Origin of the sequence: Cellvibrio zantedeschiae, from assembly GCF_014652535.1 — a bacterium.
GTDB lineage: Bacteria > Pseudomonadota > Gammaproteobacteria > Pseudomonadales > Cellvibrionaceae > Cellvibrio > Cellvibrio zantedeschiae.
The window spans coordinates 57,672-115,342 of sequence record NZ_BMYZ01000005.1; the positions used below are offsets into that span (position 1 = coordinate 57,672).

56 protein-coding genes (2 of these 56 cut by a window edge) are annotated in these 57,671 nt (G+C 46.9%); 30 read left to right on the forward strand and 26 right to left on the reverse strand.

Going from position 1 to position 57,671, the window contains the following annotated elements:
• The 8 genes from phoR to IE104_RS18495 form a co-directional block, all read left to right on the forward strand.
• Window positions 1-347: the end of a phosphate regulon sensor histidine kinase PhoR gene (gene phoR / locus IE104_RS18460; RefSeq protein WP_229838162.1), read on the forward strand. It extends 958 nt beyond the left edge of the window; only the last 347 of its 1,305 coding nucleotides appear in the window; the start codon falls outside the window, past its left edge; it ends in the stop codon at window positions 345-347.
• Window positions 348-512: 165 nt separating this feature from the next.
• The gene (locus IE104_RS18465; protein WP_189421299.1) at window positions 513-1,553 is read left to right on the forward strand and encodes a glycosyl hydrolase family 18 protein; all 1,041 of its coding nucleotides are present in this window, start codon (window positions 513-515) and stop codon (window positions 1,551-1,553) included.
• A gap of 33 nt (window positions 1,554-1,586) precedes the next feature.
• Window positions 1,587-2,003, forward strand: coding sequence for a group II truncated hemoglobin (locus IE104_RS18470; protein ID WP_189421301.1), 417 nt, complete (start codon window positions 1,587-1,589; stop codon window positions 2,001-2,003).
• 136 nt (window positions 2,004-2,139) lie between these two features.
• Entirely contained in the window at window positions 2,140-3,321 is a 1,182-nt protein-coding gene (locus IE104_RS18475; protein WP_189421303.1) for a Bcr/CflA family efflux MFS transporter, read from the forward strand.
• Window positions 3,322-3,419: 98 nt separating this feature from the next.
• Window positions 3,420-3,971 (forward strand): hypothetical protein, encoded by a 552-nt coding sequence (locus IE104_RS18480; protein ID WP_229838163.1) that lies wholly within the window; start codon window positions 3,420-3,422, stop codon window positions 3,969-3,971.
• 11 nt (window positions 3,972-3,982) lie between these two features.
• The gene (locus tag IE104_RS18485; protein ID WP_189421304.1) at window positions 3,983-4,195 is read left to right on the forward strand and encodes a VF530 family protein; all 213 of its coding nucleotides are present in this window, start codon (window positions 3,983-3,985) and stop codon (window positions 4,193-4,195) included.
• A gap of 90 nt (window positions 4,196-4,285) precedes the next feature.
• Window positions 4,286-5,299, forward strand: a complete 1,014-nt coding sequence (locus IE104_RS18490; RefSeq protein ID WP_229838164.1) for a threonine dehydratase — start codon at window positions 4,286-4,288, stop codon at window positions 5,297-5,299.
• A gap of 37 nt (window positions 5,300-5,336) precedes the next feature.
• A complete protein-coding gene (locus IE104_RS18495; RefSeq protein WP_189421306.1) occupies window positions 5,337-5,756 on the forward strand; it encodes a DUF4124 domain-containing protein in 420 nt (139 codons plus the stop codon).
• Between the two features lie 56 nt (window positions 5,757-5,812).
• On the opposite strand, the gene IE104_RS18500 is transcribed toward IE104_RS18495, so the two are convergent.
• The 5 genes from IE104_RS18500 to IE104_RS18520 form a co-directional block, all read right to left on the reverse strand.
• Window positions 5,813-6,262, reverse strand: a complete 450-nt coding sequence (locus IE104_RS18500; protein WP_189421308.1) for a chemotaxis protein CheX — start codon at window positions 6,260-6,262, stop codon at window positions 5,813-5,815.
• Window positions 6,263-6,625 (reverse strand): response regulator, encoded by a 363-nt coding sequence (locus tag IE104_RS18505; protein ID WP_189421310.1) that lies wholly within the window; start codon window positions 6,623-6,625, stop codon window positions 6,263-6,265. It abuts the gene before it with no gap.
• A 24-nt stretch (window positions 6,626-6,649) separates the two neighbouring features.
• On the reverse strand, window positions 6,650-8,809 hold the full coding sequence (locus IE104_RS18510) for an ATP-binding protein (protein WP_189421312.1): 2,160 nt from the start codon (window positions 8,807-8,809) through the stop codon (window positions 6,650-6,652).
• 258 nt (window positions 8,810-9,067) lie between these two features.
• Window positions 9,068-10,867 (reverse strand): ABCB family ABC transporter ATP-binding protein/permease, encoded by a 1,800-nt coding sequence (locus tag IE104_RS18515; RefSeq protein ID WP_189421314.1) that lies wholly within the window; start codon window positions 10,865-10,867, stop codon window positions 9,068-9,070.
• A gap of 507 nt (window positions 10,868-11,374) precedes the next feature.
• Window positions 11,375-11,521, reverse strand: coding sequence for a hypothetical protein (locus tag IE104_RS18520; RefSeq protein ID WP_189421316.1), 147 nt, complete (start codon window positions 11,519-11,521; stop codon window positions 11,375-11,377).
• Window positions 11,522-11,738: 217 nt separating this feature from the next.
• Between IE104_RS18520 and glyQ the strand changes: the two genes are divergently transcribed.
• The 5 genes from glyQ to IE104_RS18545 all read left to right on the forward strand — a co-directional run bounded on the left by glyQ (window position 11,739) and on the right by IE104_RS18545 (window position 16,758).
• On the forward strand, window positions 11,739-12,689 hold the full coding sequence (glyQ, locus tag IE104_RS18525; RefSeq protein ID WP_189421318.1) for a glycine--tRNA ligase subunit alpha: 951 nt from the start codon (window positions 11,739-11,741) through the stop codon (window positions 12,687-12,689).
• Window positions 12,689-14,767: a glycine--tRNA ligase subunit beta gene (glyS, locus tag IE104_RS18530; protein WP_189421320.1), complete on the forward strand. Its 2,079-nt coding sequence runs from the start codon at window positions 12,689-12,691 to the stop codon at window positions 14,765-14,767. Before glyQ ends, glyS begins: the two co-directional genes overlap by 1 nt.
• A gap of 203 nt (window positions 14,768-14,970) precedes the next feature.
• Entirely contained in the window at window positions 14,971-15,552 is a 582-nt protein-coding gene (gmhB, locus tag IE104_RS18535) for a D-glycero-beta-D-manno-heptose 1,7-bisphosphate 7-phosphatase (protein ID WP_189421322.1), read from the forward strand.
• The gene (locus IE104_RS18540; RefSeq protein ID WP_229838165.1) at window positions 15,497-16,315 is read left to right on the forward strand and encodes a lysophospholipid acyltransferase family protein; all 819 of its coding nucleotides are present in this window, start codon (window positions 15,497-15,499) and stop codon (window positions 16,313-16,315) included. The genes gmhB and IE104_RS18540 overlap by 56 nt, the downstream gene beginning before the upstream one ends.
• Window positions 16,316-16,368: 53 nt before the next feature.
• Complete coding sequence (locus IE104_RS18545) at window positions 16,369-16,758, forward strand: hypothetical protein (RefSeq protein ID WP_189421324.1); 390 nt, start codon at window positions 16,369-16,371, stop codon at window positions 16,756-16,758.
• A gap of 11 nt (window positions 16,759-16,769) precedes the next feature.
• Here the strand turns inward: IE104_RS18545 and IE104_RS18550 are convergent, their stop codons facing one another.
• Window positions 16,770-17,681 (reverse strand): LysR family transcriptional regulator, encoded by a 912-nt coding sequence (locus tag IE104_RS18550; protein WP_189421326.1) that lies wholly within the window; start codon window positions 17,679-17,681, stop codon window positions 16,770-16,772.
• 147 nt (window positions 17,682-17,828) lie between these two features.
• On the opposite strand from IE104_RS18550, the gene IE104_RS18555 reads away from it, so the two are divergent.
• Window positions 17,829-18,578: an SDR family oxidoreductase gene (locus IE104_RS18555; RefSeq protein WP_189421328.1), complete on the forward strand. Its 750-nt coding sequence runs from the start codon at window positions 17,829-17,831 to the stop codon at window positions 18,576-18,578.
• Window positions 18,579-18,668: 90 nt separating this feature from the next.
• On the opposite strand, the gene IE104_RS18560 is transcribed toward IE104_RS18555, so the two are convergent.
• Both IE104_RS18560 and IE104_RS18565 read right to left on the reverse strand, forming a co-directional pair.
• Window positions 18,669-23,708, reverse strand: a complete 5,040-nt coding sequence (locus IE104_RS18560; protein WP_189421330.1) for a pectinesterase family protein — start codon at window positions 23,706-23,708, stop codon at window positions 18,669-18,671.
• Between the two features lie 13 nt (window positions 23,709-23,721).
• Window positions 23,722-24,255 carry a PEP-CTERM sorting domain-containing protein gene (locus IE104_RS18565; RefSeq protein ID WP_189421331.1) on the reverse strand — a complete coding sequence of 178 codons (534 nt, stop codon included), beginning with the start codon at window positions 24,253-24,255 and terminating at the stop codon, window positions 23,722-23,724.
• Window positions 24,256-24,957: 702 nt separating this feature from the next.
• On the opposite strand from IE104_RS18565, the gene IE104_RS18570 reads away from it, so the two are divergent.
• The 6 genes from IE104_RS18570 to IE104_RS18595 all read left to right on the forward strand — a co-directional run bounded on the left by IE104_RS18570 (window position 24,958) and on the right by IE104_RS18595 (window position 31,054).
• A complete protein-coding gene (locus IE104_RS18570; RefSeq protein ID WP_189421333.1) occupies window positions 24,958-25,326 on the forward strand; it encodes a DUF1304 domain-containing protein in 369 nt (122 codons plus the stop codon).
• Between the two features lie 117 nt (window positions 25,327-25,443).
• A complete protein-coding gene (gene gpmI, locus IE104_RS18575; protein WP_189421335.1) occupies window positions 25,444-26,994 on the forward strand; it encodes a 2,3-bisphosphoglycerate-independent phosphoglycerate mutase in 1,551 nt (516 codons plus the stop codon).
• 150 nt (window positions 26,995-27,144) lie between these two features.
• Window positions 27,145-28,299 carry a murein hydrolase activator EnvC family protein gene (locus tag IE104_RS18580; protein ID WP_189421336.1) on the forward strand — a complete coding sequence of 385 codons (1,155 nt, stop codon included), beginning with the start codon at window positions 27,145-27,147 and terminating at the stop codon, window positions 28,297-28,299.
• Between the two features lie 70 nt (window positions 28,300-28,369).
• Window positions 28,370-29,788: a S41 family peptidase gene (locus IE104_RS18585; protein WP_189421338.1), complete on the forward strand. Its 1,419-nt coding sequence runs from the start codon at window positions 28,370-28,372 to the stop codon at window positions 29,786-29,788.
• A complete protein-coding gene (locus tag IE104_RS18590; protein WP_189421340.1) occupies window positions 29,788-30,681 on the forward strand; it encodes a divergent polysaccharide deacetylase family protein in 894 nt (297 codons plus the stop codon). Before IE104_RS18585 ends, IE104_RS18590 begins: the two co-directional genes overlap by 1 nt.
• 148 nt (window positions 30,682-30,829) lie before the next feature.
• Window positions 30,830-31,054, forward strand: coding sequence for a DUF6316 family protein (locus IE104_RS18595; protein ID WP_189421341.1), 225 nt, complete (start codon window positions 30,830-30,832; stop codon window positions 31,052-31,054).
• 80 nt (window positions 31,055-31,134) lie between these two features.
• Here the strand turns inward: IE104_RS18595 and hisF are convergent, their stop codons facing one another.
• The 4 genes from hisF to hisB form a co-directional block, all read right to left on the reverse strand.
• Window positions 31,135-31,908: an imidazole glycerol phosphate synthase subunit HisF gene (gene hisF, locus IE104_RS18600; RefSeq protein ID WP_189421343.1), complete on the reverse strand. Its 774-nt coding sequence runs from the start codon at window positions 31,906-31,908 to the stop codon at window positions 31,135-31,137.
• Window positions 31,909-31,920: 12 nt separating this feature from the next.
• On the reverse strand, window positions 31,921-32,652 hold the full coding sequence (hisA, locus tag IE104_RS18605; protein WP_189421345.1) for a 1-(5-phosphoribosyl)-5-[(5-phosphoribosylamino)methylideneamino]imidazole-4-carboxamide isomerase: 732 nt from the start codon (window positions 32,650-32,652) through the stop codon (window positions 31,921-31,923).
• 391 nt (window positions 32,653-33,043) lie between these two features.
• Window positions 33,044-33,694: an imidazole glycerol phosphate synthase subunit HisH gene (gene hisH, locus IE104_RS18610; protein WP_189421347.1), complete on the reverse strand. Its 651-nt coding sequence runs from the start codon at window positions 33,692-33,694 to the stop codon at window positions 33,044-33,046.
• 3 nt (window positions 33,695-33,697) lie between these two features.
• Window positions 33,698-34,291, reverse strand: coding sequence for an imidazoleglycerol-phosphate dehydratase HisB (gene hisB, locus IE104_RS18615; RefSeq protein WP_189421349.1), 594 nt, complete (start codon window positions 34,289-34,291; stop codon window positions 33,698-33,700).
• Window positions 34,292-34,669: 378 nt separating this feature from the next.
• Between hisB and IE104_RS18620 the strand changes: the two genes are divergently transcribed.
• The gene (locus tag IE104_RS18620; protein WP_189421351.1) at window positions 34,670-35,341 is read left to right on the forward strand and encodes a hypothetical protein; all 672 of its coding nucleotides are present in this window, start codon (window positions 34,670-34,672) and stop codon (window positions 35,339-35,341) included.
• A 123-nt stretch (window positions 35,342-35,464) separates the two neighbouring features.
• Here the strand turns inward: IE104_RS18620 and IE104_RS18625 are convergent, their stop codons facing one another.
• A complete protein-coding gene (locus tag IE104_RS18625) occupies window positions 35,465-35,710 on the reverse strand; it encodes a YheV family putative zinc ribbon protein (RefSeq protein ID WP_189421352.1) in 246 nt (81 codons plus the stop codon).
• Complete coding sequence (prlC, locus tag IE104_RS18630; protein ID WP_189421442.1) at window positions 35,710-37,800, reverse strand: oligopeptidase A; 2,091 nt, start codon at window positions 37,798-37,800, stop codon at window positions 35,710-35,712. The genes IE104_RS18625 and prlC overlap by 1 nt, the downstream gene beginning before the upstream one ends.
• A gap of 87 nt (window positions 37,801-37,887) precedes the next feature.
• Between prlC and IE104_RS18635 the strand changes: the two genes are divergently transcribed.
• Window positions 37,888-38,457, forward strand: coding sequence for a gamma carbonic anhydrase family protein (locus IE104_RS18635; protein WP_189421354.1), 570 nt, complete (start codon window positions 37,888-37,890; stop codon window positions 38,455-38,457).
• Window positions 38,458-38,542: 85 nt separating this feature from the next.
• On the opposite strand, the gene IE104_RS18640 is transcribed toward IE104_RS18635, so the two are convergent.
• The 4 genes from IE104_RS18640 to IE104_RS18655 all read right to left on the reverse strand — a co-directional run bounded on the left by IE104_RS18640 (window position 38,543) and on the right by IE104_RS18655 (window position 42,104).
• Entirely contained in the window at window positions 38,543-39,115 is a 573-nt protein-coding gene (locus IE104_RS18640; RefSeq protein WP_189421356.1) for a hypothetical protein, read from the reverse strand.
• Window positions 39,116-39,199: 84 nt separating this feature from the next.
• A complete protein-coding gene (locus tag IE104_RS18645; protein WP_189421357.1) occupies window positions 39,200-39,523 on the reverse strand; it encodes a hypothetical protein in 324 nt (107 codons plus the stop codon).
• Between the two features lie 56 nt (window positions 39,524-39,579).
• On the reverse strand, window positions 39,580-41,088 hold the full coding sequence (locus IE104_RS18650; RefSeq protein ID WP_189421358.1) for a tryptophan halogenase family protein: 1,509 nt from the start codon (window positions 41,086-41,088) through the stop codon (window positions 39,580-39,582).
• Between the two features lie 80 nt (window positions 41,089-41,168).
• A complete protein-coding gene (locus IE104_RS18655) occupies window positions 41,169-42,104 on the reverse strand; it encodes a hydrogen peroxide-inducible genes activator (RefSeq protein ID WP_189421359.1) in 936 nt (311 codons plus the stop codon).
• A gap of 268 nt (window positions 42,105-42,372) precedes the next feature.
• Here IE104_RS18655 and IE104_RS18660 point away from each other — a divergent pair, with 268 nt between their 5' ends.
• A complete protein-coding gene (locus tag IE104_RS18660; protein WP_189421360.1) occupies window positions 42,373-43,653 on the forward strand; it encodes a cation:proton antiporter in 1,281 nt (426 codons plus the stop codon).
• Between the two features lie 274 nt (window positions 43,654-43,927).
• Entirely contained in the window at window positions 43,928-44,755 is an 828-nt protein-coding gene (gene xdp1, locus IE104_RS18665; RefSeq protein WP_189421361.1) for an exosortase-dependent surface protein XDP1, read from the forward strand.
• A 55-nt stretch (window positions 44,756-44,810) separates the two neighbouring features.
• Here the strand turns inward: xdp1 and aroE are convergent, their stop codons facing one another.
• The 3 genes from aroE to tsaC form a co-directional block, all read right to left on the reverse strand.
• The gene (aroE, locus tag IE104_RS18670; RefSeq protein ID WP_189421362.1) at window positions 44,811-45,641 is read right to left on the reverse strand and encodes a shikimate dehydrogenase; all 831 of its coding nucleotides are present in this window, start codon (window positions 45,639-45,641) and stop codon (window positions 44,811-44,813) included.
• 90 nt (window positions 45,642-45,731) lie between these two features.
• Window positions 45,732-46,646, reverse strand: a complete 915-nt coding sequence (hemF, locus tag IE104_RS18675) for an oxygen-dependent coproporphyrinogen oxidase (protein ID WP_189421363.1) — start codon at window positions 46,644-46,646, stop codon at window positions 45,732-45,734.
• Between the two features lie 99 nt (window positions 46,647-46,745).
• Window positions 46,746-47,315, reverse strand: coding sequence for an L-threonylcarbamoyladenylate synthase type 1 TsaC (gene tsaC, locus IE104_RS18680; RefSeq protein WP_189421369.1), 570 nt, complete (start codon window positions 47,313-47,315; stop codon window positions 46,746-46,748).
• A gap of 235 nt (window positions 47,316-47,550) precedes the next feature.
• Here tsaC and IE104_RS18685 point away from each other — a divergent pair, with 235 nt between their 5' ends.
• Entirely contained in the window at window positions 47,551-47,958 is a 408-nt protein-coding gene (locus IE104_RS18685; RefSeq protein WP_189421370.1) for a Dabb family protein, read from the forward strand.
• A gap of 97 nt (window positions 47,959-48,055) precedes the next feature.
• On the opposite strand, the gene dprA is transcribed toward IE104_RS18685, so the two are convergent.
• A complete protein-coding gene (gene dprA, locus IE104_RS18690) occupies window positions 48,056-49,204 on the reverse strand; it encodes a DNA-processing protein DprA (protein ID WP_189421379.1) in 1,149 nt (382 codons plus the stop codon).
• 51 nt (window positions 49,205-49,255) lie between these two features.
• Window positions 49,256-50,314, reverse strand: a complete 1,059-nt coding sequence (locus IE104_RS18695) for a LysM peptidoglycan-binding domain-containing protein (RefSeq protein WP_189421381.1) — start codon at window positions 50,312-50,314, stop codon at window positions 49,256-49,258.
• Window positions 50,315-50,468: 154 nt separating this feature from the next.
• Here IE104_RS18695 and def point away from each other — a divergent pair, with 154 nt between their 5' ends.
• The 4 genes from def (at window position 50,469) to IE104_RS18715 (ending at window position 53,936) form a co-directional block, all read left to right on the forward strand.
• Window positions 50,469-50,978: a peptide deformylase gene (def, locus tag IE104_RS18700; RefSeq protein ID WP_189421383.1), complete on the forward strand. Its 510-nt coding sequence runs from the start codon at window positions 50,469-50,471 to the stop codon at window positions 50,976-50,978.
• Window positions 50,979-51,193: 215 nt separating this feature from the next.
• Window positions 51,194-52,165 (forward strand): methionyl-tRNA formyltransferase, encoded by a 972-nt coding sequence (fmt, locus tag IE104_RS18705; protein WP_189421385.1) that lies wholly within the window; start codon window positions 51,194-51,196, stop codon window positions 52,163-52,165.
• Complete coding sequence (gene rsmB, locus IE104_RS18710; RefSeq protein ID WP_229838166.1) at window positions 52,162-53,454, forward strand: 16S rRNA (cytosine(967)-C(5))-methyltransferase RsmB; 1,293 nt, start codon at window positions 52,162-52,164, stop codon at window positions 53,452-53,454. The genes fmt and rsmB overlap by 4 nt, the downstream gene beginning before the upstream one ends.
• 68 nt (window positions 53,455-53,522) lie before the next feature.
• Window positions 53,523-53,936, forward strand: a complete 414-nt coding sequence (locus tag IE104_RS18715; RefSeq protein WP_189421387.1) for a GFA family protein — start codon at window positions 53,523-53,525, stop codon at window positions 53,934-53,936.
• Here the strand turns inward: IE104_RS18715 and IE104_RS18720 are convergent.
• The gene (locus tag IE104_RS18720; RefSeq protein ID WP_189421389.1) at window positions 53,926-54,474 is read right to left on the reverse strand and encodes a TetR/AcrR family transcriptional regulator; all 549 of its coding nucleotides are present in this window, start codon (window positions 54,472-54,474) and stop codon (window positions 53,926-53,928) included. The genes IE104_RS18715 and IE104_RS18720 overlap by 11 nt on opposite strands.
• A 133-nt stretch (window positions 54,475-54,607) precedes the next feature.
• On the opposite strand from IE104_RS18720, the gene lpdA reads away from it, so the two are divergent.
• Window positions 54,608-56,017 (forward strand): dihydrolipoyl dehydrogenase, encoded by a 1,410-nt coding sequence (lpdA, locus tag IE104_RS18725; protein WP_189421391.1) that lies wholly within the window; start codon window positions 54,608-54,610, stop codon window positions 56,015-56,017.
• Between the two features lie 88 nt (window positions 56,018-56,105).
• Here the strand turns inward: lpdA and IE104_RS18730 are convergent, their stop codons facing one another.
• Complete coding sequence (locus tag IE104_RS18730; RefSeq protein ID WP_189421393.1) at window positions 56,106-56,627, reverse strand: PEP-CTERM sorting domain-containing protein; 522 nt, start codon at window positions 56,625-56,627, stop codon at window positions 56,106-56,108.
• Window positions 56,628-56,770: 143 nt separating this feature from the next.
• Window positions 56,771-57,671: the 3' end of an alpha/beta hydrolase family protein gene (locus IE104_RS18735; RefSeq protein WP_189421395.1), read on the reverse strand. It continues 1,097 nt past the right edge of the window; only the last 901 of its 1,998 coding nucleotides appear in the window; its start codon lies off the right edge, out of view — the gene reads right to left on this strand; the stop codon is at window positions 56,771-56,773.

A 57,671-nucleotide genomic window follows, 5' to 3' on the forward strand; every position in this document is an offset into this window, starting at 1 on the left:
ACGCCAACGAAAAAGAAATTCACAGCGCCTTCTCTAACCTTGCGATCAATGCCGTGAAATACACACCAGAAAATGGTGTGATTGATTTGCGTGCATGGAAAGACAATTTACATATCTATTTTTCGGTTACCGATAATGGCCCCGGCATCGATAGTAAACATTTACCACGTTTAACCGAACGCTTTTACCGCGTAGACGCCAGTCGTAACAGTGCCACCGGCGGCACAGGCTTGGGCTTGGCCATTGTTAAACACGTCCTCCTGCGTCATGACGGCGAATTAAAAATCACCAGCGAACTGGGCAAAGGCAGTACTTTTACCTGCGTGTTGCCTTTGCATCACCATTAACACAGACTAGACTCCTTAAAATCCCGGCAGTCAAACATTTTCGTTAGCGCGCATAGTGCAACCTAAATTGCATTTAAAACGTCTAACGAAAATCTATTTGATGACTAGCGATATTTTCTAGCCAATATCCAACTGGGAATACAACGAACACAAGGAGTTTTGATTGTGAAATTTATTCTATTAATCCTTACCCTAAGCGCAGGTCTGCTACTTACCGCCTGCACCGACGCCAAACAAACCCGTTGCATGCCTGTAGTGGTTGCCTATCCAACCTGGTCAGCCAATCAATTGCCACTTGAATCAATTCCCTGGCATAAATTTACCCACATCACATTGACCTTTGCACTACCCAATGCATATGGCAGTTTGCAAACAACTGATGTGGATAAAATTATTGGTCCGATTGTTAAAGCAGCACATGAAAAAAACAAAAAAGTATTTATATCCATTGGCGGAGCGGTTGGATATGGCGATGCATTCCAAAAAATTGCTGCCGATAAAGAGCGCCTAAAATTATTTACACAAAATGTAAAAGCTTATGTAGCTGCAAATCACATCGACGGTGTTGATATAGATTGGGAATATTGGACAAAACAAGCCGCGCACAAACAAGGTGGCAATGATCCAGTTGAAAGCCGTTTGCTCGTAGAATTACTTGCAGCCTTACGCGCAGAGCTTCCCAAAGATATCACACTGACGACAGATATTTTTGCGGGCTATTGGTATGGCGAACAATACTTACCCGAAATTCAAGAGCATGTCGATTATCTTGCATTAATGGCTTACGATTTTACCGGCGCATGGGAATCATCACCCGTAAAACACCACGCCGATTATTCCACGTTTAAAAATAGTATTGATTTTTTTGTAGACAGAGGATTTAAAAAAGAAAAGTTGCTCGTCGGTTTCCCGGCCTACGGTATTGAGTTTATCGGCGGAAAAAATACGCAGATTAATAAAGACTATGCGCACAAACAAATAGTCGAAAAAATCAAACAACAGCAGGGCAATATTAATTCTGGAAAAATTGGCAATCTATATTTCGAAACGCCGGAACTTGTTAAGAAAAAAGCCCAATATATCCTCAACCAACAGCTGGCGGGAACATTCCTGTTTGAATTAACGCAAGATACGCTGGATAATGACACCAGCTTGCTCAGCGCCAGTAATCAAGTAATCTCACCCAATTTTTGCGCAACGCAATAGCTTTGGCAAACTCAGTAATTTCGGTACCTTTTCATGACCAGTACACCGCTCTACGGATTTTCTGACAACTCCTTTAAAGCCGCCGGTGAGGAAGCGGGAATCCGTAAATTGGTAGATGATTTTTATCACTTTATGGATGAGTTACCAGAAGCAGCCGTGATTCGTGCCATGCATAAACAAGACCTCACTGAATCGCGCGATAAGCTCACTTTATTTTTATGCGGTTGGATGGGTGGCCCCAAGCTTTATCACGACAAATACGGCGGCATCAATATTCCGCGTGATCATTCACACCTTGTTGTCACCGAGGCCGAGCGCGATGCCTGGCTGTTATGCATGCAACGCGCAATTGGACAGCAAAACTACACACCGGAATTTGGTGACTATTTATTGACACAATTGCGCATTCCCGCCGAGCGCATCTTTAGTGTCGCCAAAAAACCGCAATAAAAATTTTCCAGCCAGCGCATATCTATTAATTCGTGCAAAACAAACTAGTTTTTTGCACATTGCGACAACTCATTACAGGTTAAAATAAAGCCTTACTGAGCTTTTCTACATATCTTCATGAGTCCATCTCCTATTTATGAATAAATCTCCCTGGCTCATGATTTTGCTGGCAGCTACGGTTGCTATCACGCCTCTTGCAGTGGATATGTATTTACCTGCCATGCCAGTTATTGCGCAGGATTTACAAACTCATATTGGTACTGTGCAGCAATCGCTCAGTATTTTTTTAGCCGCTTACGGCGGTGGAATGCTGTTGTTTGGCCCCTTGGCCGACAAATGGGGGCGCAGGCCTTTAGCTCTTTTCGGTATAGGCGGCTTTGCGCTTGCCAGTCTTTTTTTAACCTTTGCTAATAGTATTGAAAGTTTTTTAATCGGTCGTGCGCTGCAAGCATTTTGCGGTGCGGCAGCAACGGTCATTGTGCCGGGAATTATTCGTCATCTTTATCAAGAGCATACCGCCAAAGGTATGTCCTACATGTCATTGATTATGATGCTCGCGCCTTTGTTGGCACCGAGTATTGGCAGTGGGATTTTATTTTTCAGTAAATGGCATGTGATTTTTCTGGTGATCTTTGCTTACGCAGCCATCCTGCTATTTTTTATTTGGAAATTTTTACCGGAACCACCGCGCTCGAGCACAGCGAATACGATTAGCTTTTTCTCAGGCTATAAAACGGTTTTTTCACGACGGGAAGTTCGCCCGTTAATTACCACTATCGTTTTTTCTTCTTTCAGTTTTTTTTGTTACCTCACGGCAATTCCGTTTGTATATATAAAATATTTTGGCGCTAGCGAACAACTTTTCGGTTTGCTATTTGCGGTGAATATTATTTTGTTGATGACATCCAACTTTATTAATAGCCGCTATGTCACTCGCTATGGATCACCGCATATGGTGCGCATGGCGCTGCGAGCCGCTATAGTTTTTTCATTACTGCTATGCACAGTAAACGTCTTGCAACTTGGCTTGGTATTTACAGTGATAACACTGGCACCCTTAATGGGTTGCCTGACCATGATTAGCACCAATACCGATGCCATGATCTTGCTTAAATTCCCTGATCATTCCGGCACCGCCAGTGCCGTTACCGGTACATTGCGCTACGGTTGCGGTGCCTTGGCCGGCCCTATGCTCGCACTTACCTTTACGGGCACCCCCATTCCGTTTACGTTACTAATGTTCTGCGGAGTTATTGGAATTGGCGCTTGCCAATATTGGATACTTAAATCGCAACGCAACCAAATGCTGGAAAAATGAGGCAGGGTGCTTAAGCCTGAATAAAACCCGTGGATTCTTTTTGAGTAAGTGGCATTATGTCTAACACAGATATACACCGCTGAATCAAAAGGACTCCCATGATAAAAACATCCGGCACATACCATCTTTTAATTCTGGCGTTAGTAGTAAGCGTCAGCGCCTGCAGCACACAAGACAAAAAATCAAAAAAGGATTCGCCTGATGTGCCACAACAAATTGGTGCCGCTGTAACAGCACCTTTAAATGATTTGAACCTGATTCAAACAGCTATTCCCGAAGTATTGCGCAGTGCGCAGAAAAATCCCTACGCAGTACCCTCTAATAACAGTTGCGATAGTATCGGCAAAGAAATCAGTGCACTGAATGAAGTACTGGGTGCCGATTTGGATACACCTGTCATCAAAAAAAGTGAAGGCTTATTAGAGCGCAACCTGGTTTCCGAATCCGTTTCCAGCATTCGCAGAACCACCGAGTCAGTTGTGCCTTTCCGTAATTGGGTGCGCAAATTATCTGGCGCAGAACGTAAATCCAACGCGGTAAAATCAGCGATCACCGCTGGCAGTATTCGCCGCGCATATTTAAAAGGTTATGGGCAAGCGAATAAATGCCCGGCGCCCGCAGCGCCCCAAGTGATTGCAGTACAACATTAATAAGAGCCACCATGAACGAACAGAACAAAGATCCATTACACGGGCTTACACTGGAAAAAATTGTCACTCAGTTGGCTGAGCACTACGGCTGGGAGGAATTGGGAAACCGGATTAATATCCGCTGCTTCAAGTCTGACCCCAGCGTTAAATCCAGTTTGAAATTTTTGCGCAAAACACCTTGGGCAAGAACTAAGGTAGAACAACTTTATCTCAATACTTTTTAACATTTAAATGGCCACATTCTTTTAACCCTCATTGCGGTGATAGTGAAAGCGCCCAAATATATACTGACGAATTGTGGTCATTGTGCTGAAATGAAAAAGCACAGCGTTGTTAACATTACTAAGGACATGGTTTATATAAAAATGCTTCCGACTTTAAACGAAATTGAACAAGCCGCTGAAATTGTTTACTCGGCAATGCCACCCACACCGCAATATTGCTGGCCATTGCTGAGCGAAAAACTTGGCGCAGAGGTTTGGGTAAAACACGAAAACCATACGCCTACTGGTGCATTTAAAATTCGCGGCGGCTTGGTGTATTTTGCTGCCTTAAGCGCAGAGCAAAAAAATATAACCGGTGTTATTTCCGCCACACGTGGCAATCATGGTCAATCTGTTGGCCTTGCTGCAAAGCGCTATGGCATTCCGGCCACAATTGTTGTTCCCCACGGCAACAGCAAAGAAAAAAATGCTGCCATGCGGGCGCTCGGCGTCAATCTTATTGAATTCGGTAACGACTTTCAGGAATCAAAAGAATATGCCGAAAAACTGGCGCAAGAAAATTCCTTGCATATGGTGCAGTCCTTTCATCGTCTTTTAGTGGCGGGGGTTGCGACTTATTGTTTGGAGTTATTCCGCGCCGTTGCAAATATTGATATTGTTTATGTTCCTATCGGCCTTGGATCAGGCGTTGCTGCTATGCTGGCAGCTCGCAATGCGCTCGGGTTAAAAACAGAAGTTGTAGGTGTAGTTTCCGCACATGCACGCGCCTACGCTGAATCTTTTATCCAAAAGCAATTTGTAGAATCACCTGTAACTACGCGCATTGCCGATGGTATGGCCTGTCGCACACCCAACCCGGACGCGCTGGATATTATTTGCAATCAAGTTGACCGCATTGTCGAAGTGACCGATGCTGAAATTGCTACAGCCATCCAAACCATTTTCGAATGCACACACAATATTAGCGAAGGTGCGGGCGCCGCAGCTATGGCAGCTGCATTACAGGAAAAGCAGCGCAATCTTGGCCGTAAGATTGCTGTGGTGCTTACCGGTGGAAATATTGATCGCGACCTTTTTATAGATGCACTTAACAATAAAACCTAAAGTTTAACTCGCAACAACAAAAAAAGAGGGGGAAACGATGAAAGACCTGACATCAAAAATAATTGCACTTTTACTATCTATCGCGTTTAGCTTCGCTCATGCCGAAGTTTACTCCTGGGTAGATAAAGAGGGTAAAAAACATTTCGGACAGGAGGTCCCTAAAGAATACGCCAACCAAAGCAAAGTGCTTGACGTGAAAGAAGTAAACAGTATGGATGCGACTAAGGTCACTCCCGCCGCCCCACAAAGAAAAACTTATACACAGCAACCCGCAAACCCATTACCCACGCAACAAGATGATTACACCCCAAACTTGACTAAGTGCGAACAGCAAAAACTGGCGTATGAAAACAGCGTGAAATGTTATGCACGTTGTAGAAATTCAGATGCCCGCGCAGCCGGTGTCAATAATGTTGCAGCCTGCAATTGTGTAGATGCAAAAAAGCCCAACTGTTAGTTGGGCTAAAACTGCAAGACAATTTAAGCGAATAAAACTAATTTCAGCGCGAAAAACTATTCCTCCAAGCAGATAACAACGGCCGCATGATAAGCCTTCCAATACACGGGTATCACGTAAGAGCGTAAATTTTTGGGTAAATGGATTTGATCTGGCGCGCCTTCAATCATGGCGGGTACTGAAATCATAAATTCGTGACCAAAAGTGCTGCGTGCATTTCCTGAAATCGTATTAGCAACTTCTCCCACTAAATCAAATAGGTATTCGTTAGTCGTTTCGGTTTCGCCAATACTGAGTAGTAAATGTTTCAACAAAATACGTGGCGCAGTGAAATAAACACAGCCGCGATAGGGACCGGAAATTCCAATGATGCCTGTTACATCATAAGCCGCAGGGTTATCATTCTCCACAAGATAGGGTGTGCCTACTTTTACGTTTTTGTCGTTAGTGTGCTCAAAAAACCGCACTACACCGTCAATAAATACTTGCAAGGTTTGTTCTGACATTTAATCCTCGGTCAACTCTGTAAGTGCTTCTAACAATTGCTCTTCGCTAAAAGGTTTACACAAAAACCCGCGCGCCCCTTTTTTCAAAGCTTCAATTCCTGTTGCTTTATCTGATAATGCAGAAATCACTAAAATGCTAATGTTCGGGTCTATGGCAACCAATTGTTGAATACAGGCAATACCATCCATTTCGGGCATGGTTAAATCCATAGTGACCACTCGCGGCCTTAGTTTTTGAAAAAGCTCCAGAGCCTCCACACCATTTGCAGCAGAACCCACAACATTAAATTTGTCAGAATCATTACAACGTTCTATTTTGCGACGAATAATATTTGAATCATCGACAATCATAAGTGATAGCATTCAGGGCTCCCCATTAACATTAAATTAAGCAGCGAGTCCTTCACGCGCAGGAATAATCGGCAAGGTAATAACAAAACGACAATGGCGACCGCGGCGACTTGAAACTGTGATTTTTCCGCGATGTTCCAATACATGATTCATCACTGCTTCCATACCAACACCTCGTCCGGCGTCTTTGGAGATTTCTTTTGCGGTTGAAAAGCCTTCGTGGAAAATCAGTGCGAGTAAATGTTTGTTGCCCCAGGATTCAATTTCATCTTCATCCCAGCGCCCGGATTCAATTGCTTTCTCGCGAATAGCGTTGTAGTCCAAACCATTGCCGTCATCCATCACCGTAATTTCCATTTCCTCGTCGGAGATTTTTGCCATGCGTAAATCAATTCGGCCTTCAAGAGGTTTTTCAGTGAGCTCACGATCTTCTGGCGATTCAATCCCATGGGTGACCGCATTACGCAAAAGCTGTACACAGATTTCTTTCACTTGCTGCGCATATTCGGAATCCAGCGCTATGTCGTTCAGACCGCTGGAAACAAATCGCACAAGTTTGCCATTGCGTTGAGCAATATTTTGTACAAAGTCTCCTAAGTGACTCCAGCCATCTTGCTGACGATTACCAAGAATTTTTTTCTCAGATGCAGATGCGGAAGCTTTGCTGGTGTAGTGACCAAAGAGCGCTAACTTTTCCGTTAATTGTTGTACTTGCTGGGTGTAGCTAATGAGATTTTCCAACTGTACCGTCAAAGGCAAATAATCATTTCCGGTAATGTCGTGCTTATTACGTATGTCCTGCAAGGTGTCTTCAATAGCGTGTGCCTGGTTTTCAAAATATTCCAATTTCAAGGAAGCGGCTTCACCTTTGAAGTTATGAATTTCCCTAAAAATATTAATAGCCTTTTCTTTTACTAACTGCGTGGTTTTCGCAGGTTGGCGCAGAATATTATTTATCTTGTTGTAACAGTTGTAGCTGTTAGTGATGAATTCTTGCAGTAACGATGGATGGGTATGCAACAAACTCGTTAATAATTCAATTTGCGATTCGCTATGTTTACGGCTCTCTACCAAGGCTTTTTCCAAACGGACTTTTTCTGTGACATCTTGCACGGTTACAAGCACATGAGAAATAACGCCATCTTGCTGCGCACGCGCAAAACTGAATTGCAAATGTTTGGTTAAGAAGCCCCCGCTAGCTTGCGCTATATTAACTTCGATTAAATTCAGCGGATTTAAATCACCAATCAATTTTTCCTTAATTTTCTTATCAAATAAAAGTTCAATAAATCCCCGGCTCGTCTCGGCATCTTTTTCACTGATCATATTCTCCAATAAAGATTGAAAATTCTGCCCTGCAATTTCGCTTACACCCAATATTTCTACAAGATGTTTGGAGTGCTGGTTTCCTATGATCATATTTTCATCCACCAGAAATAAACCCTCGTTAACGGTTTGTAAAATTTCTGTGGTCTCTTGACGTGCCTGTTCCAGCACCAAATCGCTATCGCGCAGCTGACGTAAAAAGTGCAGCATAATAAACAGAAAGTTGAGAATAGCCAGACTGATGCCTACGGTTTGAATGACACGCAAGCGGGATGCTTTGGACGAGGCAACATTCTCTAGATTGATCGTTAAATCATTCATATAGCCAAGCAAAACAATATTTTTTGCTTTAGCTTGGGCGAGTGCGTTAGCCAAACTTTCGGTATAGTCACGTTTTTCATCGATATCAGATAGCAAACTATCTACACCTAATTTGTAGGGCAGCCATACATCCGCCGCCGCTTTCAAGGTGGCTTGACCAGCTTGGGAATTTACTTGCGGCAATACAATTAATTCTTTGTTGGCGTTATGCGTTTCACCGCCCTGGGTAAAGGCGACCAAAGTTTCATCAAAAAGATTTTTACTGGTTTTTAACTCTGATGCAGCAGCATTAAACTCTTTTGATTCGCTTGATTCGCTGCTCAATGCATACAGTGATTTTGCCATGCGCTGGCTCAACATACGTTGGCGGCCCGCCAGGTTGATACCAATAGCATCTTCAGAGATTTCAAAGGAAACGTAGAAGTTGAGGATCATTACCGAGGCGTCGAGCAAAATAAACAGTGCTACCGAAATTAAAATTCCGCGATACTTTTTACCAAAGCTTTCGCCATAATTAAAATTTAATTTCCCTGGAATAAGCTTGCCCATAGTTCACCCGTGCGAATAACACTTTGTGTTGGTCAGTTTGGTTTCAAAAAATTTCGTGCAGGGAGGACATAGCGAAACTCATGCCAAGCATTAAAAATCAGGGCTTGAGAATAAAAATGAAATAAAATGGGGCAGGATTTTGCTAAAAGTTTGCGGGAACTACAGATAAGCCTATAAATTTCTGCACCAATTTATTTGTTTTGGTGCAGAAATTTTTGCGTTATGCGCCTTTATGGCACTGAGATTTGTGCGTTGTGTTTACTCTTCTTGCAACTGCATGGCCCACATTTGTGCATAACGGCCTTGCTGGCCCAGCAACTCCAAATGCGTTCCCTGTTCTGCAACAGTACCGTTGTCGAGCACAATAATTTTATCCGCATCAACAACAGTAGATAACCTGTGAGCGATCACCAAAGTCGTTCTTCCTGCTGCCACTTCGCGCATGGCATCAACAATTGCCGCTTCTGAATGTGAGTCCAATGCTGAGGTTGCTTCGTCAAAAATCAAAATAGGAGAATTTTTTAAGAGCACGCGCGCAATAGCGATTCGCTGCTTTTCTCCGCCAGAAACTTTAAGGCCCCGCTCACCTACCAGGGTTTTATCGCCCTCAGGCAAACTGGCAATAAAGTTTTCCAAATGCGCCATTCTTATTGCACGATTAATATCTTCATCACTCGCCTGCGGATTGCCGTATGCAATATTTTCGCGAATGCTGGTGTTAAAAAGCACCGTATCCTGCGGCACAATTGCAATAGCTTTGCGCAGCGATTCCTGTGTAACCTGCTGAATATTTTGACCATCAATTTCAATGGCACCGCTGTTGATGTCGTAGAACCTGTAGAGCAAGCGCGCAACAGTGCTTTTGCCTGCGCCTGATGAACCAACTATAGCCACTTTCGTTCCCGCCCTAATAACGAGATCCAAATTTTGCAGGATGGGACGGTCGCTGTTGTAAGCAAAATTAACTTGCTTCCAATCTATATCGCCTTTAGTGACTTTTAACGCTGGGGCATTTTCCAAGTCGACAATCTTTGCATCCCGCTTTAGCAATGCCAGCATATTTTCAATATCGGTGAGAGAGCGACGTATTTCGCGATAAACAAATCCCAGAAAATTGAGCGGAATAAATAACTGAATCATGTAGGCATTAATCATTGCTAAATCGCCAATAGTCATTTCTTTTGCGATTACGCTATTGGCAGCCATGATCATCATAACTGTCATAGCCGCAGCAATAATAAACGCCTGCCCTGAGTTAAGGGTTAGCAATGACATACGATTTTTGAGTTTGGCGGTTTCCCATTTTTCTAAAAATTGGTCGTAAGTATCGGTTTCGTATTTTTCGTTGTTAAAATATTTTACGGTTTCATAATTTAATAAACTGTCAATTGCACGAGTGTTTGTGGATGAATCAGCCTGATTAGCTTCGCGCACATAACGGTTGCGCCATTCGGTGGTGATGATAGTGAAGGCAATATAAATTAATACTGCAACTACAGTGATAATTGCGTACCAATAAGAAAAGGCGACGGCGAAAATAATAGCGACTGAAAATATTTCTACTAATGTAGGCACTATATTGAACATTAAAAAACGCATCAGGAAACTAATGCCATTAGTCCCGCGTTCAATATCACGACTAATGCCGCCCGTTGCGCGATCCAGATGAAAAGCCAACTCCAGCGAATGCAAATGCTTGAACACCCGCAGACCTACTTTGCGCATGGCGCGTTCGGTGACGCGACCGAAAAGCGCATCGCGAATCTCGCCTAAAAATACACTACCAAAACGCAAAATTCCGTAAAAAATCAAAAAGAATAAAGGAAGATAAAGCTCAGGATGCAAACTGGGATCTACGCCATCAATGACATGCTTTAACGCCCAAGGCATTAATAATGTTGTCAGCTTAGCACCTACGAGCGCTAGCATCGCAAGCACTACTCGCCCTTTGAAATCCCAAAGATAAGGCCATAAATAACGAAAAGTTTCGCCAATATTTACACTGACATCTGCGCCATTTTTTTTGGCTACAGGTTCCGGGCGACTCATTCCACGCATACGCAAACCTTTTTACATGCAATTGTTTCGCAGCACTATAACGACTTTGAAGACAATTGGGTTTATTTATACGTGGGTCACTAAGAAATTATCTGGCGGCTGGAACTGGAATAGATGGATAAACCCGATAGGTTGTTTAACCGGATTTAAAAATATTGAAGAGGAAGTAACACGTATGTCTTATTAGTTTACCAATACGCATTTAACTCCCTCTTTCGCCATCAATGGGCGCCGTGTGTATCACTAGTTTTATCAAAATAGGCGAGCACGACTGCCGCTACAAATAATAAAACCAAACTACCACCTAAAGACGCCGCTGCTACTACACCTGATACAAACATGATTCGATCCTCTATTAAGGCCACACAAGCTGTGGTCAGTTATAGAGTGAACCTTTGGTTGCAGGTGCTTGTTGATATAGATCAAACCAAATTTTTGATTACTTGATGTAAAACAAATTCCTGACAGCAACAATGTCTCGTCATCATTCAAGAGCATTAGATGCAATTAATGAGCAGAGCTTTCCGCAGGCTTCCAATGGCGACGATGTGAATCCTCACGTTTATCCCAAATCGCTAACGCAGCGGAAACCACAATCAATGCGGTCATAGCGCTGCCCAAGACCATAATTACAACAGTTCCGGAAACTAACATGATTAAACCCTCCGTTACTCGACAGATATTAAATAGAACTTGGTTGCTATGAATGGTTTCAATCATGATTTGCTAAGCAGCTGAGGGCTTATAGCTGAACGGTAAAAAGAATAATCAGATGACGAAGCTTGCCAAACCTGCCATTACGCCCCGCCACCCGCTATAATCGCCGCATTTTTCTGTCTTCTCATTTATCTTCATAAGATTAAGGTCTTCCATGTCTGACAAACGCTATGACGTAAGCACCTTCCAGGGCCTGATCCTCGCCCTGCAAGACTATTGGGCGCGCCAGGGTTGCGTGATCCTGCAACCACTCGACCTCGAAGTCGGCGCCGGCACCTTCCACCCGGCCACCTTCCTGCGCGCCATTGGCCCGGAAACCTGGAACACCGCCTACGTCCAGCCCTGCCGCCGCCCCAAAGACGGTCGCTACGGCGAAAATCCTAATCGACTACAGCATTACTATCAGTTCCAGGTAGCCCTCAAACCCTCTCCCGATAACATCCAGGATCTGTACCTGGGCTCGCTGCGCGAAATGGGTATAGATACCAACGTGCACGACATCCGCTTCGTGGAAGACAACTGGGAATCGCCTACCCTCGGCGCCTGGGGCCTGGGTTGGGAAGTCTGGTTGAACGGTATGGAAGTCACCCAGTTCACCTACTTCCAGCAAGTGGGCGGTTTGGAATGCTTCCCGGTCACCGGTGAAATCACCTACGGCATCGAACGTATCGCCATGTACTTGCAGGGTGTGGATTCGATTTTTGATCTGGTCTGGACCGTTAGCCCCAACGGCGACAAAGTCACCTACGGCGATGTATTCCATCAAAACGAAGTGGAGCAGTCCACTTACAACTTCGAAGAAGCTGACACTGAATTCCTATTCAACGCTTTCGACTTCTACGAGAAAGAATCACAGCGTTTGATGGCAAAAAATTTGCCGCTGCCGGCTTATGAATTGGTGATGAAAGCCTCGCACGCATTTAACTTGTTGGATGCGCGCCACGCAATCTCTGTAACTGAACGTCAGCGTTTTATTTTGCGTGTACGCACATTGTCGCGCGCTGTTGCCCAAGCTTATTACGATAGCCGCAAAGCCCTCGGCTTCCCACTTGCACCTGAAGCCTTACGTGCAGAATTGCTTTCTGCAATTGCGGAGGAAAAATAATGTCTGCTGATTTTCTCGTTGAACTGGGCACAGAAGAACTGCCACCCAAAGCCTTAAAGAATTTGATGACTTCGTTTGTAGAATCTATCGAAGCCAATTTAAAAGCCGAAGAATTATCTTTTACGTCAATCAAGCCATTCGCTGCTCCACGCCGCTTAGCTGTATTGGTTGAAGGCCTTGCCAGTGAGACGCCATCCAAGTCGTTGACTGTGTGGGGGCCACCAGCGGCAATCGCATTTGATAAAGAAGGCCAACCGACAAAAGCTGCCATTGCTTTCGCCGAAAAAAATGGCATTGCTGCAAGCGAACTTAAAACTGAAAGCGATGGCAAAGCTGAAAAATTGGTTGCGCGCATTAACACCCAAGGCAAAAAAACCGTTGAGCTGTTGGAAGGCGTTGTGAGCGATGCTCTCGCCAAACTGCCAATTGCCAAGCGCATGAAGTGGGGCGCAAAGCGTGAAGAATTCGTGCGCCCAGTGCACTGGTTGGTGATGCTGTTCGGTAGCGATGTGATCAACGCTAACGTGCTCGGCTTGCAAGCTGGCCGCACTAGTCGCGGCCACCGTTTTCATTACAACAATGAAATTTCACTAAAAAGCGCAGCTGATTATGAATCAGAATTGAAACACACTGGCCACGTTTGGGCTGATTTTAATTTACGTAAACAAGAAATTGTTAGGCAGGTTAAGTCAGAAGCAGAAAAGATCAATGGCATTGCAGCAATTGATGAAGATTTGTTGGACGAAGTCACCGCTCTGGTTGAATGGCCAGTAGCGCTTACCGGTAAATTCGAAGAGCGTTTCCTTGCTGTACCTGCAGAAGCTTTGATTGCTTCCATGAAAGAACACCAAAAATATTTCCACGTGGTGGATGTTAACGGAAAACTGAAAAATAATTTCATCACCGTGGCTAACATTCAAAGTAAAGACGCTGCGCAAATTATCGCCGGTAACGAGCGCGTGATTCGTCCACGTTTGTCTGATGCGGCTTTCTTCTTTGAAACCGATAAGAAAACCACACTGGAATCTTTGCGCGAGCGTTTGAAAACTATCGTGTTCCAAGCACAACTTGGCACCATTCACGATAAAACCGAGCGCGTAGCCAAACTCGCCAGTCACATTGCGAAATTATTGAACGCCGATGAAGTATCCGCCGTGCGCGCTGCGCAGTTGTGCAAATCCGACTTGGTCACCAACATGGTGGGCGAGTTTGACGATATGCAAGGTATCGCCGGTTACTACTACGCGCAAAACGATGGAGAAAATGCTGAAGTTGCAGCCGCAATGAACGAGCAATATATGCCGCGCTTTGCGGGCGACCAATTGCCCAGCACCATCACTGGTACCATCATTGCGCTGGCGGATCGCCTGGATACCATCAGCGGTATTTTTGGTATTGGCCAACAGCCTACCGGCTCTAAAGATCCGTTCGCACTGCGTCGTGCAAGCATCGCCGTGCTGCGTTTGCTGGTCGAGAAAAATCTTGCGTTGGATTTGCGTGAGCTGCTCACCTTCGCCAAAGCACAACACAGCAACCTGAGCGTAGGCGATGAACTGGTAGAGCAAGTCCTCAGTTATATGCTCGACCGCTTCCGCGCCATGTTTGAAGATGCGCAGATTCCGGCAGAAGTTTTCCAATCCGTAAACGCAAAACAATTGTCGCAGCCATTGGATATCAACCAGCGCGTACTCGCTGTTAATGAATTCAGCAAACTGCCACAAGCGCAAGCTTTGGCTGCTGCGAATAAGCGTGTATCCAATATTCTGAGTAAACAAAATGCTTCTGCAAATGCTGTAGTGCATGCTGATTTGTTGCGTGAAGATGCTGAGAAAAATCTTGCGCATGCGATTAGCGGCAAAGCGGAATTGGTAACGCCTTTATTTGATAAACGTGAATACACCAAAGCACTCGCAGCACTTGCCGATTTACAACAACCTGTAGACGCCTTCTTCGATAGCGTAATGGTTATGTGTGATGACGCAGCCTTGCAACAAAACCGCTTGGCATTGTTGCAACAATTACGCGCGCTGTTTTTGGAAGTAGCGGATATTTCTTATTTGGTTCCGGCGAAAAATTAATTCTTTATCGACGACTCCTTGAAAAATAGGGAGCCGTCATCCTCACGTAAGCGGGGATCCAGCTTTTTTCGTTGCATTCACCTCGACGGATAATTTAAGAGCTGGATCCCCGCTTACGTGAGGATGACGATTCCCAAATAAATAACAATTTATCCTAGCTATCAATTTGTTCTTGAATTTAAAAAGATAGCGAGATTGAATCCATGAAACTTATCATCCTCGACCGCGACGGCGTCATCAATCACGACCGCGCTGACTATGTGAAATCGGCTGATGAATGTGTGCCTATTGATGGCAGCATTGATGCCATTGCACGTTTGCACAAAGCGGGCTTCACTGTAGTGGTTGCTACTAATCAATCCGGCTTGGCGCGCGGCAAATTTGATTTGGATGACTTGGAAGCCATGCACGAAAAAATTACCGGTTTGGTAGAAGAACAAGGCGCAGAGTTAGGCGCAATTTTTTATTGCCCGCATGCGCCAGAAGATAATTGCAAATGCCGCAAACCCATGCCGGGCATGGTGGATGCCATTGAAGCAGAATTTAATATTTCTGCTGAAGGTTTTTATTTTGTGGGCGATAGCCTGCGCGATATGCAAGCGGCAATCACCAAGGGTTGCAAACCAGCGCTGGTAAAAACCGGCAACGGCGAAAAAACCTTAGGGCAATTAACCGACCAAAGTTTGCAAACAGATTCACCGCTTATGCAACTCGAACAAGTACAAGTGTTTGATAATTTGGCAGCCGCTGCCGATTTTATTATTGCCCAGCCTGACGGACATTAACGTGCTCTATTTACGCAGTTTTTTATTTACCCTTGGCCACAATTTAACAGGCGCTATTGCCGGTCTTATTGCCGTGATTATTTGGCCTGTGCTTCCCTATTCATGGCGCTGGCGCATTGTGACTTTGTGGAATCGCTTTGTGATGCTGTGGATTCGTATTTGCTGCGGCGTAAAGTTTAACGTGATTGGTAAACGACATTTTGATCGCTACCCTTGTGTGGTTATGGCAAAGCACCAAAGCACATGGGAGACCATGTTCCTGCAATATTATTTTGGCCCGGTGAGTACTATCCTTAAAAAAGAATTATTGCGCATTCCGTTTTTTGGTTGGGGTTTAGCAAGTTTGCGCCCCATTGCCATTGACCGCAGCAGCCCTATTCAAGCGCTCAAAGATGTAAAAACCAAAGGCATTGAACGCATTAAAGAAGGCAATAATTTATTAATTTTCCCCGAAGGTACACGCACTCCACTCGGACAAGTAGGCAACTATGCGCGCAGCGGTGCTGATATTGCGGTGAGCGCGGGCGTTCCAATTATTGCTGTCGCACACAACGCTGCCGAATGCTGGCCACACAAACATTTTTTAAAATATCCAGGCACTATTACCGTTGTCTTAAGCGAACCGATTGAAACCGAAGGTAAAGATCGCAAGCAATTAACGGAAGATGTAAAAAACTGGATTGAAGGTGAAATTGCAAAAATGCCAATTGCACGTAAAGATGGTGTGCGCGAATTATCTGATCCAGTGGTGAAAGACAGCTAAATATTTAGCAAAAATTGAACTCATACAGATTGTCGGACATGAAGGAGTGATGCATGAAACTGTTTATCGCTTTTATCGCCCTACTCACAGCCCATGCTTACGCTTGGGAAACATCCGACTGTCAGGGAACTCAATCGCAACGAATTGAAGCACTTAAAAAATTAGGTGCTTTTACTTTGCAATACAAAAGTATTCATGGTGATTTTCCGGATATGACGAATGGAGGCTACGAAGATTTTGCCGCAGGAATTCCAAAAGAGCTAAAAGGATATTTGATATCTAAAGATGACTCCCTCGAATCCATTGATTTTATATGTAATATACCTAAGTCAAAAGAACCAGTCGCTCAAGAGTTGTGTTCTTTCTATTTGCAATCAAACAAAGCCGAATGCTTAACTCTTGCTCCCACCCTCAAATTTGTACCCGATCCTTTGCCTAAATAACACTTTTGACTCTACGCCACGTCCCAAGGTGGCGTGTCTTTAAAAGCATTTACTAAAAAATCAATCATCACTCGCACTTTTGCGCTTAAATGTCGGCGGCTTGGATAGATCGCAAGCACGTCAATATCGGGCAAATGATAGTCCGGCAAAATTCGAATTAATCTTCCCTCACGTAAATCAGCGCCCGCTAAAAAAGTTGGGCAGCGACAAATTCCTGCACCAGCCAATGCAGCTGCGCGTAGCGTATCGCCATTGTTGGCGTGCATGACAAAAGAAACTTTTGCGGAATGCTCCTGATTTTTTTCGTCCGTTAAAATCCATTGGTCGCCATTAGCGGCGTAGGTGTATCCAAGGCATTGATGGTTGATGAGATCCGCAGGCGTTTGTGGGTTGCCGTGTTTGCGCAAATAGTCTGGCGATGCACACAAAATATTATGCGAGGTCGCCAATTTGCGCGCGGCGTTTGAGTTTGAACCTGAGCGCGAAATGCGAATCGCTAAATCGTAGCCTTCTTCCACAATATCCACGACGCGATCAACCAGCGAAATATCCAATTCGACATCGGGATACTTCTGCATAAATTGCGGCCAGAGCGGTGCCAGGTGCAAAACACCGAAACTAATGGGCGCATTGATGCGCAATATCCCACGCGGTTGCAAGGTTGCTGAGCTGGCGATGGATTCGGCATCAGCGACTTCATCCAAAATACTTTTGGCGCGCTCGTAAAGCGCTTCGCCGCTTTCGGTGAGCGACATCTTGCGCGAGGTGCGATTCAGCAAACGTGCGCCTAAATGGGCCTCCAAATCGCTGATATAACGGGTGACATTGGCGGGCGAGGTATCCAGCGCTTCCGCTGCACGGGCGAAGCCTTCCTTTCGCACGACCTCCACAAACACCTCTAATGCACGTAAGCGGTCGAGCATCTCACACCTCAATCATTCATAAATCATGAATTAATTAACAATATTTAGCTGATTGATGCATAAAACCATAAATCATAAAGTGTGTCCATGGGCTGCGAATAACCGCCAACCCAAAACTAAATCAGCATTAATTAACGGAGAAATATCATGACTCAATTCAACAACAAAACTGTACTCGTCACTGGCGGCAACAGCGGTATTGGTTTGGCTACTGCAGTGGAATTTGCCCAACAAGGCGCGCGTTTGGTGATTACTGGCCGCGACCAAGCGACTTTGAATGATGCCAAAGCACAACTTGGTAACAACACCATCGCACTACAAAATGACGCTGGCGATTTGGCCGCCGCTAAAGCCTTGGCAGCACATTTAAGCGCGCAAAATATTCGTTTGGACGCAGTATTTATTAACGCCGGTGTTGCGAAATTCGCACCGCTGGAAGGTGTAGACGAAGACTTGTGGGATCAAACCTTTAATGTGAATGTAAAAGGTGCTTACTTCACGATCCAAGCGCTGCTGCCAATCCTGAACGAAGGTGCGGCGATTATTTTGAATGGTTCGATTAACGCGCATATAGGTATGCCTAACTCAAGTGTTTACGCAGCCAGTAAAGCGGCTTTGATTTCCTTCGCAAAAACTTTATCAGCAGAATTGGTTGGGCGTGGAATTCGCGTAAACGTGGTTAGCCCTGGCCCAGTGAGCACTCCGCTCTACGGCAAATTGGGTGTACCTGCTGAACAATTAAATGAGTTGGCGGCACAAATTCAGGCGCAAGTTCCGGTGAAACGTTTTGGTAGACCTGAGGAAGTGGCGAGTGCAGTGGTTTACCTTGCATCACCTATAGCGGCGTTTGTTGTGGGCACAGAGTTGATTGTTGATGGTGGCATGAGCCAACTGTGAATATTCCGCATAAAAAAGCCCCGCACTGTGAAAACAATGCGGGGCTTTTTATTTACTATCCTTGCGAAAAACTTCCTCCCCCCTTACAAATTACTGTGCACGCGACATGCTGGTGATGTTTACACCCCCAGAGGTGATTCCCTCGCGACCATAAAATATTTTTACGGCAGTGTAGCTGTGACCGGCGGGTACTGTCAGCGTCAAAGTGTCGCCCGTGGCTGCAGCGGTTGCGTTACTCGCATCTTTTGCAATCAACACTTTGTTATCACTTCCCACCAAAGCAATTTTTCCTGCTGTTGCAGTTGCCGATGTTTGTTTGTAATTAAGCGTGATAGTGAATGCTTTATTGCTTTCAACGGGAATGGAAATATAAGTGCGCACTGAAGTTACATCTGCACCCACGACCGGCACCAACACCGAGTTGCTGGTAAAGAATGAGCCATTGGTATTCCACACACCGGTTGCGCTGCTGTTATTGGCAGAACCGGGCGCGCGGTAGCGCAGAACACTCGCGGCAGATGAATAGAAATCCAATCCATCCACACTTACAGGTGCAGCAGTGATTTTAATGCCGTTATCTGCCGTTGCGCTGTAAGCGGCGGCAAATAAGTTGGTATCAGCCGCAGCGTAAGCAGCTGAATCAAAACCCCAGGTTTTTGTCACTATTGCAACAGCGCTAGATGAACTGCTGGACGATTGGGGACCTACCACTTCACTGCTTGCCGATGAACTGGAACTGCTCACAGTTGCAGAACTTGAAGACGAGCTGCTTGAAGATGAAGACGAACTTGATGCAACACTGTTCGCTGAACTTGCTATCGAACTTGTCGCACTGGAAACGTTGGACGAAGATGCCGAGCTGCTTGGGCCAGACTCAAAGTTCGAACAGTCGGTTGTATCACTCGGTAGCGGGTTCCAACCGGCGCCACCGTTGAAGGCCGCCAAAATTTGCGCACGCGAGCAATAGTTATTTATAACTTCGCTCAATGGCAGCTGCAAACTTACCGCATCACGTCCGGCCGTATTCAAGCTGGCGCCCGCCAAGTCTGTACTACCGTACTCGCGCCAGCCGCTGGTCGCGGTTGCAGCAGTTGGATTTGGTAAAGGCGAGGTGTACCAACCGGCAGGCTTAATGTGCGCATCCATTTTGGTATTCACGAATACAATATTGTCGAAGTAAGTAGTTGCGCCTCCGCTACGCGCCAACCAGGTTTGGCCATCGGCAATCGCGTGACCGAGTGGACCCGCGCCGCGAGTCAAACGACTGTTGAGGAATACAAAACCTTTGTCTGATGCAGTCACCGTACGCGCTTGCAATACATAGCCGCCGCTGCCGTTACCGCGTGAATCGCCCAGCGAGCGAATCTCGCTTTCTTCAAACAGGGCGACGCGGTTATTGCCCCAAATGAAATCCACATTGCCAGCAATCAAGCTGCGATAAAACCAGCTGTAGCCTTTTACCTGCACCGTATCTTGCTCACTGATAAGGTTGCTATTGGTTACTGCCAAACGGCCAACATCGTTGTTGAAATAAATCACTTCCGCCTGGCCACCGCTGCCAATCAAGGTAGTGTTTTTCAGGGTCAGGTTGTCGATGCTGAGCAAGTCAGAAGACTCCGCCAAAAACACACTGCGTCCACCGGTAAAGCTGGTTGCGCCTGGTGACTGGCTGGTACCAGTACCTGCGTTGAGCGTGTTGTTATTGGTGTAGTGGATCACCACGCCATCGCGGCTTTCGCCTTTAATAGTGAGGTTGTTTTTACCGCGCAGAAACAGGAGTTCTTCGTAGTCGCCGTTTTTAACATTAATCGTTACCGGCGTTGCCGCCGCAACATTTTGCATTGCATGGTTAAGTGCGCCTTGCACTGTGCGGAAGTCCGCTGCGCCATCGTCATCAACTGTTAACTCTGTAGAGGTTGGAGCATTTGCTTTGGTGGTAAATGTCCAATTCGCGTTTTTGCCTAAACCGACAAAAGCCGTGCTGTTCAGGTTTACACCTGTTATTGCACCCTCGGAAATCGCCACATAATAAGCCGTGCCGTAGGCTAGCTTATTGTTGTGCGGGGTGATAATCAGACTGTTGCCACTCACACGCAGCGGTTGGGTGTTCACCATACGCAAACGGGTTTGACCGGCATAACCGAGGCTATCCGTGTTGCCACTCAGCATGAGGCTATCAACCAAAGAGTCGTCACTCACCTTGAAAATATTGATAGCGCCGGACGTTCCTAATACTGGTGGCGCATCAAAAGTAATCACCAGCTTGGTATCTACCTGGGTGTCCACCTGATTAGCACCCGGGCTTACGCGGTTTTGTAAATTGTAAACCTGCGTTGGCTGGACAAACGGCGCAGAAGACGAGGCGCTGGAGGCAGAGCTGCTAGATACAACTATGCTGGAGCTCGCGGAACTTGCTGAACTAATTACCGAAGCTGCGCTGCTTGCACTCGACGCCAAACTGCTCGCTGCTGATGAGGACGAACTACCGCTATCCAAGTATTCCACTCGCAAATCATCAATGGTGACGGCGGCAGTACTTTCAGTGCGCAACGCAATAAATGACGTGGCCGTACCTACACTTGGGGTGATGCTCACAACTTGCCCAGCCGTGAGCGTATTTGCCACAGCAGCGTAGACGCGCGAACCTGTTCCAAAAATCGAGTTGCCGGAACTGGTTGTGTTGTTGTCGATAAAGACCTGCAAGTTACCCACGCCCGAAGCAGCAACAATTTTAAAGCTGATGCGGTAGGGACGACTCAAGTCAAAATCACCGTTGGTGGTGGTATCGGTCGAGGCCGTGCTGGTGCGAGGGGGGCGATTGCCTATGGTCATACGTGCACCGGCAATTTCCAGCGCATTGTTATTGATGACGGGGCTACCACCGGTTTTGAAATAGAGCGCAGCAGAGGAATCAGATCCAATAGCCCTGTAAGTCGCCGAGAAAAATGTTGCGGTCGTCAGGCCATCAAAAGATTCTACAAACGGCAAGCTCTGCCCCGCCGCTACACCTGCACTGGAGGACTGCCCCACCGCGCTCGAGGTTGCGCTTGATGTACTGGATACTGCCGCTGAACTGGCATTGCCAGCAGAGCTTACCACCGTAGAACTGGTAGAGCTTGCTGCACCAGAACTGGCAGAACCCACCGCAACACTTGAGCTGGATGAACTGCTAGACGAACTATAAGTCCCGTTCAAGGAATTAAGCCATTGCGGCACAGTCAGGTTCGCCTTACCTGCACCGGCTGGCTCGGCACCTGTGACCAAAACACTGCGCAATGCAGAAGTCGGATGTAGCGCTTTTACCGCCGGCGGAGCCGCTTTGAAAGCGAGGTATTTAGGCGCAGCTTGAACCGGGCCAAGGGTGCTGTTGGCAAAATTGCTATCGCCTTTCCACACAGCCCAAAGGTTGCCCAACTCAATAAATGTGCTTTGTTGGGATGCCACCGGCATTTCAGAGGCCAGCAATTCATGTTGGGTGTTAGCCGCCACTACCGAGCCGGTAAAACTGGCATCGTTCACATCAGTCTGGTTGTTGCGCAGGGGAGTCAATACACCGCTGTAAAGACTGTTCGCCACTTCAATCACACCGTCTTCAGTGGAAATAGTCCCGTTAGAAGTAATGCCGAAATGGTAGGCGCCGTTGCCACTAAAGTCTCTAACCAAATTGCTATTGCCGGCCATGATGGGGTCAAACCAGGCTTTAACCGCGCGCGCATTTGCGCTGTCTGCCAGCAGGTTAAAGACTTGCACATCGCCGCCACGCAAACGTGGCATACGGTCTTGCAAATCCTGATAGTAGTTGTGGTGCAAAGTGACTTGCAGGGTAGCATTCTTGCTGTCTTTTGCGGTGGCACCAATCAAATGGCCCTTTTTAACCGTGCGTGCAACCTGGGTAATTTGATCCTGGGTTAAGCCACCTGCACGCAACTTGCCGTACATCACCATGGTCGCCTGGTTAGCTTCCAGATAATCCATTTGCGCACGGGTAAAGGCACCGTTGCTGCCATCGCCGGGCAAAATTTGGCTCCATGAAATGGTGATTCCGCTGGAACCGCCTTTTACATCCACAATGCCATCGTAGCTTTTATAAAAAGTACAGTGGTCAATCCACACCTTGTTGGCAGCAGTGCCGTCACCCAAAGTGATGTAATCCCAGTCGTTTTTGTCGTAGTCGCCTTTGGTGGCTTCGTCCCATTCCCACATCTCATCAAACTTAAGATTGCGGATCATGATGTTATTGGCGTCTTTAATGTTCCATTCCGCATGGCGAATAGTCGCACCGTTACGCGAGAAAATGGTCAAGTTATCCAGGGTTTTAATATCGATCAAACTCATGCCGGTCAGCTTGAGCGTAGGGTGTAGCTGCGCCTGGGTTGATTGCGCGCGGTAGTTACCAGCAATGGGCAACCCGGATTCGAGGGTACCCAGATTGAGGTCATTCATGATCTCAATAACTTTCACCGGTGCAGCGAGGGTGCGTTTGGCAGCATCGAGTGCAGCAATAAATTCAGCGGGGGTGTAAACCTTGCGGTAAGCGGGGTCATCTTCAGAGATCACCCCACCACCGGTAACTGGCGTGCCCAGGGCGGCGTAGCCGTCAACATCATAGAGCGCAACGCCGCTTGGCAAAGTACCCGTGCCCAACCAGCTTAAATTCACAGCCGGACCTGTAGTTGGCACGCTGCTGGATGCAGCGCTACTTGAAGCGGGCACGCTTGATGATGATTTGGAAGAGACCGAGCTGGACGAGCTTGAACTGGAAGGCACCGCAGTACCTGCGGCACTCCACACTAAAGCTTGCTCATTGAATGGAAACAAGCGGTTTTGGCGCAAGGTAATAGTGTCATCCGGCGTGGCTACGGCATTGGCTGCCAGGGAGCCTATCTGCACACTGCCGTCCAGAATGGTTGTGCCCTGGGCCGCGCCTGTCAGGGTTTCGCTAGCGTTAGTTAGCGCGAGAGGGCCATTTTGCACAGTGATTTTGAATACATAATCGTAATCTGTGCGGGTAACGCGGGTTTCGCTCAGCTTGGTCATCGAAATTACCGATACCGCAGGCGCGGCTTGGGCCATCGGCGCCAACAAACACAAGCTGGCAAAAGAAGTTGCCAAATAAGAGGGCAGTTTCATGGGATGCTCCTCCTTAAACAGATGTTTTACGAGTGCGGCGAGCCAACAAGAACAGGCCACCTAATATCATCAACCATAAAGCAGAGGGCTCAGCTACACGCGCTGGCGCATTGCTGGTAGAACCGGAAGAGAGGAGTTGGAAATTTCCGTCCAGCACATTAAACGCCAAAGCTCCGGGCGCGCCCTGACCAAGAAAGGTGAAGCCAACAGTAAATCCACCCTGGCTACTGCCAAGGGCAAGCGCGATTGGACTGTAGCTATCGAAAAACCCGGAGGAGTTTAAAAACAAATCTGGCTGGGCAACAAAGCTGTCCCACGCAGCGGGGCTATTCACTACTGATAAATTAGCGAAAAGTAATTCAGAGAAATATACGGTGAATTCATTAATTCCGGCTGCATTGCTGTCGTTGGTCAGGGTTAAATCCACTGTCCACTGGTTGCCACCCAAATCGGAAAAATTGCTGGTAATTAGCGCAGCTTGTGCAGCGTTAATTGTGCAAAGGAAAATAACGAAGGTTGAAAAGATTTTTAAAAAATGTTGTTTCATTTTTTTGCTCCCACGTGATTAATTTTATTGTTTGGGTCCATTGCAATTTTTCTTGTGGAAAAATGCAAAAAAACGCCCAAGCCAATCCACCCCTGGATCAAGGGGTATTAACCCTAAGGAATTACCACACGCATTCACTTTCACTCGCTAGCAGAGTGAAAGTTATTTGTGTAATCACACCTTAAAAAATGAAATAACATTGCCGCTTATCTATTTTTAATTATGTAAATACAAAAATGATACATAGACATTAGCGCACAAATGCATAGGCAAATGCGCAACAGACGATGGACCATTTATGAATTTTAGAGCCTGCGAATTAAAGCACTTGACTCTGGACCGAAAGGATTTTTATTGCCGATTTAAATTAAGAAGGGGGTAAAACTTCGCGGTTGGTGTTTTGCAATCTGTTATCAATTATTGTTTGCAAACACCACCACGATTGTTATTAATTATTGTTGTTGCCACTGGTTGTACTCAGTTGGTGTTGCGCACTTTAACGACACAAAAATCAATTTGCTAGCATTAATTTTCAAGTGTGTAGTTAGGAAACATCTTTTTAGTTATAAGCAAAATATGGGTATTTTGTGGTGCAAAGTGCTACCTGTGCCCAGGCTTTTTAGCCCGTCATTGCTAAGCTAAAGGCAAACCAACATAGCCTTAGCGACTAGCTTGTTATCACATTCAATAAAGGACTTTGCCATGCCCGACTTCCCCATCATCTCCAGTGTTGTGATTGGCCTTATCGCCCTGCTTCATGTGTATATTTTGGTATTGGAAATGTTCCTATGGGATAAACCCGCCGGCCGCCGCGCCTTCGGCCATTCGGTGGAAAAAGCCATCGAATCCAAAGTTCTGGCAGCCAATCAGGGCTTGTACAACGGTTTTTTAGCAGCGGGATTATTTTGGGGGCTTTATTTAGGCGTTGCAGGCTTTGATATCAAAGTGTTTTTCCTAAGCTGCATCCTGGTTGCCGGAATTTACGGCGGTATTACCGCCAAACGCAAGATTCTTTATATTCAGGCTCTCCCTGCACTCATAGGGTTGGCGCTGTTGTTCTCAAATGTATAAACACATCAAGCGGGAGTGGTCTATTTAGACTTCAACCAACCTAGAGATGCCCGGCATAACCCGCTAGAATAGCGGCCATTCACCATCCCTTATTCCCTCCTGAGAAGTGATTGCGCTATGACAGCCTCGAAAAAACCTACTGTGCTCCTCATTCTCGATGGCTTCGGCCACTCGGAAAAAACCAAATACAACGCCATTGCCGCAGCCCATAAGCCCGTATTCGATAAACTCTGGGCCAATAATCCAAAAAGTTTGATTGAAACCTCCGGTTTGGCCGTGGGCTTGCCAGAAGGCCAAATGGGTAACAGCGAAGTGGGACACATGACCCTTGGTGCTGGCCGCGTGGTTTACCAAAGCTTTACCCGCGTTAATAAAGCCATCAGCGACGGCGATTTTTTTACCAATCCTGTATACGTAAACGCCATCGATAGCGCGATTAAAATTGGCAAAGCCGTACATATTCTCGGTCTGCTCTCTGAAGGCGGCGTGCACAGCCATCAAGACCACATATACGCCATGATGAAAATGGCCGTTCAACGCGGCGCTAAAGAAGTTTACCTGCACGCATTTTTGGATGGCCGCGATTGCCCGCCACGCAGCGCTGAATCTTCACTGCAAAAAGCACAGGATTTATTTAAAGAATTAGGCGCTGGCCGAATTGCTTCCATCGTTGGTCGGTACTTCGCGCTCGACCGCGACAACCGTTGGGATCGCGTTAAGCAAGCATACGATGTCATGGTGACCGGTGAAGCCGAATATGATGCACTTACGGCGGTTGAAGGATTGAAACACGCCTACGCGCGTGACGAAAATGACGAGTTTGTTAAAGCCACGATTATCTGTGGCGAAGATGAAGAAGTTGCGACCATTAACGATGGCGACTCAGTAATATTCATGAACTTCCGCCCGGACCGCGCGCGCGAAATTACCCACGCATTGATCGATGAAAGTTTCACAGGCTTTGAACGCGAATTGCATCCAGAAATTGCACACTTTGTGCAAACTACCGAATACGCTTCTAGCATCAAAGCACCTATTGCATTCCCGCCAGAAGATTTAACCAATTCATTTGGTGAATATATTTCTGGCTTGGGCAAAACCCAATTACGCATTGCGGAAACGGAAAAATACGCACACGTAACTTTCTTTTTCAATAGCGGCAATGAAGTTGTCTACGAAGGTGAAGATCGTATTTTGGTTCCATCACCACAAGTTGCTACTTACGATTTGCAACCTGAAATGAATGCGCCAATCGTCACTGACAAATTAGTTGAAGCGATTGAATCCGGTAAATACGATGCCATTATTTGCAACTACGCTAACTGCGATATGGTTGGTCACTCCGGCATTATGGAAGCCGCAACCAAAGCGGTTGAAGCAATCGATATTTGTTTGGGTCGTGTTTTGGCTGCGGTAGAAAAAGTGGGTGGCGAAGCATTAATTACTGCAGACCACGGCAACGTAGAAGAAATGTTTGATGAAGAAAGTGGTCAAGCAAATACACAACATTCAACTTTGCCAGTACCCTTTATTTTCTGCAGCTCACGCAAAGGAACTATCGCACCCGGCGGCTCATTGGCAGATGTAGCACCAACCATGTTGGCGTTGATGGGCATTCCTCAACCGGCAGAAATGACCGGCAGGAATTTGATTACAATCGAAAAATAACCCCACCCTGGCCCTCCCCTTTGCAGCGGGGCGCGCAACTGTGAGGGAACTTTTACTCCCAGCTAAATTTAAGAGGGAGTACAACTCCTCCCTCTGCGAAGGGGGAGGTTCGGAGGGGGTTAAAATCTCCATAATAATCACGGAAATTTCATGAAAAAACTTTTTTGCTTAAGTTTGTTATCCATGATGTTAGCCATATCGCCGAGTGCATTGAGTGCCGATAAAGACGATATGGAAAAACTCCAAAAAGACATTAACGATTTGCAGAAAGAATTAAAAAAAGTTCAGGGCGCGCGTTCTAATGTGCAGCAAGAGCTGCAAAAAAATGAAACGCAAATGAGCGAGCTGCAAAAGAAAGTTGAAAAAATCCAGCAAGAAATAAACGCTCAAAACAAGCAGATAGAAAATCTAAATAAAGAGCGTGGCGATCTGGAAAAAGCCCGGGCAAAGCAACAAGCCCAAGCCGCTGAGCAGATTCGCGCTGCTTATCAGCTTGGGCAACAACCACAGTTTAAAGTGTTCCTGAATCAGGAATCACCTGAGCGTATTTCACGCATGATGAAATACCACAGTTATTTTATGGCCGCGCACGCCGAGAAAGTGAAAAAATATCTCGACACCATTGCGCAGCTCAACGAGCTTGAACCGCAAATTGCCCAAAAAACAGCTGAGCTGAATATCATTAAAGAAGAAATGGGCAAACAGCAAGCGAGCCTGCAAGAAGCACAAGCGCAGCGCAAACAAACGCTCGCAAAAATTAACACCACAATTTCCAACAAAGACAAAGCTTTGCAAGATATGTTGGAAGATCGCCGCCAGCTCCAAGCACTCTTGCAAAAAGTTGCACGCGCAAGCACCAGTCTTGCGGCAGCACCGAGTTATGTTCCTCTACCCAACGCGGGTGAAAAATTTAGCAGCCGTCGCGGTCGCTTACCTTGGCCAACGCAAGGCAGAATTACCCACGGATTTGGTAGCAGCCAGGTTGAAGGTCAGCTGCAATGGAACGGCGTTATGATTGGCGCAAATGCCGGGCAGCAAGTACAAGCGGTGCATTATGGTCGCGTGGTTTTTGCCGATTATTTTCGCGGCCAAGGTTTGTTGGTTATTATTGATCACGGCGAAGGTTATTTGAGCCTTTACGCGCACAACCAAAATTTATTTAAAAAGGCAGGCGACGCTGTTAAAGCGGGCGAAGCCATAGCAAGCGTGGGCAATACCGGCGGACAAAACGAAGCTGGGTTATATTTTGAAATTCGCTATCAAGGCAAGGCAATTAATCCGGCAGATTGGTTAGCGCGCGCCTAAGCTTAAGGCTTGAAACAGAGCAAAAAGAATTGCTTATTGTGGGCGCTGTAAGCGCTTTTCGGAGATGTAAATGTTGTGCCTTTCCCCAAAAAAATCTGGCGCTAATAAAAATTTTCAAACATTACTTTTGATAGCAATGTTTGCGTTCGCCAATTTTTCAAACGCAGCGCCTGTTGAAAAGAAAAAGACTGCGCCGCAAAATCCGGGGCTTTTACCACTCGAAGAATTGCGCACCTTTACCCGTGCTTACGATCACGTTCGCACCAGCTATGTGGAAGAAGTTAGCGATTCCAAAATGCTGGAATACGCCATCAAAGGTTTAATTTCAGAACTCGATCCGCATTCCGCTTATCTCGATAAAGAGGCTTACGCCGAACTGCAAGCCACGACTAGTGGTGAATTTGGTGGCGTAGGTTTGGAAGTGGGTATGGATGAAGGTGTAATCAAAGTCATTACTCCGCTCGATGGATCACCCTCACAAAAAGCCGGCATTAAACCGGGCGATGTTGTTGTGCGCATCGACGATCAACCCATGAAGGGAAAAACTCTCACTGACGCAACTCGCTTGATGCGCGGCCCAAAAGACACACCCATTAAAATGAGTTTGCAACGCAAGGGTGTTGACGACCCCATTGAGTTAATCATCGTCCGCGATTTAATTCATGTGCAGAGCGTAGTGGTAAAACCTATTGCCGACGATTATTTGTACGTGCGTATCGCGCAATTCCAAACCAATACCGGAAAAGATTTCGTAGAGCGTTTGCGTGAAAATCTTAAGCTACGCCCAAAAACCAAAGGTTTGGTTTTGGATTTGCGCAATAACCCTGGTGGCGTTTTGCAATCGTCTGTAGAAGTTGCCGATGCGTTCCTCGATAACGGAACCGTGGTTTACACCCAGGGTCGCATGGAAAACAGTAGCATGAGTTACGCGGCAACACCCGGCGATTTAACCAATGGCTTGCCCTTGGTGGTGCTGATTAATAGCGGCTCTGCTTCAGCATCTGAAATCGTCGCAGGCGCACTGCAAGATCACAAGCGCGCCATCATTATGGGTACGCGCAGTTTCGGCAAAGGTTCGGTGCAAACCGTAATTCCTATTACGGAAGATCGCGCCATTAAACTTACCACTGCTCTTTACTACACCCCCAATGGCCGTTCCATTCAGGCGAAAGGTATTGATCCCGATGTTCGTCTGGAGAAAATCACCAATGGCGTAAGCCAAAAAGCGCCTATGGCAGAAGCGGATTTAGCAGGTCATATCGGCAACAAAGAGGGCCAGGAAATTGGCAGCGGCACGCGCGAGCGCGAAGCAGTCGTTAATGACGATACACTGAAAGACAATCAGGTGTTGGATGCAATTAACCTGTTGAAAGGGCTACACATCCTTGGCCAACAACCGGCCTCGACTAACGACGAAACGGACACCAACAAGCGTGCTCCTGCAATTGCACCTAACATTGAAGTCAGACCGCCGGCACAGGATAAATAATGCCCAAGGTATGGCCTTGGCTGCTGATTTTTTTTGGTGGCTTAAATGAATTTACTTTTGCCTCGCCCGCAAACACCGAAGCGCGCCTAGCCATCATCATTGATGACATTGGCTATAACCAAACCCAAAGCGAACGAGCAGCTCGGCTTAAAGGCGCATTTACCCTCTCTGTTTTACCCTTCACTCCACACGGATTAAGCAGCGCAAAACTTGCCCACAACCAAGGCAAAGAACTCATGCTGCACCTGCCCATGAGCACTATTAACAATATGCCCGTAGGCAAAGGTGGGTTGGTGAGTGGTATGGAAAAAACTGCATTTCTCACTACGGTTCGCCAGGATCTGGATAGCCTTCCCCATATCCAAGGGGTTAACAACCACATGGGCAGCCGCCTCACGCAAGAGGCCGAACCCATGCAGTGGTTGATGTCTGAGTTGCGCCCCCGCGGGCTCTATTTTGTTGACAGCCGCACCAGCGCACAGACCAAGGCCCTGGATATCGCCAGTCATTTCCAGGTACCCAGTCTGAAGCGTGACGTCTTTTTGGATGACCTTAACGAAACCAAAGCTATTCAATATCAACTCAATCGCGCCTTGCAATTCGCGCGACAACGCGGCTCCGCAGTCGCTATTGGCCATCCTTACCCCACAACGCTAAGTGTGCTCGAACAAGTGCAACCGCTTCTTTCAGCCCAAGGTGTAAAGCTGGTTTTCGTTTCGCAACTCTTAACTCCAGCTACCCATAAAGAAACTCCCAATATGGAACAGCTCATCAATACGGGCGAACCGCCCTACTGCCCGGCACCCGAATTAGATTTATTAACACAATTTCGCTCAAAAGTTGATTTATACGACAAACCGGCTATTATGAAGCCGCTAGGTTTTGGTTATTAAACGATCTTGTTTTAATCTAACTAAGTATATTCAGAAGATTTGTTTAGTGTTTATAATCAACTTGGGTGGCAATCCATGAACCCATGTTTTAAGGAAAATCTGCTGAAAAGCATTATCTGATCAGCATTACTTAACCAAGAGGTTCAAGATGGCTACATTCAATCGTGCGGGTGAAGAAGGTTCTGTTCCTAATCGCAGCGGTCGCTTCCTGCAAAAGGACAGCTACTGGTATTACACCACTCGCGAAGGCGTGGACATTGGTCCATTTGATACCCGTGCTGATGCCGAAGTTGGTGTTGGTGAATTTATCGATTTCATCTGTGCGTCTGAACCCAAAGTGTTAGACGTACTGAAGCAATACCGCGCAGCCTAATCTTTAGGTTCGCAGCGAAACCAGAATGCAAAAGGGCGCTCAATAAGCGCCTTTTTTATTAGCCGATTTAAACTGGTAAATTACAAACGCACCTCAATTCCCTGGGCACGCATAAATTCTTTCGCTTGTGGCACAGTGTATTCACGGAAGTGGAAAATACTCGCTGCCAACACAGCATCAGCGCGCCCTTGCGTCACTCCATCCACCAAATGCTGCAAGTTGCCTACACCACCAGAGGCGATTACCGGCACAGCCACAGCATCGCTAATCGCACGCGTCACACCTAAATCGTAACCCGCTTTAGTACCATCGCCATCCATACTGGTCAGCAGGATTTCACCCGCACCGTATTCGGCCATACGAATTGCCCATTCAACCGCATTGATACCCGTTGGCTTGCGCCCACCGTGAGTGAAAATCTCCCAGCGCGGCTCTTCGCCCGCTTGGCTGACTTTCTTCGCATCAATCGCAACCACAATACACTGAGCACCAAAACGATCAGACGCCGCTTTTACAAAATCCGGGTTGAACACAGCAGCGGAGTTAATCCCCACCTTATCAGCACCCGCATTCAACATGGTGCGAATATCTTCCACAGTGCGAATGCCACCGCCTACAGTGAGGGGGATAAACACTTCGCTGGCGATTTTCTCCACCGTGTGAACAGTCGTATCGCGGCCTTCATGGGTGGCAGTGATGTCGAGGAATGTGATTTCGTCAGCGCCTTCCTGGTTGTAGCGCTTGGCAATTTCCACCGGATCACCCGCATCGCGGATATCCAGAAACTGCACGCCTTTCACCACGCGGCCATTGTCCACATCGAGGCAGGGGATAATTCGTTTTGCGAGGGTCATAGTCAGATCCGATTAATTAGCGTCGCAGTAGGCCTGGGCTTCCGCCATGGTCAATGTGCCTTCGTATATCGCGCGGCCAGTGATGGCGCCACAGATGCCTTTATGGGCTTCGGCTTTGAGCGCGATTATGTCTTGCATATTGGTCACACCACCGGAGGCGATAATAGGGATGCTCGACGCCTGCGCCATGGCCACGGTGGCCTGAACATTCACACCTTGCATCATGCCGTCGCGGGCAATGTCGGTGTAGACGATGCTGCTCACGCCATCTTGCTCAAAACGTTTCGCCAGCTCAGAAGCCTGGATGTTAGACACTTCTGCCCAACCATCAGTTGCTACCCAACCGTCTTTTGCATCCAACCCGACAATAATATGGCCGGGGAACTGTTTGCACATATCGGTCACAAACTGCGGCTCTTTCACCGCTTTGGTACCGATAATCAAATACTGCACGCCCGCATTGAGGTAATACTCAATGGTTTCCGCACTGCGGATACCGCCGCCGATTTGGATTGGCAGATTTGGGTAGGCTTTGGCAATCGCCGTCACAACGCCACCGTTCATTGGCTTACCTTCAAAGGCACCGTTGAGATCGACCAAATGCAAACGACGGCAACCTTGATCGACCCACTGTTTCGCCATAGCGACTGGGTCGTCGGAGAATACGGTGGAGTCGTCCATCAAGCCCTGGCGTAAACGCACGCATTGGCCGTCTTTTAAATCAATTGCGGGGATAATTAACATTCAACAATCTCGATAAAAACAAAATTCATTATGGCACCGACTATTCCCGTGCGAGCCGCCCGAGCATTGGAAAAAAATTGGTGTAAAACAAACAGGAAGTTTGTTTTAGTGACGTCGCGACATGGATGTCGCGTCGGAACGACAGCAATTTTTTGAAACGCGCAGGAAACAGCGGCGAACCGGGTGTCTTTCCTTTTGGTTACTTTTCGTTGGACAAGCAACGAAAAGTGACTCGCCAGCAGGCGAAATAAAATCAACAAAACGTAGGAATGATAATAAGAAAATCAAAAGCTGGATTACTCGCCGTGCTCGCCCTTCGGGTCAACTTTAAGTTGTTCAAAGTACTTCGTACTTTAGTCCCGCTTTCACGAGGATGACGACTCCCTAATTTTTAAGCCTTACCATCCCACTGTAAAAAGTTCTTCAACAACTGCAACCCGGAGGTATGACTCTTCTCCGGGTGAAACTGCACGGCAAACAAATTATCGCGTGTCAGCGCAGTGTCGAATTTCACACCGTACTCACAACTAGCCGCCACCAAACTCTCATCCGCTGCCTGCACATAAAAACTGTGGACGAAGTAGAAGCGGCTGTTTTGCGGAATATCTGCCCAGAGCGGGTGATCGTCATGATTCACCTGGTTCCAACCCATGTGCGGCACTTTCAAAGCATTGCCATTAGCATCTTTATGGTTGGTACCGAAAAATTTAACCTGGCCGGGGAAAATGCCGATGCAATCTACACCGTTGTTTTCTTCGCTGTGATCCATCAAGGCCTGCAAGCCAACGCAAATTGCCAGCACAGGCTTGCCCGTGGCGACTTGTTCGCGCAGTAATTTGTCGAAGCCAAGGCGGTTGATTTCGCCCATGCAATCGCGAATTGCGCCTACACCGGGAAAGATCACACGGTCTGCCGCTGCTACAACCGCAGGGTCTGAGGTCACAACCACTTTTTGTTCAGGGGCAACATGCTCCAAAGCACTCTTCACCGAGTGAAGGTTGCCCATGCCGTAATCGATAACGGCAACTGTCTGTTGGGTCATTGCTTATAGACTTCCCTTGGTTGAAGGCATTATGCCTTCCATACGTGGGTCTAATTCCAGCGCCATACGCAAGGCGCGGCCGAAGGCTTTGAACACAGTTTCAATCTGGTGGTGGGCGTTGTGGCCGCGCAGATTGTCCACATGCAGGGTAACGCCCGCGTGGTTTACAAAACCCTGGAAGAATTCCCAGAACAATTCGGTATCAAATTGGCCGATGCGCTTTTGGGTAAAAGGAATCTGCATAACCAAACCGGGGCGACCGGAGAAATCGATCACTACACGTGACAAAGCCTCATCGAGCGGCACATACGCGTGGCCATAACGGCGAATACCTTTCTTGTCGCCCACCGCTTTGGCAATGGCTTGGCCGATGGTGATGCCGATATCTTCTACTGAATGGTGATCATCAATATGCGTATCGCCATCGCAAGTAACATCCAGATCAATCATGCCGTGGCGGGCGATCTGGTCCATCATGTGCTCTAAAAAGGGCACACCGGTATTGAACACACCTTTACCAGCACCATCCAGATTGAGGCTTACGCTGATTTTGGTTTCGAGGGTGTTACGAGTTACTTGTGCAATGCGATCTGACATGCAGGGCTCCAGCTAACCGGATAATCCGGCGACGCGCTTAAGAAAACACGAGTTAATAGGAAAGCGCGAATTATATAGGTTTGACGCAGTTAATGCCCAGCAAACTGAGCGCTGGCGCCAATTTTTATGGCTATTGAGGCCTTCAAGCCACGCAGAGAAGGTCAGTCCGCCAATCCCGGTACTCTCAACTTTTCATCCTCAGGGGTATTTGTGCACCCTTCGCCGAAATTTTCATTTTCAGGGGCTTTATATAAAAACTTGGTATTAATACTAACTTGCGAATGCGCTGCCATGAGTTATCGTTAAGCCATCAACTTATAACTAAATGACTTTTTAAACGTCACTTTGGCCTATGCACTATAACGATTATTGATAGCAATGAACGACAAGCTCATTAACATCCGCCAATTGATTGCTAACGCCAAGCAGCGCGAGGGTGCATCAGCACAACTCAGCCGCCTGCTGAGTGCGCGCGCCAATCATTTGCACGAAGCTATCAAATTGCCAACTCAAGAGGCCGAGGAACTACTGGCCGAGTTTGTGATTCGCTATATCGCCCAAGTGCCGGAATTTATTGAAGCCATTAGCGATATCACCAAAGAGGCAGGTATTTTTGATGGCATTTTGCCGCTGTTGAACATTGCCAGCGATTATTTTCTGGCGCCGCCAGATATCATTGGTAACCACGCTCAATTAGAAGCCTTGCTGGATGAAGCTTATCTCGCCCATCGTTTGTTAGAAGAAGTGAATGATCGCTTTATTGGTTACTGCGGAATTCCGTTGGCACCCATGGATATGACGCGTGCCAATGTCATTGCGCACGAATTGATCGGTGAACCTTACGCTAACGAATTGGATCAAGCCGTATTATTTTCGGCAGAGTTACTGCTAAATCAATACAGCTTTGCTGGCGAAAGCTTTAAGCACTACATTGCTTTACATAAATCCCGCGGCTGGTCGCAAGAGCTACAACGTTGGCCCTGCCTTACAGAAGACCTGGCGATAGTATTGGACTTCAGCAACAACCTGAAAGATACGGTTCGTCATTAATTCCCCAAAAAAGCGCTCTAGAATCAAAGCGCTATTTCCGAAAACTTTTTCCAAAAACAATTAGGCAAGCTATGCCAGGTAAATATGCCAAGTAAAATAGTTTGATCCGTTCAATGGCACAAATCAGTGTTTGCTGTCTGGCGAGACAATGTTGATAACCTGGGTTTCATGCGCATCTTCCCTAACCTGATTAACGCGCGTTTCTAATTCACCAGTGGCAATGTTGATACGCATTTCTTCTTTAAAATCGCAGCTCACGCACTCGCGAAAATCTTTTCCATCCAGGTTATACACCACGATGGAATCCATTTTTGAACAGCGGGGGCACACCGCGCCCGCCATAAAACGACGCTTGGTTGAGTAAGCCATTAAACCGCATCCTCTATCGCAAAATTGGAATGCACTTCAATTCCGGAGTGTCTCAATAGCGCATCAATATTGGGTTCACGGCCGCGGAATTGGGTAAACAATTCCATGGGCGTTTTGCTACCGCCTTGCTGCAAAATTTCACGCAAGAAGCTCTCGCCAGTTTGCGCATTAAAAATACCTTCCTCTTCAAAGCGCGAGAAAGCATCTGCCGACAAAACTTCTGCCCATTTGTAACTGTAATAGCCTGCTGCATAACCGCCCGCGAAAATATGGCTGAAACTATTTTCAAAACGGTTAAATGCTGGGGGGAAAACCACAGCGATTTCCTTACGCACTTGCTGCAAAACATCTTGTGCCGTACGCGGATTTTTAGGGTTGTACTCAGCGTGCAAACGGAAATCAAACAACGAAAATTCAATTTGGCGCAGCATCTGCAAACCAGATTGGAAATTTTTTGCAGCAAGCATTTTGTCGAGCAATGCTTGCGGTAAGGATTCACCAGTTTGGTAGTGGCCAGAAATCAACGGAATCGCTTCCGGCTCCCAGCACCAGTTCTCCATAAATTGGCTGGGTAATTCCACTGCATCCCAGGCAACGCCGTTAATTCCGCTCACCGCTGCCACATCAATTTGCGTGAGCATATGATGAATACCATGACCAAATTCGTGGAAAAGCGTGGTTACTTCATCGTGTGTTAGCAGTGAGGGAGTATCGCCCACTGGCGGAGTAAAGTTGCAGGTTAAAAAGGCAACCGGCAATTGAACACCGGAATTTGTTTTACGACGTACTCGCGCATCTGCCATCCAGGCACCGCCGCGCTTACCTTCGCGCGCAAACAAATCCAGATAGAAGCTCGCGATGTGTTTACCGTCTTTGGAGATTTGGTAGAAGCGAACATCTGGGTGATAGCTATCAAATTCAGCGACTTGTTTTACATCAATACCAAACAAACGTTTAACGACTTCAAACATTCCGCTAATAACTTTTTCTGCAGGGAAATAAGGGCGCAATTCTTCTTGCGAAATAGAGTATTTTTCTACGCGCAATTTTTCGCTGTAATAAGTGGTGTCCCAGGATTGCAAATCGGTGCAGCCCAAGCTCGCCGCAAACTCAGATAGTTCTGCGTAATCTCGCGCTGCATAGGGTTTTGACTTTTGGCCAAGCTCTTGTAAAAAATCTAAAACTTGTTTAGGGCTTTGCGCCATTTTGGTAGCAAGCGAACGCTCAGCGTAATTATTAAAACCTAATAATTGTGCAAGCTCATGACGCAACGAAAGTGTTTCAGCAATCAAAGCGGTGTTATCAAATTCTGCCGTAACTTCAATCTTGTTTTCAGCGTTGGTTTTTTTCGACTCAGCCGATGCACGGGTAACATATGCGGTATAAATTTCTTCGCGCAGTTTGCGGTCATCTGAATACATAATCACGGCGTAATAGGATGGGAAGTCGAGCGTAATGACATAACCTTCCAAAGATTTTTTTTGCGCCGCTTGTGCTGCTTGCGCAAGCGCAGATTCAGGTAAGCCTGCAAGCGCATCTGCGTTGTCAAAATGTTTGAACCATGCCTGGGTAGAATCTAAAACGTGATTAGAAAATTGCGTGGATAACTCAGATAAACGTTGCTGAATTTCCGCATAACGTTTTTTATCTTGCTCGTTTAACGCAACACCACCTAACCGGAAATCGCGCAGGGCGTTATCAACGGCTTGCTTTTGTGCTTGCGATAAATTTTTATACTCAGTGCTATCCGCCAATTGTTGGTAAGCCTTATACAAATCTTCGTTTTGGCTCAGCTCAGTACCGTATTCGGTCAAAAGTGCAATACTCGCATTATAGGCATTGCGCAATTCATCATTATTACGTACCGCATTTAAATGGCTCACTGGCGACCAGGCTTGATCCAACTTATCGCCTTGCTCCTCCAAAGGTGCAACCAATGTTGCCCAGGACGGCTGGGCCAAATTTGCGAGCAAATTTTGCAAATAGGTGCGGCTTTCCTGAATGATGTTGCTGACAGCCGGTTCAACGTGGGCAGCTTCAATGCTGGAAAAAGGTGGTAACACGTGGGACTGCAAGAGCGGGTTAGTCATGAGTGACTCCAAACGAAATGACACAAATATTTTCCTGTATGATACACCTTAAAAAATCGCCATGGCTTTGAAAAAAGAGATTAGTTTATGAAACACAACCAAAACCCCTTAAGCATTCGCAGCTACCAAGGCCACACACCACAATTTGGTAAAGATGTTTACGTCGACCCCGCCGCTATTGTGATTGGCGATGTTCAAATTGGCGACGACTCCTCTGTGTGGCCCTATGCGATTATTCGCGGTGATATGCATCGTATACGTGTGGGCGCCCGTACCAGTATTCAAGATGGCAGCGTACTTCATATCACCCATGCGAGCGATTTTAATCCTGCTGGCCACCCTTTAATCATTGGTGACGATGTCACTGTCGGTCATTCAGTCAACTTGCATGGCTGCACCATTGGCAACCGCGTACTCGTCGGTATTGGCTCAACGGTTTTGGACGGTGCGATTGTGGAAGATGATGTTGTAATTGGCGCAGGCACTTTAGTGCCACCGGGCAAGCGATTGGAAAGCGGATTTTTATATGTGGGCTCACCCTGCAAACAAGCTCGCCCCTTAAAAGATAGCGAGCGTGCATTTTTTAAATATTCAGCGGGTAATTATGTGAAGCTAAAGAATATTCATATTGCGGAATTGGAAGCGCTTGCGGAATAAATTTTAATCGTTGGTAGATAGACGCAAATTTAATCAGACTTCCTTCTATTGAAATTTTTCATTAAGGATAATCCATGCTTTCACATTATAACTTCTTAATTATTTTTTCTTTGTGGTTATTATAATATTCGCCAAGCAGAGGGTGATCCTCAATCCATTCCACAGGGGCTCTTACCAAGAAATTAAAATAAGATTCTGCGACCCTGAACGAAGGTAATAACTCCGGGAATTCACGGTAATTTTCAATATTACGGTGAGCTGAATATGTATTTCGAAAATCACAAACGGATTTTCTGTATTCTCGCCATTGTTCAATATCGCCTGCAAAATTTTTAAGTATTAAATCTCTCACAGTTTTTTCATAGTGCTCCGATGAGCTAGTTTTTTTCCAATGCAGCTCATTATCATCCGTTCCAAATACTTTGCACCATTTTATTATTAGATCATTAGCAGTAACATTTAAAAGATGAACCCAATATTCTATATCAGGGATACTCTTAGCATTTTCGTTAAAATACTCAATCACAACCTTATAAAAACAATAACTTTGCGTATATTCAATCAACAAACAAGCTTGATTAGCAAAAATTTTTTCATTAAACAGAAATATCTTTTTATCCCAGACAGCCTTCATATACCGTAACGATATTTCACTCATACAAATATGACCTAAAAATTCTATTTCGAATAAAGTAATCACATGAAATTTTATTCACATACCAAATTCTACCGCAGAAACTCATTACTCTTTACTTTTGCCCTTTCCTCTCTTCCGAAAACAGGAAATAGCCGCACCACACAAACCACCGATAACAAATAAAAATGGCCCAATAATCACTCCAAGCAAAACCATATAGGCTATAGCTGATTCCAATCCAGCTTCGGCAGCCCCGTGCATGAATGAAAATCTATTGAACAATCCAAATATAAAGGAAGTAACCAACAAGAAGAGTACACAAAGCGCACCTGATTTTGCAGCAACTTTCAGATAGCCTGTTTCTTTTAATACGAATACCAAAAAAGCGATAAAGATACAGGCAAATGTTATTAGTACGAAATGATTCATTAAAGTTTCCTTGTGAAGGATCACACTACCTGTATTGCAGGGATATTTATTAAGGTTTAATCATCTACCAAGTTTTGCCGTAAAAATTCATCGTGCGTGGGCAAATTTTTTACCATGGATTGAATTGCCTGCCGCGCCATTTTTAGCGTATCGCTAATTTCCTGGTAATCCATGTTATCTACACGCGGGCAGTATTTGTTGGGACGAATGCCCATGCCTTCGAATACGGATTGCCAGCTGGTACTGCGGAATAATTCATCGGTACCTTCGCGTACTAAACCATGGCCTTTAAAGAGTGCGATACGCTCTTGTAAAGATTCTGGTAACTCCATATTTTTACAAAAGCGCCAGAAGTCTGTGTCTTCGCGCTGTGTCGTGCAGTAGTGCAGCACAATAAAATCGCGCACTTCTTCAAAGTCTGCCGTCATACGGCGGTTGTACTCTTTGATTAAGGTTGGGTCACAATCACGGTCGGGGAAGAAGCGCAAAAAGAAATCCATGCCGCGTGCAATTAAATGGATGGATGTTGATTCCAAAGGTTCAACAAAACCGGATGCCAAACCGAGCGAGAGGCAATTTTTCTCCCACATATTTTTGCGGCGACCGGTAGCGAAAGGAATTACGCGCGGATCGTTAATACGCGGCGCATCTAGATTTTTTAGCAGTGTGGATTTTGCTTCAGCGTCTGTACAAAATTTACTGGAATATACATAACCGTGACCGGTGCTGTTGCGCAGCGGAATTTTCCAACTCCAACCTGCTTTGCGCGCAGTGGCAGTTGTGTAGGGCGGACGCTTTTCCTGCGCTTCGGTTTTTACAACTACTGCGCGGTCACAGGGTAAATATTTTGACCAATCTTCAAAACCAACACCGAGCGTTTTCTCAATCAAAAGCGCTTTAAAGCCGGTACAGTCGATAAAGAAATCACCATGGATTTCTTTGCCGTCTTTCATGATTAATTTTTCAATATTGCCGCTGTCAGTTTGCGTGACTTTTTCGACGGTTCCCTCTGTGCGTTTTACACCACGCTCGTAAGCGTAACCGCGCAAATATTCTACGACTAATTTTGCATCCAGATGAACCGCATAACTTGCGCCGCCAATCGGTGTGTTTTGTAATTGCGTCGGCCAGAAGAAACGTTCTTGCTCCGCCATCACCGAGCAGGGTGAAAAGTCTTGCAGTGGCGATGTGTCGCCTTGCATGGTGGCTTTTAACCAGCATTGATAAAAATCGTGCGAGCCAATGCGTTTGCCGATAACACCGAAGGGATGGAAATAGGATTCGTTTTTTTGTCGCCAGTCGATAAATTTAATGCCGAGTTTGAAACAGGCCTGCGTATTTTGCACAAATTGTTGTTCGTCGATGCCGAGGTTTTGGATCAATCGTACAACGGGAGGAATTGTAGATTCACCGATACCGATTGTGCCCAAATCATCTGACTCAACCAATTCGATTTCGCACAAATTGGATTTGAGGTGATAGGACAACATGGAAGCTGCAATCCAGCCTGACGTACCGCCACCCACAATCACGATTTTTTTTATTGGATTAATACTGCTTGTCATTTGTGTTTTGCCGCTCTCGCTGAATCAACTACTGAAATAAAATTGTTATCAAAAACATAAGAATCTTTGCGCATAGATTTTTACCAACTGGCGTTTTCCACTAACAAACCGGAGCTGCTAGTGTCATGTGCAGTGGTGAATTGCCAGGTACAAGCTTGAATTGCGCGGCGCACTGCATCAATCGCTTTATGACGTGGAAAGCTCGCGCGCCAGGCAAGGGAAATTTTTCGTTTTGGCTGCCCTTGTAAAGGTCTTGTCGACAAAGCTTGCGCAGAAAAAAGCGCGGAGCTGGTGGCCGACGACGGTAAAATACTAACGCCTAAACCAAGCGCGATCATGTGGCGCAACGTATCCAGACTACTGCATTCAATGCTGTTGTTTTGCGCCGCTGGATAAACCGCCAACATTTGTGTGCGCAGGCATTGTTTATCGCTTAGCAGCAAAAAAGTTTGATCTTCAAGATCATTCAATCCGATGGATTTTTTGGCCGCTAATGGATGGTTGAGCGGCATCACTAATTGCAAAGGCTCGCTGTAAACTTCCTGGCTGACAATATCTGCTTCGGTAAAAGGCTGGGAGATTAAGATGGCATCCAGCTCGCCAGTGCGCAGTTTTTCGCGCAAGTCGCTGTTGTAGCCTTCATAGCAAGTTAACGAGAGTTGGTTTGCGATCAACCGCAATGAGGGAATCAGCTGGGGCAGGAGCGAGGGGCCGAGAGTAAAAATTGCGCCCAATTTCAACTCGCCAGACAACTGATCTTTATCGGCCGCGGCCAGAGCGGTAATCGCATCAGCCTGACTTATCACGCGCTGGGCTTGGGCAATAATCTGTTCTCCCATTTGGGTTGCCCGAATACCGGATTTACTGCGCTCAAACAGCAGCACCCCCAAATTATCTTCCAGCTTGCGCACCGCCATACTCAAAGCTGATTGGCTGATATTGCATAGCTCGGCCGCACGACCAAAATGTTGGGTTTGCGCAAGGGTTACCAGGTAGCGAAGTTCAATCAGGGTCATAAGGTTCTGCTAAATACGAAATTTCTATTTACAGGATGGCCGGAAAGCCGCAGCCAGTCTACTCCCGAATGATCAATAGGTAAAATTGATTAGGTTTGAATTGAGGTGTTTTCTGTCATTCCTGTACAAATGGCGACTCTCCTTTGATCCGGCATTCCATGGACGGAATGCTCGCTTCTCCTACCAGAGATAGAAATGGAGAAATTCAGGAGTGCACGTGCAAGACCAAGTAAAAACACACATTAAAAAATAATAAGTCGGTGATCTTATGACAAATGCTCAACTTTCAGTCCATTTTTTCCTCCAGATGCTTGTCATCCTGGCTACCTGCCGTGGAGTTGGCTGGCTCGGTAAAAAATTCCTTAACCAACCCCAAGTCGTCGGCGAGATGATTGCGGGTGTACTGCTTGGCCCAACCCTGTTTGGCCTGCTCGCTCCGGAATGGCAAAAGGCCCTTTTCCCAAAAGAATCTATCAGCGTACTTTACGTATGTGCCCAGGTAGGTGTAGGTCTTTACATGTTCATTGTGGGCTTAGGCTTCCGCAAGGATCACTTTAAAGCCAACGCCGGCGCTGCCGCCGCTGTGTCTATTTCGGGTATGGCTGCTCCATTCGTTGTAGCAATCATGATCACACCTTGGTTGATGACTATTCCAGGCCTTTTCTCTGATAAAGCTACCCAGTTCAACGCCACCTTATTTATGGGTGCAGCGATTGCAATTACTGCGTTCCCCATGTTGGCACGTATTATTCACGAGCGTGGTTTAACCAACTCCAAGCTTGGCACCTTGTCGCTTTCAGCAGGCGCTATTGATGATGCTGGTGCCTGGTGTGTATTGGCCATCGTATTAGCCAGCTTCGGTGCCGGTGCTTCTTTAGCCATCACAACCATTGTTGGCGGCGTGATTTTCGCCAGCGTGGTATTGCTACTTGGCCCACGTCTGTTCGCTCCATTGGGTCGTATCGTTGAGCGCGAAGGTAAAATCACCCCCAACGTATTGGGCATTACTTTGATGGCATTTATGTTGTCTGCCTTTGTTGCGGATGGTATTGGCTTGCACGCTGTATTCGGTGGCTTCTTGCTCGGTACCGTAATGCCACGCGGCAAGTTTGTTGAAGAATTGAAAAAGCAAATCGAGCCATTCGCTGTGGTTATCCTTTTACCAACCTTCTTCACCTTCTCTGGCCTCAACACCTCTTTGACCATGATCAATAACGTTGAATTGGTGTTGATCGCGCTCGCAGTATTGGCTGGCTCTATTATCGCTAAAGGCGGCGCTTGCTACGCAGCAGCTCGTTTGTGCGGCCAGGACAATCGTACCGCTCTGGGCATTGGCGCTTTGATGAACTCACGCGGCTTGATGGAATTGATCATCATCAACATTGGCTTGCAAAAAGGCGTAATTGGCACTGGCCTCTTCTCTATGCTGGTATTGATGGCAATTGTCACTACCTTGATGGCATCACCTCTGTTTGAATATGTTTACGGCAAAAAGGCTCGCGAAACAGGTGAGCTGGATGCACTAGACCCCAGTGCAGCAAACGCCTAGTAATCCCGCTGTTCCAAGAACAGCTTCTGGACAACCCCCAGAAAACTTTAGCCGCCTTTAAGGCGGCTTTTTTATGGGCACAATTTATGACCATCCTGTCACGCCTATCTTCATCTCGGCACCTAAATGTCGATTTTCTTTACAAAAATATTTCAGCCCCACTAATTTTGTGACCAGCATCACACTAAAATCAAGGGATTACGCGCCTTGGTATAGCTTTTGCTCACTTCTTAGTCAGTTGTTTTCAATGCCATTTAATATCGGGATTAACCAAATGCCATCCATAAAAAACCTCGCTCTCGTTGTCATTGCCAGCCTGTTTGCTGCCGAAACCTTTGCTGCTCCTATTAGCATCACCCTTACCAGCCCAACCTCAAGAACGGGGGTGGACTCAGATTCTGCTTATGCAATGAGTTATAACTATGTTAAGCCCGAAGTAAGCTTAAATTTGACCGGTTGGACTTATGGTGTAACAGAAACAGTAGTGAACGACACTTGTAAAACCTGGAAACCAAAAACCAAAACTACGCCCAAGACCTGTATTGCCTGGAATACTAAAACCACAAAAACCCCAGACAACAAAGCTAAACAAGTGCTGGTTGGCAATTTCGGTTCAAGTAATGGGATTGGCGTTGAGAAGGCTAGCACTCCAAACCATGCAATGGACAACGAAGGCGGTTACTTCGATATGGTAATGCTGTCTTTCAGCAGCTTAGTGACCTTGAACAGCATTGACTTAGGTTGGATTTCGAACGATAGCGATGTTTCTATCCTGGCCTTCAATGGTACTCCGGGCCAGTTATCACCTGCGGGCAAAAGCTGGGAAAGCCTGTTAGGCAATGGCTGGCAATCAGCTGGCAACTATTACAATGTAGGTAGCAGCCCTAAAACCGTTAACCCATTAAACATTACGTCTCAATATTGGTTAATTGGTGCTTACAATCCTTTACTGGATAGCATCACTAAAGACACCAATACCGATTATTTTAAGCTGCAAGGCATTAAAGTGACCAAAGTGGTAAAAGTACCTGAGCCAAGTGCATTGGTATTGTTAGGTCTTGGTTTATTGAGCCTGGTGGCTGTACGTCGCCGCAAAATCTAATCAATCCGGTTAGTAAAAAGGGCGCTTTGAATTATCAAAGCGCCCTTTTTTATGTTTACTTTTTTTCGCTCAGTTGTCGTCGCAGCGCTGTGATAACCGGTACGACCTCCGGGCGAATATGTCGCCACAGATAAAAAGCTTCTGCTGCCTGACCAACCAGCATGCCCAAACCATCGGCGATTTTTGCCGCGCCATTTTCCAATGCCCATTTCAAAAACACGGTTGGCTCGGCACCGTACATCAAGTCATAGCAATAAGCATTGGGGTTTAACAAATCCGCAGGTAGGGGCGGTAGGTCTCCGCTCAAGCTTGTTGATGTACCGTTAATAATCAAATCGAATTTTTCGCCTGCCAGCTGCTCGAAACTGCTCGCTTTCACATCGCCCAAATCATGAAATTCTGCAACCAGTTCTTCGGCTTTGGAGAGGGTACGATTCGCAATCACTACCTGGATTGGGTGCTCCGCTAACAGCGGCTGTAAAATTCCGCGCACCGCTCCGCCAGCGCCCAAAATCAACACACGCTTACCTTGAATCTCCCAGTCAAGGTTGTGCATGTCGTGCACCATACCTATGCCGTCGGTGTTATCGCCCAGGATTTTGCCATCGGTTTGTAGCGCCAGAACATTAACCGCACCGGCTCGCTGCGCGCGTGGCGTTAACTCCTGCGCAAAACCAAATGCTTCCACTTTAAAAGGAATGGTGACATTCAAACCTTTGCCGCCCTGCGCAAAAAATGCCTGGACGGTTTTTACAAATTCATCCTCAGCCACCAGCTGTTTCGCATAATGCAAATCCTGCCCCGTTTGCTCGGCAAACTGGCGATGAATAGCGGGGGATTTGCTGTGGTTGATGGGGTTGCCAAATACAGCGTATTGATCGGTCATAGGAATCCAAAATATCGATGCAGCACAAGCAGTCACCCCTTTTAAGGGATGACAGGATTAGCCAATAAGCATGCTGCTTTTATCGGGAATTTATTTCAACCAGTCGCGCTGCGGCAAAAATTTTTCGTAAAGTTCGGCCTCAGCGCTGCCGGGTTGGGGATTATAGTCATATTCCCAGCGGACTAAAGGGGGAAGGGACATAAGAATGGATTCTGTGCGGCCACCGGTCTGCAAACCGAACAAAGTGCCCCGGTCGTACACCAGGTTAAATTCTACATAACGACCGCGACGATAGAGTTGGAATTGGCGTTCACGCTCGCCAAAAGGTGTATTTTTCCGGGCAGCAAGAATTGGCTGGTAGGCGGGAACATAGCTATCACCTACAGCGCGCAAAAAAGCAAAGCTCTTATCAAACCCTTGCTCATTGAGATCATCAAAAAACAAGCCGCCCACACCGCGCGCCTCATTGCGATGCTTGAGGTGAAAATATTCATCGCACCATTTTTTGTAGCGCGGGTAAACATCCTCGCCAAATGGATCGCAGGCGTTTTTAGCGGTTTGATGCCAATGCACCACATCAGCTTCGCTGCCGTAATAGGGAGTTAAATCATAGCCGCCACCAAACCACCACACCGGCTCAGCACCTTCTTTTTCGGCGATAAAGAACCGCACGTTAGCGTGGCTGGTAGGCACATAAGGGTTATTCGGATGGATTACCAGCGAAACGCCCATGGCCTCGAACGCGCGGCCAGCCAATTCAGGGCGATGGGCCGTGGCGGATGCGGGCATTTGCGTGCCGTGAACATGAGAGAAGTTAACACCACCTTTTTCGATCACAGTTCCGTTTGCCAAAACCCGTGTGCGACCACCGCCACCCTCAGCGCGAACCCAGGAATCCTCCACAAAACCAGCTCCACCGTCCTCCGCAGCAAGTGCGTTGCAGATGCGGTCTTGTAAATCTAATAGATAGGCTTTAACGGCTGATTTATCAGGGGCATTATTCATAGGAAGTTTTAACTCTGAGGCGGATTCTGAACGCCATTCTACTGGGCACGACTAGAAAGCGCTAAGCCCGGAATTTGATGTATATCATCCAGCCTGTAATTAACCAGCGCGTACTACTTCGCCGGTCATCAGATCGCGAATTTCGGAAGGATTTGCGCGCTTACCAACGGCACCCGAGGTAATTGCATCCAGCTCATCGCCAAAGTATCGGTGAACATCAAAACCTGTACGCGCAGGAGGGCGACCCTGGGTATTGCAAGAAGTAGATACTATAGGTGCTCCGAAAGCGCGGCTAAGGCCGGCAGCCACCGGGTGATCCGTCACACGCAGGGCAACGCCAGTGTAATCGCCAGTTATCCACTTGGGCGCAATACCGTTATTAGGTACCAGCCAAGTCACGGGACCGGGCCAGGTTTTTTTGATACGTTGCCGCTGAATATCGTTCAAATGATAGATAAAAGGTTCGAACTGGCTGATATCTGCCGCCAACAGGATTAAACCTTTATTAACAGGACGCTGTTTCATGTCCAATAACGCCATAACCGCGTCTTCATTGAAAGGGTTACAACCCAAACCCCAAACCGCTTCCGTCGGATAGGCGACAACGCCGCCCTGCCACATTTGTTTAGCCGCATATTGAACACGGGGATTTAACGACCAATTCATCATAAAAAGCGCCTTAAAAGTAGATGTTGGCAATCTACCGAAATAAGGGCCGCAAGGGAACCTGGGAACACGGCTTTCGCCAAGATTCAGCGTCCGGCGTTTACGAAATTCAAACTCAATATCTTTAAGGCTCAAAGCAAACCATACAAATACTTGGGTAATATTGCGTAAAAATGGTTGTGCTTACTGTGAATCAGCGTAATTTTCAAAATCCTAACTATTAATACCCGGAGCAATAATGACTACTACTCGCCGTAAATTCCTTACCGCCGGTGCTGTTACCGGTGCCGCACTTGCATCAGCAGGCACTTTGGCTGCGGCTCCCAACACCGCGCCTAAACTCTTGCACCATGTTTTTTTCTGGCTCAAGAACCCCAACTCCGCCGCCGACCGCGCCAAATTAATTGCCGGTGTTAAATCCCTTGCAGCTATTGAAACTGTACGCAGCATCCATGTGGGTGTTCCGGCATCGACGGAAAAACGCGATGTGGTCGATAACTCTTACCATGTATCTGAATTGCTAGGTTTTGATGATGTAGCGGGTCAGGATGCCTATCAAGTGCATCCGCTGCATAAAAAGTTTGTCGATGAACATCAACATTTGTGGAGCAAAGTGGTGGTGTATGACGCGATGAAAGTGGATTAAGGGCTCGCTGGATTTTTACTACTTGTAAAAAATCGCGTTAGAAAACCCCGCTGCGGCGTTCCGGAGCGGGGTTATAAGCGTGCTAGATATAAATCACTCATACCCGCTGATAACCAGCACCTATTTGTTGCACGAACCCCTTGATCTCCAAGCCAATTAACTGGCCCGCAATTGAACCCACCGCAATGCCGGTACGCTCCACCAAATCATCGATATTGACCGGGTCATAGCCCATAGCGCGGATAATTTGTTGCTCCGCCGGTGATAACAAATCGAGCGACTTTTCGTCCAATTCGGTTTTTTTAGCCGCCTTTTGTTTCAATTTGTGCAAGTTTTCCAATTGATAACCGAGCATACCCTGCAGCTGATCAACAATATCCTGGCCTGTTTCCACCAAAGTTGCGCCCTGGCGAATCAGTTGATGGCAGCCCCTCGCCAAAGGATTGTGAATAGAACCCGGAATCGCAAATACCTCACGATTTTGTTGCAAGGCGGCTTGAGCGGTAATGAGCGAACCGCTTTGGACTGCTGCTTCTACCACCAAAACACCCCAACTCAGGCCGCTGATAATACGGTTGCGCTGGGGAAAATTGGCGGCTTTGGAACCGCTGCCCAAGGGTAACTCGCTTACCAATGCACCACCTGTCTCCACAATCTCTTGTGCCAATCTGCGGTGGCGTGACGGGTAAATCAGATCCAAACCAGTACCCATTACCGCTATGGTCTTCCCACCGCCGGCTAAGGCTCCCTGATGGGCAGCTGCATCCACCCCCAAGGCCAAGCCGCTGGTAATTACAAAACCATTGGCCGCGAGGAACTCCGCAAAACGCTGGGCATTTTCACCCCCGCCCGCGCTGGGATTACGGCTACCGACAATGGCAATTTGTGGAAGGCTGAGCAAATGAATATCACCACGCACAAATAGCAATGGCGGCACCTTGGGAATCTGGCTTAATAACTCTGGATAGGAGGCATCACTAATCGATACCAAGTGTACGTCGGGCTGCAGATCCAGCCATTCCAAATCGAGCAGCGCTTTTTGGCCAACAGCTGAGTTATCGGCATGGGATTGGAATTCCCGCACAGCCGATAAAGACTCTTCATCCAGCAAGGATTGCAAACGATTGATTGGCGCACTTAAAGCGGCTTCTGGAGAACCAAAATGCTTGATAAGCCGTTGGAAGCTTGCCGCACCCACATGAGGTAAGCGATGTAAAACGAGGGAGTAAAAGCGAGGATCTTGCATGATTCTTCCTTGAGAAGCTGGCGGTGCTTCGTGCACCGCCGCCAACTAATTTTATGGATTTTGCAGTGAATCGCCAACCGTCAAGGGGCGATCGGCTTCCAATACCAAAGCGAAGCTCATTTTCTTAAAGGTACGGAAGACCATCAACAGACCAGCGCGCTCATCCGGCAAAGACACCATGCCGCCAGTCACACGATCCGCCACAACTTCACCTTTTTTATAAATAGCTAACACGTTGCCAGGCTTAATGCCTTCACGGTCACCGCGGTTAATCATAACAACGTTATATTTACCCACCTGCTGAACACCGCCTTCAACACCAATAATTGTACCGGTAATTTCACTATCGGGGCCGCTTGGGAAAAAGGTTGAACTGGTTGAGCGGTCTTCGCTTGGCAAAAGTTTATCGCCAATACGAATTTCTTCGTTCGCGCGAACAACGTTAACAGTGGCCACATCACCCTTAATAGATTTAATACTTACCGAACCCACACCAAGTGCATGCATGCCCAAGACTTCACGAGTTTTGGGGTCGTAGAAAAACTCGCCTTTGCGGAAAACACCAAAGTTGGTTAAATCTTTAAAATCCCCACGCGCATAAGCTTCGTCGCCCGCACCAGATACTATGCGTTTTTGTGGACCGGCGAGAATATAAGGAGCCTTGTCTAAAGTTTTCTCACTATCAATTATGCGGCTGCGCGACAGGAAGCTATCGATGCGATCCAGTGGAATTGCAGTAATCGCCGCTTCGTTTTGTACGACACGTATTTGAGGGCTCAATTTTTCAGTGGCGTTAATACCGCTGCCACCAGCACCGGGAACCAACTTGAGCGTGCGCTCAGAGGTCAAACGCGCTTCGCCGTCGATATAAATCAACTTGATTAAATCGCCAGGGTAAATCAAATGGGGGTTTTCAATTTGGGGGTTGGCATGCCAGATTTCTGGCCATTTCCAAGGGGAATTCAGGAAGGTGCTGGAGATATCCCAAAGGGTATCGCCTCTTTTTACGGTGTATTCATCCGGATGTCCGGTTTTGAGCAGGGCATCTTGCGCCCATACATTCAAGCTCAAAAAGGCAGCGGCTATAAGGCCAATAAATATTTTTTTCATAGAAACCGATCCTGTTTTATTCGGCCATGGGACAGATAGACGTTATAATAGCTTATTAATCCGACACGCTGCTTCCAGAATACAGAGTAATTCCTGTACGATCATCATGTTAGCAGCGCTTATTATCTTTTTACTAGAAGTTTGTCACAAGACTATGGCGATATTAGAAATACTCGAATTCCCCGATCCCCGCTTACGCACTATAGCCAAGCCCGTTACCCAGGTAGACGACCGCGTGCGCAAGTTGATCGACGACATGTTTGAAACCATGTACGACGCTCCCGGTGTTGGCTTGGCCGCTTCGCAAATCAATGTGCATGAACGCATAGTAGTTATAGACGTGAGTGAGGATAAATCCCAGCCATTAGTATTTATAAATCCCGAAGTCACGGTTCTGGATAGCGATATGCACGAGTACGATGAAGGTTGCCTCTCCGTACCCGGCTTTTACGAAACCGTAGAGCGCCCCGAGCACATTAGCGTTACTGCATTGGATCGCGATGGCAAATCCTTTACGATCAAACCTGATGGTTTATTAGCGGTGTGCATTCAACACGAGTTGGATCACCTGAACGGTAAGTTATTTGTGGATTATATTTCCCCGTTCAAACGCGGCCGTATTAAGAAAAAGCTCGAGAAAAAACACAAAGAAGAGGCGCGCTAAGCGCCTTTTTGTTTTGGTTAGCTAATGCTTTGAAGTATGCCCTATAGCGTTCAACCAATTAAGAAGGGAATCGTCATCCTCGCGTAGCGGACCGCTGGATTACTCGCTACGCTCGCCCTTCGGGTCAGCCTGCGGCTGTTCAAGCACTTTGTGCTTAGTCCCACTACGCGAGGATGACGACTCCCCATAGAATCACTTTTATTGCTTAAGAATCCATGACAGACACCCCACTAAATATCATCTTCGCCGGTACACCCGAATTTGCCGCCGAGCACCTAAAAGCCCTGATCGGCAGCCGCCACAAGGTCATTGCTGTCTATTCCCAACCAGATCGCCCCGCCGGTCGCGGTAAAAAGCTCACGGCAAGCCCGGTAAAAGAAGTCGCGCTGGAACACAACATTCCCGTATACCAGCCACTCAACTTTAAAAGTGACGAGGCAAAAGCCGAGCTGGCTGCCCTAAATGCAGATTTGATGGTCGTGGTTGCCTATGGGTTAATCCTGCCCAAAGTCGTGTTGGACACTCCGCGCTTGGGTTGTATTAACGTCCATGCCTCGATTCTTCCACGCTGGCGCGGCGCAGCTCCCATCCAACGGGCCATTGAAGCAGGCGATACCGAAACTGGCGTTACCATTATGCAAATGGATGTTGGCCTCGATACCGGTGATATGCTGATAAAAGCGTTTTGCCCGATTTTGGCGACAGATACCGGCGGTATTCTGCATGATCGACTCCTGAATATCGGCACTCCTGCGTTGCTGGAAGCCTTGGATCAAATCCAATCTGGCCAAACCAAGCCTATCAAACAGGATGATGCGCTCAGTAATTACGCCCCAAAACTTAGCAAAGAAGAAGCGGCGCTAAACTGGAAGCTACCTGCCGTTGAACTCGAACGGAAAGTACGGGCGTTTAACCCATTTCCAGTCGCCCACACCAAACCAGCGGGCTCCGGTGATGATGCTCGCATTCGGGTTTGGGCGGCAAAAGCCATGGACAAACCAACCGACGAGCCGCCTGGAACGATTATAGGAATAACAACCTACGGCCTTTCAGTGGCATGCCAAAGCGGCCAGCTAATATTGGAAAAGCTACAACTGCCGGGGAAAAAGCCAATGGGCGTTACAGAAATTCTTCTCGGTCATCCCGATCTATTTAAACGGGGCGATAAACTGGAGATTCCAACTTGATCAGCGTTCGCGCCGCCGCCGCGCAGGTATTAGCGAAGATTCTTCAAGGACAAGGCTCTCTGTCCAGCTTGTTGCCCGCAATCCAGCATCAAGTTGCCGAGCAAGACCGCCCACTGCTGCAAGAATTGTGTTTCGGTACTTGCCGCTATCAGCCGCAACTAAGCGCCTACATTGAATGTCTGGTCGATAAGCCCTTGCGCGCCAAGGACAGCGACATTCAGGCGCTCTTGCTGCTCGGTCTTTATCAGCTGCTACACACGCGCATCCCCGACCACGCCGCATTAGGCGAAACGGTAGAAGTCACCCGGTTTTTGAAAAAGCCTTGGGCGACCAGCCTGGTAAATGGGGTGCTGCGTAAATTCCAGCGCGACAAAGGCAAACTAGACAAGCTACTCGCGCAAAACTACGCATTTCAGACCAATCATCCCGCATGGATGGAAGCTTCTCTACGCAAAAATTGGCCGAACCAGCTCGAAGAAATTATCGCTACCAACAATAGCCATCCGCCTTTTACACTGCGAATCAACACCCAAAAAATCAGCCGCGATAAATATCTAGCCCTGCTCCAGGACGCGGATATCGCAGCCAACCCAACTACATTTAGCCCCTACGGGATCACGCTGGAAAACGCCTGCGATCCGCGCAAATTGCCATTTTTCAGCGAAGGCTGGGTTAGCGTACAAGATGAAGCGGCGCAATTGAGTGCCGATCTGCTGCAATTATCGCCAAACTTGCGGATATTAGATGCTTGTTGCGCACCAGGAGGTAAAACTGGCCACATTCTGGAGTTGGAACCCAACTCGCAAGTTACCGCATTGGATGTCGACGAACGCCGCCTTGGTCGCGTGCGTGAAAACCTCGCCCGCCTCGGGGCTGAAGCAAACATAATATGCGGCGATGGGACAACTAAAGATTGGTGGGATGGCGAATTATTCGACCGCATCCTGCTGGATGCTCCCTGTTCGGCAACGGGAATTATTCGCCGCCACCCGGATATCAAAGTGCTACGCACCCCGGAAGAACTCGACAAGCTCGGCGAATTACAAATCAAATTACTCAACAACCTTTGGTCGCTCTTAAAGCCTGGCGGAATTCTGGTGTATGCCACCTGCTCGGTCATGCCCAAAGAAAATACCCAGGTTGTGGAAGCCTTTTTGAAACGCCAACCGCAAGCTGAATGCGATATTTTGGATGCTGAATGGGGCATAAGCCAAACCTGCGGCCGCCAATTGCTTCCGTCAGCAGCGGGACATGATGGTTTCTATTATGCACGCCTGCGCAAACTCTAATCAGAACCTAGATCATCACGGCACAAGGTTCAACGATAGTTCGATACGAATCAGATAAGGGGAAGGATATGAACGAAACCATTACCGCCCGCTGCCAATGTGGCGCTGTTAAATTTACAGCCAACAGCCAACCCCTGATTCAATTCGTTTGCCACTGCAAAGACTGCCAAACTGCAGCCGGGCAGCCATTTGTGGGTTTGGTTTTTTTCAAACGTAAATATGCCGATATTTCAGGGGAACTGAGCCAGCATAAATTCGTTGCTGATTCAGGCAAGGCAACAGCGCGCGACTACTGTGTGCAGTGCGACACTGTTATGTTTGATCACTCCGAAGGCTTTCCCGGAATTATTGGTGTAATGCAGGAGCGAATTTTGGGTGACTTTGAATTTCTCCCCCACTGCCATGTGTGGGTAAAAAGTAAGCTTGATGAAATTGTGATTCCCGAGGGCGCAACGCAATATCAGGAAAGCCTTATTCTTTGAGTAACTGCGCTATGGCCGCCGTAGCCATATCGAAATAACCGGGGTCGTTCTGGCTCTTGGCGCCAATCAAACCGCCCTGTAAAAGCGCAAAAATCTGCCGGGCTTTTTCCGGCGTTTTTGCCATATCCAAGCACTCCAACTGAGCTTCAATCCAGCCAATATTTAACGCGTAAAAGGTTTTCATTTCCCGCTGAATTTCTTCCGGCAGGTTTTTAATCTCCGCCGCCAGCATGGTACAGACCGTCATCCGCTGGCTGGTCGCGGCCTCTTGGCGAAAAAGGGCAATCATGGCATCCAGGGCCTTATGCGGATCAAGATAATGCTCTGCAATCTGGGTTAAGGCTCCTTCTAGACGCAGGCGATAGGCGCGCGCGACCTCCACCCCCAAATGAGTTTTAGTCGGGAAATGATAATGAATACTCGCACTTTTAATACCCAACTCAGCCGCTAACTCGCGAAAGCTAAAGGCCGAGTAGCCACGGCTTGCAATCGCCTCCTGTGCCAGTTCGATAATTTTGTCGCGGGTGGTGGTGGCCATAGCTTTAAGACTTGATGATTTTTGTCAGCATAATATCCCAATACACCTATCTAGTGGTAGATAGGCTTGACGAAAGCAAAAATCGGCCTTAACTTACCTATCACTAGGTAGGCAAATTCAGGAGTGGATCGTAGTGAATAGTTTAACAACACAAGTCGTGGTTTTAGGCAGCGGCCCTGGTGGTTATTCAGCGGCATTTCGAGCAGCGGATTTAGGTTTGGATGTGATCATGATTGAGCAATATTCTACGCTTGGTGGTGTGTGTTTGAACGTAGGCTGCATTCCCTCCAAAGCCTTATTGCATGTGGCAGAAGTGATCAACGAATCCAAACACGCCGAACATTTGGGAGTGAGCTTTGGCCCCGCAACTTACGAACTGGATAAGGTTCGCGCCTACAAAGACTCCGTTGTGGGTAAATTAACTGGTGGCGTTTCGGGCATGGCGAAGGGGCGTAAAGTGCAAATCGTCCACGGTTACGGTAGCTTTACCGATGACCGCCATATCCAAGTCGTCAACGGCAATGAAACTACTCTAATTCAATTTGAACACGCGATTATTGCGGCGGGTTCATCCAGCGTAAAATTACCTTTTATCCCTGAAGACCCTCGCATCTTCGATTCAACGGGCGCGTTGGAATTGAAGTCTGTGCCTGCCCGTTTGCTGGTCATTGGCGGCGGTATTATCGGTTTGGAAATGGCGACCGTGTACGAGGCGCTGGGCAGCAAAGTAACCGTCGTAGAATTTGCCGATCAGGTCATCCCAGCGGCCGATAAAGACTTGGTAAGCGTTTTCACCCGTTACAACAAAGACAAATTCGAATTATTGCTTTCCACCAAAGTGGAAGCCGTAACAGCAAAACCCGATGCGATAAGTGTGAAATTCAGTAGCGCTACTGAGGAGCGCAGTTTTGATGCAGTTTTGGTCGCCGTAGGGCGCACACCTAACGGCAAGAAAATCGCTGCGGAAAAAGCAGGCGTGAATGTAGACGAACGCGGATTTATTGCTGTAAACAAATACCTACAAACCAATGTCCCGCATATTTTTGCGATTGGCGACATAGTCGGCCAACCCATGCTCGCCCACAAAGCCAGTCACGAAGGCCACGCTGCTGCAGAAGTTATCGCCGGGCACAAACACGAATTTGTGCCGCTAGCGATTCCGTCCATCGCCTACACCAGCCCGGAAATTGCCTGGGTCGGACTAACCGAAAAAGAAGCACAGCAACGCGGCATCAATTACAAAACAGCCGTTTATCCCTGGTCTGCCAGCGGCCGCGCACTCAGCGCCGACCGCAGCGAAGGCAAAACCAAATTGATTTACGACCCGGTTACCGACCGTTTATTAGGTGCAGGTATTGTGGGAATCCACGCAGGAGAATTATTAGGTGAACTCACACTCGCGCTGGAATTTAATGCAAGCGTAGAAGACGTAGCTCTCACAATTCACGCGCATCCAACGCTGCATGAAACTGTTGGGCTTGCGGCAGAACTCGCGGGTGGAACGATTACGGATTTACCGAATCCAGCTGCGGTGAAACGATAACTCTAAAAACTAAAAAGCCGATAAGTGAAATGACTTATCGGCTTTTTTTATTAACGAACAACTAATAATCAATCTGACGGCTAGCTATTTATTTCCATTGTTTGGCACGTCTCAGGCACACAAGCAAAAGACCTCCAAATAACAAAGCGAGCGAGCTCGGCTCAGGCACTTTTGAGTACGTATAGCTATAGTCATTAGTAGACCAGGCATCAAATTCAGAAGCAGAAGCATAAAAAAAGTTGCCGCCAATCGTAGTAAAGGCATGCACCCAGAAATCATTGCTGCCCCACATAATAGTATTCGTTTTATTAAGCAATCCACCAAAAAGGTATCCGTCACCTATAGGCTCGCCATTAATTTCATTAGCTTGGTAATTGTGACCATCAATAAGCAAAGATACGTCGGTAATCGCATCTATATTTGCACCGAAAGTGTCAGCCTGGAAGGTAATGTATCCGGATATAGGATCTTGTGGTGGCGTAGTGCCATTAGTAACAGCAGTGAAGCCTTTAGCAGAAAAATCAATCTTATAAATTGCAGCTTGCGACGCACCTGCAAATAAAAGACATGCTGCAGCCAAACCAAAACGAAATAAATTTAGATATTTCATAAATGTTCCATATTGATAATTTTTATTAAAACCCTGTGCAACCTGATGGCTACAGGAGGACATATTACCGCATGTCTAAATTTCAACCAGCTATATTTTTAAAAATTGAGAAATGAGTACTCTTCCTTTTCATAAACTTCCCACTATTTTGGCGCTGGCAAATTTGATTTAGATATGGGCATATATTTATCCAAAAACTGATCGATTGCTTTGAATGTCGCGATACGATTTTCATTATTTGACAAATAATGATCTTCATCTGGCAATTCAAGATAAGTTACATTTTTTCCAGCTTTGGCCAAAGCATCGCGCATTTGGGTGCTGTGTTTTACGGGTACTTGGCGGTCGTCGTCGCCGTGTACCAATAACACTGGCACTTTGATTTTATCGGCAAAGTTAACGGGTGATATTTCTTTCAAATGCTTATTGTCGTTGCCGATTTGCTCATCGACAACATTGTATGAACTCCAAAATGCGCGACTGTCTTTTACCAATTCATACACGTTACTTACGCCAGCTACACTCACTGCGCATTTATAAAAATCTGGTGTTTTAACCACACCCATAAGCGCTGCATAACCTCCATAGCTTGCACCTATAATGCAGAGTGATTTTTCATCAGCAATACCGTCTGCAATTAATTTGCGTGCACCGTCTTCAATATCATCCTGCATTTCCATGCCCCAGTTTTTTAAACCGGCGTTACGGAATTCCAAGCCTTGTCCGGCTGAACCGCGGAAATTCATTTTTAAAACGGCATAACCTTTGTCGGCAAAATATTGCACCCAATAATCGAAATCATCGTCATCGCGCGCAATGGGTCCACCGTGCGGAAAAATAATAGTTGCCAGTTTTTTACCGGGAGAATTTTTTGGCAAGGTTAAATAGGCTTCGATATTTAAACCGTCGCGCGCCTTGTAGTCATAGCGTTTGCTGGATGCCATTGCCGCTGAATCCAACTGTTTATAACGATAGGCAACTGCATTTAATCGGATAGGATTACGATGCCCCACGTAAAAAGTACCCGCATCTGTATCGCTGTTT

What these genes read in the sequence shown, in the direction of transcription:
- IE104_RS18565 (WP_189421331.1), bottom strand. Translation starts at nt 24,255, where the DNA reads ATGAAACAACATTTTTTAAAAATCTTTTCAACCTTCGTTATTTTCCTT.
- IE104_RS18480 (WP_229838163.1), top strand. Translation starts at nt 3,420, where the DNA reads ATGATAAAAACATCCGGCACATACCATCTTTTAATTCTGGCGTTAGTA.
- IE104_RS18660 (WP_189421360.1), top strand. Translation starts at nt 42,373, where the DNA reads ATGACAAATGCTCAACTTTCAGTCCATTTTTTCCTCCAGATGCTTGTC.
- dprA (WP_189421379.1), bottom strand. Translation starts at nt 49,204, where the DNA reads ATGCAAGATCCTCGCTTTTACTCCCTCGTTTTACATCGCTTACCTCAT.
- IE104_RS18685 (WP_189421370.1), top strand. Translation starts at nt 47,551, where the DNA reads ATGACTACTACTCGCCGTAAATTCCTTACCGCCGGTGCTGTTACCGGT.
- hisB (WP_189421349.1), bottom strand. Translation starts at nt 34,291, where the DNA reads ATGTCAGATCGCATTGCACAAGTAACTCGTAACACCCTCGAAACCAAA.
- IE104_RS18485 (WP_189421304.1), top strand. Translation starts at nt 3,983, where the DNA reads ATGAACGAACAGAACAAAGATCCATTACACGGGCTTACACTGGAAAAA.
- IE104_RS18645 (WP_189421357.1), bottom strand. Translation starts at nt 39,523, where the DNA reads ATGAATCATTTCGTACTAATAACATTTGCCTGTATCTTTATCGCTTTT.
- IE104_RS18495 (WP_189421306.1), top strand. Translation starts at nt 5,337, where the DNA reads ATGAAAGACCTGACATCAAAAATAATTGCACTTTTACTATCTATCGCG.
- prlC (WP_189421442.1), bottom strand. Translation starts at nt 37,800, where the DNA reads ATGACTAACCCGCTCTTGCAGTCCCACGTGTTACCACCTTTTTCCAGC.
- IE104_RS18625 (WP_189421352.1), bottom strand. Translation starts at nt 35,710, where the DNA reads ATGGCTTACTCAACCAAGCGTCGTTTTATGGCGGGCGCGGTGTGCCCC.
- IE104_RS18545 (WP_189421324.1), top strand. Translation starts at nt 16,369, where the DNA reads ATGAAACTGTTTATCGCTTTTATCGCCCTACTCACAGCCCATGCTTAC.
- glyS (WP_189421320.1), top strand. Translation starts at nt 12,689, where the DNA reads ATGTCTGCTGATTTTCTCGTTGAACTGGGCACAGAAGAACTGCCACCC.
- gmhB (WP_189421322.1), top strand. Translation starts at nt 14,971, where the DNA reads ATGAAACTTATCATCCTCGACCGCGACGGCGTCATCAATCACGACCGC.
- IE104_RS18730 (WP_189421393.1), bottom strand. Translation starts at nt 56,627, where the DNA reads ATGAAATATCTAAATTTATTTCGTTTTGGTTTGGCTGCAGCATGTCTT.
- IE104_RS18620 (WP_189421351.1), top strand. Translation starts at nt 34,670, where the DNA reads ATGAACGACAAGCTCATTAACATCCGCCAATTGATTGCTAACGCCAAG.
- IE104_RS18515 (WP_189421314.1), bottom strand. Translation starts at nt 10,867, where the DNA reads ATGCGTGGAATGAGTCGCCCGGAACCTGTAGCCAAAAAAAATGGCGCA.
- tsaC (WP_189421369.1), bottom strand. Translation starts at nt 47,315, where the DNA reads ATGATGAATTGGTCGTTAAATCCCCGTGTTCAATATGCGGCTAAACAA.
- IE104_RS18510 (WP_189421312.1), bottom strand. Translation starts at nt 8,809, where the DNA reads ATGGGCAAGCTTATTCCAGGGAAATTAAATTTTAATTATGGCGAAAGC.
- IE104_RS18720 (WP_189421389.1), bottom strand. Translation starts at nt 54,474, where the DNA reads ATGGCCACCACCACCCGCGACAAAATTATCGAACTGGCACAGGAGGCG.
- IE104_RS18555 (WP_189421328.1), top strand. Translation starts at nt 17,829, where the DNA reads ATGACTCAATTCAACAACAAAACTGTACTCGTCACTGGCGGCAACAGC.
- hisF (WP_189421343.1), bottom strand. Translation starts at nt 31,908, where the DNA reads ATGACCCTCGCAAAACGAATTATCCCCTGCCTCGATGTGGACAATGGC.
- xdp1 (WP_189421361.1), top strand. Translation starts at nt 43,928, where the DNA reads ATGCCATCCATAAAAAACCTCGCTCTCGTTGTCATTGCCAGCCTGTTT.
- IE104_RS18650 (WP_189421358.1), bottom strand. Translation starts at nt 41,088, where the DNA reads ATGACAAGCAGTATTAATCCAATAAAAAAAATCGTGATTGTGGGTGGC.
- fmt (WP_189421385.1), top strand. Translation starts at nt 51,194, where the DNA reads ATGACAGACACCCCACTAAATATCATCTTCGCCGGTACACCCGAATTT.
- IE104_RS18595 (WP_189421341.1), top strand. Translation starts at nt 30,830, where the DNA reads ATGGCTACATTCAATCGTGCGGGTGAAGAAGGTTCTGTTCCTAATCGC.
- IE104_RS18640 (WP_189421356.1), bottom strand. Translation starts at nt 39,115, where the DNA reads ATGAGTGAAATATCGTTACGGTATATGAAGGCTGTCTGGGATAAAAAG.
- IE104_RS18505 (WP_189421310.1), bottom strand. Translation starts at nt 6,625, where the DNA reads ATGCTATCACTTATGATTGTCGATGATTCAAATATTATTCGTCGCAAA.
- hisA (WP_189421345.1), bottom strand. Translation starts at nt 32,652, where the DNA reads ATGTTAATTATCCCCGCAATTGATTTAAAAGACGGCCAATGCGTGCGT.
- IE104_RS18500 (WP_189421308.1), bottom strand. Translation starts at nt 6,262, where the DNA reads ATGTCAGAACAAACCTTGCAAGTATTTATTGACGGTGTAGTGCGGTTT.
- IE104_RS18520 (WP_189421316.1), bottom strand. Translation starts at nt 11,521, where the DNA reads ATGTTAGTTTCCGGAACTGTTGTAATTATGGTCTTGGGCAGCGCTATG.
- IE104_RS18695 (WP_189421381.1), bottom strand. Translation starts at nt 50,314, where the DNA reads ATGAAAAAAATATTTATTGGCCTTATAGCCGCTGCCTTTTTGAGCTTG.
- IE104_RS18470 (WP_189421301.1), top strand. Translation starts at nt 1,587, where the DNA reads ATGACCAGTACACCGCTCTACGGATTTTCTGACAACTCCTTTAAAGCC.
- IE104_RS18570 (WP_189421333.1), top strand. Translation starts at nt 24,958, where the DNA reads ATGCCCGACTTCCCCATCATCTCCAGTGTTGTGATTGGCCTTATCGCC.
- glyQ (WP_189421318.1), top strand. Translation starts at nt 11,739, where the DNA reads ATGTCTGACAAACGCTATGACGTAAGCACCTTCCAGGGCCTGATCCTC.
- IE104_RS18585 (WP_189421338.1), top strand. Translation starts at nt 28,370, where the DNA reads ATGTTGTGCCTTTCCCCAAAAAAATCTGGCGCTAATAAAAATTTTCAA.
- def (WP_189421383.1), top strand. Translation starts at nt 50,469, where the DNA reads ATGGCGATATTAGAAATACTCGAATTCCCCGATCCCCGCTTACGCACT.
- gpmI (WP_189421335.1), top strand. Translation starts at nt 25,444, where the DNA reads ATGACAGCCTCGAAAAAACCTACTGTGCTCCTCATTCTCGATGGCTTC.
- IE104_RS18490 (WP_229838164.1), top strand. Translation starts at nt 4,286, where the DNA reads ATGAAAAAGCACAGCGTTGTTAACATTACTAAGGACATGGTTTATATA.
- IE104_RS18655 (WP_189421359.1), bottom strand. Translation starts at nt 42,104, where the DNA reads ATGACCCTGATTGAACTTCGCTACCTGGTAACCCTTGCGCAAACCCAA.
- aroE (WP_189421362.1), bottom strand. Translation starts at nt 45,641, where the DNA reads ATGACCGATCAATACGCTGTATTTGGCAACCCCATCAACCACAGCAAA.
- IE104_RS18715 (WP_189421387.1), top strand. Translation starts at nt 53,523, where the DNA reads ATGAACGAAACCATTACCGCCCGCTGCCAATGTGGCGCTGTTAAATTT.
- IE104_RS18580 (WP_189421336.1), top strand. Translation starts at nt 27,145, where the DNA reads ATGAAAAAACTTTTTTGCTTAAGTTTGTTATCCATGATGTTAGCCATA.
- IE104_RS18475 (WP_189421303.1), top strand. Translation starts at nt 2,140, where the DNA reads ATGAATAAATCTCCCTGGCTCATGATTTTGCTGGCAGCTACGGTTGCT.
- IE104_RS18590 (WP_189421340.1), top strand. Translation starts at nt 29,788, where the DNA reads ATGCCCAAGGTATGGCCTTGGCTGCTGATTTTTTTTGGTGGCTTAAAT.
- IE104_RS18635 (WP_189421354.1), top strand. Translation starts at nt 37,888, where the DNA reads ATGAAACACAACCAAAACCCCTTAAGCATTCGCAGCTACCAAGGCCAC.
- IE104_RS18560 (WP_189421330.1), bottom strand. Translation starts at nt 23,708, where the DNA reads ATGAAACTGCCCTCTTATTTGGCAACTTCTTTTGCCAGCTTGTGTTTG.
- hisH (WP_189421347.1), bottom strand. Translation starts at nt 33,694, where the DNA reads ATGACCCAACAGACAGTTGCCGTTATCGATTACGGCATGGGCAACCTT.
- hemF (WP_189421363.1), bottom strand. Translation starts at nt 46,646, where the DNA reads ATGAATAATGCCCCTGATAAATCAGCCGTTAAAGCCTATCTATTAGAT.
- IE104_RS18550 (WP_189421326.1), bottom strand. Translation starts at nt 17,681, where the DNA reads ATGCTCGACCGCTTACGTGCATTAGAGGTGTTTGTGGAGGTCGTGCGA.